This window comes from uncultured Flavobacterium sp. (genome assembly GCF_963922255.1).
Classification (GTDB): domain Bacteria; phylum Bacteroidota; class Bacteroidia; order Flavobacteriales; family Flavobacteriaceae; genus Flavobacterium.
In genome coordinates, this window is record NZ_CAWUIC010000001.1 from 346,029 (window position 1) to 403,699 (window position 57,671).

Genomic DNA, 57,671 nt, shown 5'->3' on the forward strand with positions numbered 1-57,671 from the left:
CATCAATTTTTATGGTTCCAGAATCTATTTCGTAAAAACGATTTAATAAATTGATAATTGTTGTTTTTCCTGCACCTGTACTTCCTACGATGGCAATGGTTTCCCCTGGATTGATTTCAAGATTTACTCCTTTCAGAACTTCTTCCTTATCAATATAACTGAAACGTACTTCCTGTAAATCGATTTTTCCTTTAAAATGAGTAGCGACTTTAGTTCCAATATTTTGTATTTGGCTTTCTGTTTCTAAGATTTCAAAAACTCTTTCGGCTGCTATAATTCCCATTTGCATTACATTGAATTTATCAGCAATTTGACGTAAAGGATTGAACAACATGCTGATAAACATAGTGTAGGCAAAAAAATCACCAAATGTTGTAGTTTCTAAGCCATCTAAAATGTTCATTCCACCGTACCAAATAATTGCTCCTAACGTTAAATTTGAAATAATATCTGCAATAGGGAAGAAGATAGAGTTATATAAAATGTTCTTTTGCCAAGCATTATTGTGTTTCTGATTAATCGCTTTAAATTTTTCAAACTCTATGTCTTCACGGTTAAAGAGTTGCACTATTTTCATTCCAGTTAAACGTTCTTGCACAAATGTATTTAAGTTAGAAACTTGCGTACGAACTTCGTTGAAAGCCACACGCATTTTCTTTTGAAAAATATTAGTAGCATATAAAAGTACTGGCATTGAAAATAATACAATTAATGATAATTTCCAATTCATATAAAACATAATGCCAAGTATAACTAACATTTTTAATAAGTCACTTACAATCATAAAAAGACCTTGACTAAAAATACTTGCTATTGACTCAATATCTGAAACGGAACGTGTAACTAACTTCCCTACTGGTTCGTTATCAAAGTACTTCATTTTAAAAGAAGCAATATGATTAAATAACCTATTTCTAATGTCTTTGATAATATCTTGTCCTAACCAATTTGCCCAATAGGTAAAGAAAAATTGAGAAACAACTTCAACAATTAAGATTATACCCATTATTCCAATAATAATTTGAAAATCAAGCATTGTGTTATTGATAAGCAGATAATCATCAACAATTTCTTTCAAAATTAAAGGTCTCATAGCAGCAAAAAGAGCTAAAATCACAGCCCAAACAATTACCCAAATAAATCTAGATTTATAGGGTTTTGCGTAATCTAATACTTTTTTTAAAGATTTAATTTGTACTTTATTTTTCATATTATTTCATCCATTGGCTAACGCCGAACGGCAATTTATTATTTTTCTAAAAAAGAATAATCTACATTAACTAAAAATAATCCGTGTGCAGGAACTGAAAATCCAGCTTTAGAACGGTTTTTACTTTCAATTATTTCCTTGAATTCTTCTAAACTTGTTTTTCCTGAACCAATATTAATCATAGTTCCTACAATAGCTCTAACCATATTTCGCAAAAATCGATCAGCTTTTATCGTAAAGATTAATTGGTTGTTTTTTTGTTTCCAATTGGCTTCAGTAATAGTGCAATTGAATGTAAATACTTCAGTATGAACCTTAGAAAAACATTCAAAATCAGTATACTCAAATAATAACTGACAAGCTTTGTTCATTTGCTCAACATCTAATTTTTGAATACAATAATAACTTGAGTCTTCTAAAAAAGCATCTTTAAACGTATGTACATAATATTCGTAAGTTCTTGCAGAAGCTTCAAAACGCGCATGAGCCTCTTCTTTGACTTCAAAAATATCATAAATAACGATATCTTTTGGCAAATATGAGTTAAGTTTTGGAATCAATAATGAAGTGTTAATAGCGTTTTCAACATCGAAATGAGCAAACATTTGTTTGGCATGAACTCCAGCATCTGTTCTTCCAGCACCAACAATTTCAATGGATTTGTCAATCAACAACTGTAATGCTTTCGTCAAAGTTTCTTGAACGGAAGCCACATTAGGTTGTGTTTGAAAACCGTGATAATTTTTACCGTTGTATGCGAATTCTATGAAGTATCTCATTTTTGAGGTTGAAAGGTTATGTGTTTAAAAGGTTAAAATGTTTTTGCACATAATCGACAAAATTACAAAATTCAATAGCAATGACAATTTCAATTTCAATAATTAAGCTATTTTTGTGATATGATTAAGATATTACTTCTTTCTGACACACACAGTCACATTGATGATGCCATTTTGAAATATGTAAAACAAGCTGATGAAGTTTGGCATGCTGGTGATATTGGGAATTTGGTTGTCACTGATACAATTAAAAAATTAAAACCATTACGAGCTGTTTATGGTAATATTGATGATGATAAAGCTCGAATGGAATATCCTTTAAACAACAGATTTATGTGTGAAGGAGTTGATGTTTTGATTACACATATTGGTGGTTATCCTGGAAAATACAATCAAGCAATTCGTGAAGAATTGCATTTAAATCCACCAAAACTATTTATTTGCGGGCATTCTCATATCTTAAAAGTTATGTTTGATAAGAAACTTAATTTATTACACATGAATCCAGGAGCAGCTGGAATTTCAGGATTTCATCAGGTTAGAACCATGTTGCGTTTTGAAATTGAGGGTGATAAAATCCAGAAATTAGAAGTTATTGAAATTGGTAAAAAGTAATTAAAATCTTTAAAGTTTTATTAAAATCATTGATTTTTTTATTCATTATCCTTATATTAAAATCATAATCTTAAAAAAATTATATGATGAAAAAGACACTAACAATTTTAATTTTATGTTTCACATTTTTAGCAAATGCTCAAGAAAAAATTACATTACCAGCCATTGTTGAAAGTAACTTCAAAAAAGAATTCAAGGATATTGAAAATGTAAATTGGTCAATTTTTTACAGAGGAAAAAACAACAATGACCTTAGGTTTGAAGCCGAATTTCTAAAAGGTAATTCAAGGTTTTTAATAAGTTATAGTGATGATGGTGCTATAAAAGCTATTCAAAAAAGTATGGCCATTAGTTCTTTAAAAGATAAAATAAAAAAATATTTAGTAGATAAATATCCTACTTATCAAGTTAATGAAGCTTCTTTAATTGTTAAACAAGATCAAAAAACATATTATAATGTAGGAGTTTCAGATGCAACAAATTACTTTATTTTGGTTTTTGATGGAGAAGGAAATTATTTGTACTTAACCCCTTTGTCAGATCGTTTATAAAACAAAGAAAATTTAGTGCACAAAAAAACCCGAAACTTTCGAATCGGGTTTTCTTCGCACTAATAAACTAAGATGATAGGTTTATCTTAATCGATCCACAGATTTTACGAGATCTTCGTCCTTTTTTATTGCCTTGTTTGCCAAGACTAATAAAACGATAGAAACCAAAGGAACAAACATCGCAATACCTTTCTCAGAAACCGAAGCTTCTCCAGATAAATTTAGCGTTCGATACACAAATAATCCTATTAAAATAAAGTTCAATATGATATTCAATCTGTTTAAAACAAATTGATTTTGTCTCTTTTTAAAAAGTAATATGCTTATTAAAGCCATTACTGCTGATAATCCAAACAATATAATATAAGTAATATCACTTGTAAAATATACAGGCATTTGCTTAGCATCTTTCCATAAAGGGAAGAACATTGGCACTAAAGCCGATAACAATGCGCAAATAAATAAATATAAAGATTGTATTCTCTGAATCATTTCTAAATCATTATTTCGACAAAACTAAGTTTTCTTTTTTTAAAAAACTATTGTTTTATTGTAAAAATATCGTATTATTGCATAACAAATTCGTAATCACTTCATTTACGAATCGTTACAAATCTTTACTTAAAAAGAAATCATAATATACATTCTGTATCAACCTAACTTTACGAAACATTCATGTTTGACATTGAAAAATTGAATGAGATGAAACTCTCAGATTTGCATGAAATTGCAAAAGCGGCTAAACTAAAAAAAGTAAGTGCCTTAAAAAAAGATGAATTAATTTACCAAATATTAGATCATCAAGCTTTAAACCCAATTCCTGTAGATGTTGTAAAAACCGAAGCTCCAAAAGAAAAAAGAGCCAGAACTACAACTCCAAAAGCAAAAAAGACAGTAGTCGCAAAAACTACAAAACCTGTTGGAGAAAAATCGACGACAGAAGCAAAAGCAGTTGCTAAAGCTCCAGTAGCAAAACCTACTCCAAAACCTAAGTTTACTAAAGAAAATAAAACAACAGCTCCAAAACAAGAAGCTGCTACTAGTGAGGAAACCCCAAAACAAGAAAAAAAAGCTCCTCAGTTAACAGAAGAGCAAAGAAAGGCAATCATTGAGAAAGCCAATCAAAATAATCCAAATCACCCAAGTTATATTGGACCAAAAGTCAACAATGGTGATGCACAACCTAAAAAAGAAATTAAAAATACACCCCATAAAAAAAATAATTACAGAGAACCAGACTATGAGTTTGATGGAATTATAGAAAGTGAAGGAGTTTTAGAAATGATGCCAGATGGTTATGGTTTCTTACGTTCTTCAGATTACAACTATTTAGCTTCACCTGATGATATTTATTTATCAACTTCTCAAATTCGTTTATTCGGATTAAAAACAGGAGATACAGTTAAAGGTGTTGTGCGTCCTCCGAAAGAAGGAGAAAAATTCTTTCCATTAGTGAAAGTTTCAAAAATAAATGGTCACGATCCACAAGTAGTTAGAGATAGAATTTCATTTGAACATTTAACGCCAATTTTTCCAAAAGAGAAATTTAATTTAGCAGAAAGAGGAAGTACAATTTCAACTAGAATTTTAGATTTATTTGCTCCAATTGGAAAAGGACAACGTGGAATGATCGTTGCACAACCTAAAACTGGTAAAACAATGTTATTAAAAGACATTGCAAATGCCATTGCAACCAATCATCCAGAAGTTTATTTAATAGTTTTACTTATTGACGAAAGACCTGAAGAGGTTACTGATATGCAACGAAGTGTTAAAGGAGAAGTTATTGCTTCCACTTTTGACCGTGAACCACAAGAACACGTAAAAATTGCAAACATCGTTTTAGAAAAAGCAAAACGTTTAACAGAATGCGGACATGATGTTGTAATTCTATTGGATTCAATTACTCGTTTGGCTAGAGCTTATAACACTGTTCAACCAGCTTCAGGAAAAGTATTGAGTGGTGGAGTTGATGCTAATGCACTTCAAAAACCAAAACGTTTCTTTGGAGCAGCTCGTAATGTTGAAAATGGTGGTTCATTAAGTATTATCGCAACAGCTTTAACGGATACAGGTTCTAAAATGGACGAAGTTATTTTTGAGGAATTCAAAGGAACAGGTAACATGGAACTTCAATTAGACAGAAGAATTGCTAACAAACGTATTTTCCCAGCTATTGATTTAGTTTCTTCAAGTACTCGTAGAGATGATTTATTGTTAGACGAACAAACCATCCAACGTATGTGGATTATGCGTAAGTATTTAGCAGACATGAATCCTGTAGAGGCAATGGACTTTATCAATGATAGATTCAAGAAAACAAAAAATAATGAAGAATTCTTAATTTCAATGAATAATTAATTTAGGAATTTGATTTACAGATATAAAAACTCTCATTAATTTGGGAGTTTTTTGTTTTTAATCATAACTCCTTAAAACTATATTAATTCCTTAACAATTTTAAACTTACTAAATTCATATCTTTGCCACTTAATATTACAATATGCTACAATTAGGACAATACAATACCTTAAAAATACTTAGAGATACACAAGTAGGATTATTTCTTGGAGATGGAGAAAACGAAGAAAATGACGTTTTACTTCCTAATAAATACGTTCCAAAAGAATTTTCTATTGGTGATGAAATTACGGTTTTTGTATATTTAGACCATGAAGAGCGACCAGTTGCAACTACAATAAAACCTTACATTAAATTGAATGAATTTGCTCATTTAAAGGTGAATTACATCAATAAATTTGGAGCTTTCATGAATTGGGGTTTAGAAAAAGATTTATTTGTGCCTTTTAAAGAACAAGCTCGTCCGATGGAAGTTGATAAACGCTATTTGGTGTATTGTTACATGGATGAAAAAACGAATAGGTTAGTCGCAACCAGTAAAACCAATCAGTTTTTGTCCAATGAAAATATTGAATTACAAAATAATGAAGAAGTAGATTTAATTGTTTCTCACATTACAGAAGCAGGAATCAATGTTATCATTAATGAAAAACACAAGGGTTTGGCTTACGCGAATGAAACTTACGAAGACATTAAACCTGGAAAACGCATGAAAGGGTACATCAAGCAAGTTCGTGAAGACGGAAAAATTGATGTGTATTTGAGAAAGGTTGGAGTAGAAGCCATTGAACCAACATCGCAACTAATCTTAGATGAATTAAAGGCCAACAGAGGTTTCTTAGGTTTAAACGATAATTCACATCCAGAAGATATTAAGACAGTTTTGAAAATGAGTAAAAAATCATTTAAAAAAGCTGTGGGAAATTTATACCGTCAAAAATTAATTGAAATTAAAGAAAACGGAATTTATTTGGTTTAATCTACTTATTGAATTTAAATGCCATACATACAAGATTCAAAATATGATATATCGATCCCTTTTTGGCATAAAAATGCTCATTTTTCAACTATTTATGCTGCAAAAGTAAAGCGATTTTCATCACCAAACTACATTCGTGAAAAACTTGAATTACAAGATGGTGATTTTTTGAATATTGATTATAAAATTCAAAATAATGACAAAGCTGTGATTTTGTGTCATGGTTTAGAAGGAAATTCCCAAAGAACTTATATCAATAGTTGTTCGGATTATTTTTTGAAACAAGATTTTTCTGTATTTGCTTGGAATAACAGAAGTTGTGGTGGAGAAATGAATCGTTTACCCAGATTATATCACCATGGAACTATTGAAGATTTAGATGAAGTGATCCAATTTGCTTTAACGAAAGATATTCAAGAAATTTATTTGATAGGATTCTCTATGGGTGGAGCACAAGTCATGAATTATTTGGGACGAATTCCTGAAATCGATTCTCGAATTAAAGCTGGTGTTGCTGTTTCTGTTCCGGTTGAAGTTAAAGCTAGTGCAGATTCTTTAAAAAAAGGTTTTAATCAAGTTTATATGAAGAATTTCGTGAACGATTTGACTCGAAAACTCAAAGAAAAATCACAGCAGTTTCCAGAATTGATGGATTGGAATAAAATTAAAAACATTAATAATTTCGATTATTTAGACGATAATTTCACAGCTCCTATTCACGGATTTGAAGATAGAAACGATTATTATTTTAAGGTTTCTCCAGCTAGAAGTATGGAGAAAATTAAGAAACCCGTTTTGGTTCTAAACGCTTTGGATGATCCATTTTTAGGAGAAGGTTGTTTTCCGATTCAATTGGCTACAAATCATTCATTTATTCATCTAGAAACTCCAAAATATGGAGGACATTGTGCGTATCCTGTGAAGAATTCAATATATTCGTATGCTGAAATTAGAGCTTTAGAATTTTTTAAATCTTTATAAAATGATTGCTAAAAAAACTATTTATTTAGGTTTAAGTGTTCTGGTTTTTATAACTACGATGTTTAGTATTTTATTAAGTGATATTCCTAATGGTAATTTAAATGAGTCAATAGCAATACATTGGATTATTCTTTTTGTATTTGCTTTACTATTGCCAATCTTCAATTTAGCCGAAATCATTATCAATAGAGATGATTGGAATAAATTTTATTGGATAGGATTAGTTTTAAATATAATAACCTTTATTTTTATTTCAAGATATTTCAACATAGACATTAATGTTTTTGCAGAATTATTTAATTAAATAAATGGCTCATAAAAAAAACGTCTTATTATCAAAATAAGACGTTTTTAAGATTATTTCTTTTCTTCATTATTTAATTTATCATCCCAATCCGGTTTTTCACCTTTAAATTTTTGGGTATCCACATCATAATTTTCATCGTTTGTTAAAACTTCATCGTGATCTTTATATTGATGCTTTCTCATGTCACTTCTGTTATCCGAACCTTTATGGTTTTGTTTTTGCGAATTTTGGTTGTTTGTGTTCATAGCTATAAATTTTTAAGTTTTGATAAAGTTAATTATTTATAGCCTAGTTACTCTTATAAGATTTGCACTAAAAATTTCAGAATTTGAATACACTATTCACTTCCTTCATTATTCAGATCAAATGGATAATCTCCAAATAAAGCAGACATTCGCATGGTTTGATACACTTTTCTAGTGTATTTGTTGGATAAAGCAATCATTGTAACGGTATCTTTTTTCAAAGTAATATAGGATGTAGTGTTTCCATGCCACCAACCGTTATGATAAAAAATTTCTTGGCCTGTTTCCCATTCACGTAGACGAATGCCTAAACCATAATTTTTGATGCCTTTTTTTTCATAACTATATCCTTTGTAGATTTCTTTTTTTAAATCTTCGGAAATAAAGTCATTGGAATAAGTAGCTAAATCAAATTTTAGTAAATCTTGTGGAGTTGAGTAGATGTTTTTATCACCATAAATTGCATCTAATTGATCATAAGGAATTTTTTCTTTAGTACTTTTATAAGTTTGACTAACCGAATCTTTTTGCTTTTCAAGTTCAAAAACAAAAGTATTGTTCATGTTTAAGGGTTTAAAGACAAGGTTTTGCATCGCTTGTGGAAAAGATAAATTGGTCAATTTCTCTATGACTAAAGCTAAAATAGCATAATTGGTGTTGCAATATGCGAATTTTGTATTGGGCTTGAAGTCCAAAGGAATATTATGTTTTCCCATTATATTTAAAATGTCACTATTATGTAATGTTTTTGATTTGCCCCAAACTTTAACAGGTTCTGTGAAATTGCTATATTTTGCTAAACCACTTCTGTGATTTAATAACATTCTAATAGAAATTGCTTTATAAGGAAATGATGGTAAAATAGTTTGCACTTTTTCATCTAAACTTAGCTTTTGGGCATCAATTAACCTAAAAATTGAAGAAGCTGTTAAAACTTTACTAATGGAAGCTAAATGCAAAGGAGTTTCTTCAGATAAAGATTCATTGGTTTTAAAATTCGCTTTTCCTTGGTATTTTTCAAAAATGATTTGTCCATTTTTTGCGACTAAAAAACTTCCATTAAACTCATCATTTTGATTAATATGTTCATTGAAAAATGTTTCAATTAAGAATTTCTTTTGCTCAATATATTTTTTGGGTAATTTGTTAAAACCTATGGGTACTAAAGAATCAGTAGGAATAAGAATTTCATTGTCAATACGTTGAGCTATTTTTTTTTCTTCTCGTTTTTTACAAGAAAATAAAATTAGTAGGATTAGTAGGCTTAATAAGTGTTTCAAGGGATTGTTTGTTTCCACAAATATAAAAAAATCAGATAAAAATTTAATTGAATTTAACTTTTTGTGAATATTTTAACCCAATTTTATAAAATTTCAATATTTGGATTTATTTTGAATAATTCTTCAATAAAATCAGCTTCTTTTTCTGGTGAAATATAAATATCGTCATATTTGTTATAAGTGATAATTAATCCAATTTGACTTAAAGCTGGTTTCCAAATAGTTGGTACAAAAATACCGTCATGATGTTCGATTTTTCGAATGGTTTTGATATCAATTTTCCCGTTGAATGGACCAGATTGCCAATAAAGATGTTTATCTTTAATTTTATATTGAGTTTTTATTGCAATTGAAGCTAGTAGTAAAAGTGACAATAAATTAATTCCAATAACAATGTAAAACTCACTTCCAATATCATTTATGAATGCAGGAATTGTTGCAGCAATTATTACACTAAATGTTATAATGAAAATAGCATTTAAACGTTTACTTCTTTTGGATTTATAGACTTTCATAGCCTATTGATTAAAAATTTAATTTCTTTTTAGAATCTTTCGTCAAAGCATCTTTATGTACCAAAACAGAAATTGCTTTTAAACGCATATAAGGAACACTTATATAAACAAATCCACCATTAGTAACTCTTTTTTCATCGGTTCCCCAAGAATTTTTTACTTTGTAATAAACATTTCCTTTTTGATCTTTTACGGTTCCAACTATATGCATTAAGTGATCATCTGTAGTTGTAAAATTTTCAAATTCAGCTTGACGATATTCTTGAGAAACTGGCATTTCTTCCACAATTTCAGCTAAACCAGTTTTAGTGTCGTCTTCGTTTTTTGGAATAAAAGCAACCCCATATTTGGCTGAAAAAGTAACTTCTGAAACATCACAATCTAAGGACAAAGAATATCCTTTGGCTAAAGCATTATCAATATTTTGGATAAATTCATCCAAAGGTAAATTATACATACTTCCATTAGAAAAATTATCAGGAATGTTTAAAATGAAAGATTTGTAAAATGGTTGGTGTGAAAATGAAGTTAACGTAATATAGTTTTCTGGTTTGATTTTAGTGAATTCAGCAAAACTTTTTGGAGTGTATTTCTTGCCTTCGAAAGTAAATTCTGTTGGATTTTTACCTAAATAAACATCTAAAACAGTTGAAACGGCTTCTTTCCATTTTGGAGATAATTTCTTTCCTGGATTATCAATATATACTTTTAGCATAGCATTCAAAATATCTTCTAATTCACTGTGATTGTGTTTCTTTTCGTCTTCTGTTAAACCAGTATAAACATTCGCGGGAACTAATCCAAAATCAGCGACACTATTAATCACATCATGAGCTAAACCACCTTGACTAAACTGAGCTTTTCCTTGTCGCATCACAAAATTTTCAGCTTTTTTGGGATATGTATTTCTAACTTGATACATTTCAGATAAATCAATTTGTTTTCCGGTTAGACGAATAATTTCTGATTCTAAAAACGAAGAAGTAGAGAAACTCCAACAAGTTCCTGTAATATCTTGTGAAATAACTGGTGTTGTTTCAATGTCTATAACCGATTGAAATTCATAGTTTTGAGCGTTTGATGTTAAAAATCCAAAAACCAATAAGAGTGCAATGCGTATTCTTTTCATTGTAGTAATTCATTTGAAGATGCAATATAATGCAAAAAATGCTTTATTTTTACGTGAAATTTCATTTTAACTTTAACTTGATTTTTTTGGAATACAGATTTAAGAAATTAGAGTAATTGCTATAATCTTTTAATTTGTGCTAAAAGTCAAAACTAAAATTTTTAATACAACATGAGTAAAATCAATTGGAAAACCGCAAAAGAATTTGATGATATAACCTATAAAAAATGCGATGGTGTTGCCCGAATTGCCTTCAATCGTCCTGATGTTAGAAACGCATTCCGACCAAAAACAACCCGTGAATTAATTGATGCCTTTTACGATGCACAAGAAGATACATCAATTGGAGTAGTGCTACTTTCTGCCGAAGGTCCAAGCTCTAAAGATGGAGTATATTCGTTTTGTTCTGGTGGAGATCAAAAAGCAAGAGGTCATCAAGGCTATGTAGGTGATGATGGTTACCATAGACTAAACATTTTAGAAGTACAAAGAATGATTCGTTTTATGCCAAAAGCAGTAATTTGTGTAGTTCCAGGTTGGGCTGTTGGTGGCGGACATTCGCTACATGTAGTTTGTGATTTGACTTTAGCTAGTAAAGAACATGCTATTTTTAAACAAACAGATGCAGATGTAACTAGTTTTGATGGTGGTTATGGTTCGGCATATTTAGCCAAAATGGTTGGTCAAAAGAAAGCACGTGAAATTTTCTTTTTAGGTAGAAATTATTCAGCTCAAGAAGCTTTTGAAATGGGAATGGTTAATGCAGTTATTCCTCATGCTGAATTAGAAGATACAGCTTATGAATGGGCTCAAGAAATATTAGCTAAATCTCCAACATCTATAAAAATGCTAAAATTCGCTATGAATTTAACCGATGATGGCATGGTTGGCCAACAAGTTTTTGCTGGTGAAGCTACTCGATTAGCCTACATGACAGACGAAGCAAAAGAAGGAAGAGATGCGTTCTTAGAAAAACGTAAGCCTAATTTTGAGAAGAAGTATTTACCTTAGAAATTTAGAATTTAGAAAAATAAAAACTATAAATGAGCGAATTTAAAAATCAAACAATAGACATTTCAACCTTACCCAAGTTTGAAGAAACAGCACTAAATTCTTTACAAAAAAGTTATTTTAAAGTTATGTTGATTCAGTTTGGAATAGTATATGGCATTCTTTTGATTGGAATAATAGCCCTTTATTTCATTTCTATTAAAGAGTTAATACAAGATAAAATCATCTATTTTGCTATAGGTTGGTTGGTTTTGGTGGTATTGAATTTTCTGTTTTTAAGAATAAGTTTTGCCAAAAAAGGATTTGCTTTACGCGAACATGATGTTATTTTCAAGTCTGGAGTGATTAGTGAAACTACTACCATTGTCACAAACAATAGAGTGCAACATGTGGCTTTGCATCAAGGAATGCTTTCAAGAATTTTTGGATTAGCTTCCATTGAATTATTCACTGCTGGTGGAAGTTCAAGTGATTTGAAAATCAATGGTTTATTGCTTAATGATGCTAAAAAAATCAAAGAAAGTGTTTCATTAAAAATTAATGAAATTGCGTCAGAAATCATTGAAGAAAATCCAATTGAAGAAAATCCAATTGAAGAAAATCAAATTCAAAGTATACACGAGAACAATTCAAAAGAAGAATCAGATGAAATCTAATTTTGATTTTTCTATTCCTCAACGGCAATCCTTAATTGGAGTGATTGTTTTGTTTGCTAATACCTTGCAAAAATCGGTTAGAGCTTTTTGGCCATTTATTTTAATTATTTTCTTTAAAAAAGAGTCTTATAGTGCTATTCAGGTTTATGTTGGAATTGTTGGAGTTATTTTATTTGTTGCTATTATCGCTTTTTTAAGATATTGGTTTTTCAAATTTTACATCGATTATAAGTTGGAAGAATTTGTCATTGAAAACGGAATTTTCAACAAAACCAAAACGACAATTCCTTTTCATAAAATCCAAAAAGTTAACATTGATCAAAGTTTAATTCAGCGTATTTTTAATGTACATAAATTAGAATTAGACACAGCAGGCAGTGATAAAAAAGAAGCTTCGATTAACGCAATTTCTCATGAAATGGCAACCGAACTTAAAAAACAATTACTTGAAAATACGCAAAAAAACAGCCATTTAATTGATGAAATTATAGAAAGCGAAGAAAAACCTAAATCGTTTATAACAATAGGAATACTAAGTCTTTTAAAAATCGGAATTACAGCTAATTACATCAAAAGTTTTGCCTATATCTTTTTGATTTTTACTACAGTTTCTGATAATTTAAGACAAATTGGACGAGAAGATTTAATTGACGATAACATCAATCAATTGGAACAAATTCCGATTATGAGTTTGATTTTGTGGTTTTTAGTTTTCATTTTCACTGCGATTATTATTGTGAATTTAGTTTTAACGGTTGTTAAATATTTCAATTTTACACTTAAAAAAGATAAGAAATCACTTGTATTGACTTATGGCTTACTAAACATCAAAAGCACGATTATTAATCCAGAAAAAGTTCAAATCATCAAGCTGACACAGAATTTTTTTCAGAAAAAGCTCGATGTAAACACGATAGAAATTTTTCAAGCTTCTAGCGATATGAAACGAGCTAGTGCAAAAGATAAAACTAAAATTCCAGGTTGTAATAAATCTGAAAAAGAACAAATTTTAAAACTGCTTATTGGAAAGTTACCAAATCATCAAACGACATTAGTACCAAATATCAGGAAACTGCTTTTGAATAGTTTCTTTTTTATTCTAATTCCGATAGCTATTGGGTTGACCATAAATTATAATTTTGAGAAATTCTCATGGAATGAAGTAGTAGTTGTAATTGCTATTTATGTGTTATTTATGGGAACGATTTTATATTTTTCTTACAGAAATTATCGACTATTTATATCCGATGAATTTATCGTGAAGCAGAGTGGAGCTTGGGATATTGACCATGAAATAATGATGCCTTATAAAATTCAAGCCATTGAAACCCAACAATTTTTTTGGCAAAAATATACAGATATAGGCTCAGTAGTTTTATACACAGCTGGTGGACGAGTTTCGTTTTCAACAGGTAATTTTACTGAAATTAAAAAGCAAGTGAATAAATGGTTATATCAGGTTGAGGTTTCAAAAGAAAATTGGATGTAAAAACAACCTGAAACAAAACAAACTAAAAATTAAAATGAAAAACTGGATACAAGCCGCAAGATTACGAACATTACCTTTATCACTTTCTGGAATAATTGTGGGAAGTGCTTATGCCTATCATCAAGGATTTTATGATTATAGAATTTTAGGTTTAGCACTTTTAACTACGTTAGGACTTCAAATTTTATCCAACTATGCCAATGATTATGGTGATGGAGTAAAAGGCACTGATGTCAATAGAATAGGAGAGAAACGAATGGTTGCTGCTGGAGTTATTACTGCTTCTCAAATGAAAAAAGCGGTTGTCATCACAGCAATTATTACTTTGGCTTTAGCTTTAACCTTAATTTATGTGGCTTTTGGAAAAGAAAACTTTGCCTTGAGTCTGATTTTTATTCTTTTGGGAATTGGTTCAATCGGTGCTGCTATAAAATACACTGTAGGAAGTAATGCTTATGGTTACAATGGCTTAGGAGATTTATTTGTATTTGTTTTTTTCGGATTAGTATCTGTTATTGGTTCCAATTTTTTATACACTCATTTTTTAGATTGGAAATTAGTTTTACCAGCTTCTGCTATTGGAATGTTGAGTGTAGCCGTTTTAAATCTGAATAATATGAGAGATATTGAAAACGATAGAGCAGCAGGAAAAAGAACTTTGGTGGTTAAAATGGGATTGGAAAATGCTAAAAAATATCATATATTTTTACTAACTACAGCTTTATTATTGTTTTTAGTTTTTTCAATTCTAATTAATTCTTCATTAATTGCAATTACAACAATTATTGTCCTAATATTTCCTCACATGAAAACGGTTTTAAGAGCTGATTCATATGAAGATTTTGATCCAGAATTAAAAAAAGTTGCATTAATAACCTTTGCATTAAGTATTCTTTTTACTGTAGGTTTAATTTTTAATTTCTACTAATCACTAATTACTAAATCATGAAAATCACATTTTACGGTCACGCTTGTTTAGGAATCCAAATTGAAGACATTAACATAATCGTGGATCCATTTATTACAGGAAACCCAAAAGCTTCGCATATAGATATTAATACACTAAAAGCGGATTATATTTTATTGACTCATGCTCATCAAGATCATGTTTTGGATGTGGAAGCAATTGCCAAACGAACTGATGCTGTCATCGTTTCTAATTTTGAAATAGCTAATTACTACGGAAATAAAGGTTTTCAATTTCATCCAATGAATCATGGTGGAACTTGGGATTTTGAATTTGGAGTAGTTAAATATGTTAACGCAATCCATACTTCATTATTTCCTGATGGAACTTATGGTGGACAACCTGGTGGATTCGTAATCGAAGGAGAACGAAAAAATATCTACATTGCTGGAGATACAGCTTTGACAATGGACATGAAGTTAATTCCAATGCGAACTAAACTAGATTTAGCCATTTTACCAATAGGAAGCAACTTCACCATGGATGTAGAAGATGCCATTTTTGCCTCCGATTTTGTAGAATGCGATAAAGTTTTGGGTTATCATTACGATACTTTCGGCTATATCGAAATCGACCATGAAGAAGCCAAACGTAAATTCTTTGAAAAAGGAAAAGATTTGATGCTGTTGGAAATTGGAGAGTTTATTGAATTGTAGAGAAGAAAATAGAGAATAGATATTTAAACACAAAGTTCGCAAGGTTTTTCGCAAAGTACGCAAAGAATCTATGAAAACTATGTAAAGCAAAGCGACTTCAACTCAAACAAAGTCTGAGAAATCTATGTGGTTTAAAAACACCTTGTGAAACCTTGAGATAACTTTGAGAAACTTTGTGCCACAAAAAAAACATGAAAGCTAATTACAAAAAATACATCCTAGACTTCAAACGACCAAGCGGAACTTCTCGAGGCATTTTAACCGAGAAAGAAACTTGGTTTATCATCTTAGAAGAAAACGGAAAAATTGGAATAGGTGAGTGCGGAATTTTGAGAACCTTATCTGTTGATGATCGACCCGATTATGAAGCAAAATTGCAATGGGTTTGTAAGAACATTAATTTAGGGAAAGACAAACTTTGGGAATCGCTTTTAGAATTTCCTTCTATTCAATTTGGAGTGGAAATGGCATTCCATTCTTTGGCTTCAAAAACACCTTTTGAGTTGTTTGCATCTGACTTTACAAAAGGAGAAAAAAGCATCTTGATTAACGGCTTAGTTTGGATGGGTGAAGAGTCTTTTATGAAGCAACAAATTGAAGAAAAATTAGCACAAGGATTTACTTGTATAAAACTAAAAATTGGAGCCATAGATTTCGAAAAAGAATTGGGATTATTGCGATTTATTAGACAACATTATGATGAAAAAACCATCGAAATTAGAGTAGATGCTAATGGTGCTTTTAATTCTACTGATGCTTTATATAAATTAAAACAATTGGCTGGTTATAAATTACATAGTATAGAACAACCTATTCCGAAAAACAATACTGACAGGATGTCAGAGCTATGTAAAACCACACCTTTACCTATTGCTTTAGATGAAGAGTTAATTGGTGTGTTTTTGCCTTACGAAAAAGAAGCATTGCTACAAAAAATTAAGCCTCAATATATCATTTTGAAGCCTAGTTTGGTCGGTGGTTTTAGAGGAACTTTAGAGTGGATTTCCATAGCTGAAAAACTCAATATTCAATGGTGGATTACTTCTGCTTTGGAGAGTAATATTGGACTAAATGCCATTGCACAATTTACCTTTTCACTACAAAATAAATTACCTCAAGGATTAGGAACAGGAGGTTTATATACCAATAATTTTGACTGTCCTTTAGAAGTTTCAAATGGGCAACTTTGGTATAAAAAAGGAAAGAATTGGGAAGTAGATTTTGAGAATTTTAAGTAAAAAAAACCGACAAAATTTGTCGGTTTAATCTTTTTCTTTTTCAATTTTATGCGTATTCTATTTTTCAACTTTGACAGTTCCACCGTCATCTTTTATTTCTACTTCGGTTTTTTTGTCACCATCTTTTGAAGAGTATTCTACACCATCTTTACCAATACTAATTGATGTTCCGTTGCTTTCTTCTTCTACTGGTTCTGCTTCTTTTTCAACGACTACAGTTTCTTTTTCAACGACTGTTGCTTCTTCTTTGTCTTTACAGCTAACTGTTGCAAAAATTGCTAAACTAGCTATCATTAGGGTTACTTTTTTCATCTTTTTTAGTTTTATGATTATGGTTGCAAGATATAACCATAAACAGTTAGTTAAATTATAATACTTTTATTTTATGTTATAGAATTTCCATTTTGCATTAAAAATGCACTATTTGTAAGCATTTTAAACCAAGAACATTTGCAATTAATGCACTTATTGGATTGTTTCTTAGTTATAAGCAGGAAGTACTTTTTAAAATGCAGGAGGTAGTTTTCTAAATGCAGTTAGAATAGTTAAAAAAAAAGAATTTTTGAAAATGAAAATTAAGGGTTTTATCAATCTATTACTATCATTTTCAATGAAGTATTTGATGATTTTGCCATCGTTATAACTTTTTAGTTAATGTATAGGATTTTATTTATAACAAATTAGTAGAATCAATTAAATCATCAATTTTATATGTTTCTTTATCTAATGTCTTTGATTTTAAGAATAATTCTCTTGCTTTATCAATTTCACCAAGATCAAAATAATAAATTCCTAAATTTCTATAGATATATGAATTGTTTTCATCTAATTCAGTAGATTTTTCTATATCAGCAAGACCTTCATCTATTAAACCAATTTTAATTTTTGACAAGCCTCTATTGTTGTAAGAATAAGCAATTTCAGGATTAATAGAAATAGCTTTATCAAAGTTAGGAATAGCTTCTGAATATTTTTCGAGTAAGTTTAAAGTAAACCCTTTATTATTTAAAGCATAAGAATTTTGCGGATTAACTTTAAGTGATTTATCATAGATGACTAAAGATTCGTCGTTTAATTCTAACTTACTATAAATAAAACCTCCATTGTTATAGTCATCAGAAGTTAATTCAAATTCTTTTTCAAATTCATCAAATAACTTTTTTGCTAAATCATAATTTTTTTCAAACGTATTCGCAGAAACATTATAACGATATACATTTTCGTCTTTAATATCTAAACTTAATAAATAGTCAAAAAGTGCAATAGATTTATTGTATTCTTTCTGGTTATAGAAATCGATAGCCTCAGCGTATTGATTTGGGTATTTTTTGTATTTAAAAAGTTTAGTTAAAGTATATCCATCGTTGTATACAGTTTTACCATTATTTAAAATAATTGGTGTTTTTTTTGGAATAAGGTTTCTGAATAAATCAAAAATAGAGCTTATAAAAAATACAACTGAAAAAAGTAAGTAAGAATCATTTAATTCTTTTGAATAAGCATAATAAATAAAAAGAGTAGCAATAATAAAAGGAAATAACGGTCCAAATAATATGTAAACTATTTGTGTATTAATCGTAATTTTTTTAGCAGAAGGAATGCATAATCCATTTTTCCAAGAAAAGAATTTATGGTTTAACCAAACATCTAAAAGTCCAATTTGAAGTTTATACTTTTCTTTTGGTCTCCATATGAACCAATATATATTGAAACTTTTTCTTTGGTTAATAATATTGCCGGAAGAGCATGACCAAGTTCATGTAGAATTATTATTAAGCCTCTAATGAAAAACAAAAATATAATAAACTGTATAATTAAAGGAAGTTTCATTCAATGAATTTGATTAAGACTTATTAAAACAAATATAGATAAAATCTTAAGATGAATATTCTTTAAATAGAAAATGAGGAATACAAAATAATATTATTTAGGATATTCTTGTTCTTTATAGACAAAATAAAATAATAGTATTGAATTTAATAGAAATATATACATTCCATATTTGATTTGTCCAATACCTGGTAGCAAAAAAGACATATAAACGATTGATAAAGTGATTATTATTAGATTTACAAAACATAGAAGCAATTGTTCATAGTGCTTTCTAATGAAACAAATAAACATTGTAATATTTATAATCATTATTATTGTAAACCCTGAAAGTATTGGTTCAAATTGTATTGCTAAATCATAACCACTTAACGTAAAATCACTCTTAGCTTTTTTAAATGAGCTTTCTTTTTCACTATCAGTTCTTACATTTTTATAAACCTTAAAAAAACCAGAACTTCTTTTGATAGAATCATCTGAACATGCTTGAAAAAAAGGTAAAAAGAATATTAGCAAACTGAGCATTGATAATATTCGGATTATTGTTTTTCTGTTGCTAAAAAAGGACATATGACTATTCTATTTAAAACTAGTGCTTTTTTAAAATTAAAAAAATATTTATTTTGATTTCAGTCTTACAGATTTTGTAATGGTTCATTTTTTTTAATTTATTCATTCCATTCTATATTAAGATTCTTTACACCAACTTTTTTAAGAAACTTATTTATTTCAGAACTAGTTTTATTAATATTTGTTAAAAAATCACCATAATTAGTTCCTAAATTTGATACATAAATTATATATTCATCATTTTTTAATTCTTTAATTTTTTTTGAATCTAGAATTCTATATTCATCAATTTGAATTAAATCGCAGTTATTACTATTTTTCTCAGAATAGGTTATATTTTTGGGAAAAGCTTGTCTTAAGCAATTTGCAATTTTATTTGGAAGCATTGGATTTCTAATAAAATCCATAATTTCAATCCTATTAATTGTTTCTTCGGTCATAAAAACTGGATAATTAAAAGATTCTTCTTCTAATTTAGATAAAAAATATTTTCTATTAATTCTTGTTTTTGCAACATGGAATAAATTTCCTTTATTTATATGTACATAAATTATTGATTTTTCAGAAAATTTTGAACATGAAATATTGATATCACATTTTTGGAAATTTTTAATTAATTTTAATACTAAATCTAATTGTTTCTTTTGTATTTCTCTTCTGTAAAAAAGAAAAAAAACTCTTATAGAAATCCATAGTGCTAAACCTGAAAAAAGGAGAGGTATTATTTTCCAAACATAGTTTGCTTCCATAATTTTATTATTATTACGTGTAAATATAAACAAAAACCCACAAAAAAATCCAAAAGCCTAAACTTTTGGATTTTATATAATTATTATAAGATAAACAGTTTGTTGAGAAGATTTCCATTTTCATGGGAATTTGTTATCTCAAAGTTGCACCAACTTCTTTTTCAAAGTTAGCTTGCAGTTTTTGCATTACTTTTTCAATTTGTTTGTCTTCTAATGTTTTTTTGTCATCGCTCATGATAAAGCTCATAGCGTATGATTTTTTGTTTTCGGGTAGGTTTTTACCTTCATACACATCAAAAAGACTGATTTCTTTGATTAATGTTTTATCGGTTTGTTTGGCTATTTTGTATAAAGCTTCAAAAGTTACTTCTTTGTCGATTAATAAGGCCAAATCTCTTCTTACTTCTGGGAATTTAGAAATCTCAGTTAACTTTAATTTATTTGAAACATATTTTTGAATAGCAGCCCAGTTGATGTCAGCATACACTACTTCTTGCTTAATGTCAAACGATTTACCAATGGATTTTTTTACGATACCAAACTCAGCAATCGTTTCTCTTCCAATGGCTAAAGCTAATCCTTCTGAAAACACATCATTTTCTACAGGTAATGTACTAACTTTTTGGTCTAAGCCAATTCTAGTTAATAACGCCATCACATAACCTTTTATCATAAAGAAGTCCGATTTTGTTGCAGTTGTGTTCCAGTTTTCAGCAGTTTTATTTCCAGTAAGATATAAACACAAATGCTTTCTTTCGTCATAACCATTTTCAACTTTGTGATAGGTTTTTCCAAACTCAAACAAACGTAAATTTGATTTTTTTCTGTTGATGTTGAAAGATATAGCTTCCAAACCAGAAAACAATAACGATTGTCTCATGGCAGAAAGTTCAGTACTCAATGGGTTTATGATATGAACCGTTTCATTTTCAGTCAACTGTTCTGATAATTTGATATAATCTGGAGAAGTTAACGAATTCGCCATCATTTCATTGAATCCTTGAGAACACAATTGGTCTGAAATGATATTTTGTACTTTGTATTCTTCTGTTCTCGGTGAATTGGCAATAGTAGCACTCACTTTGGTATTGAAACCAATACTGTTGTAACCATAAACTCTTAGAATTTCTTCGATAACGTCAATTTCTCTTTGCACATCAACTCTGTACGAAGGAATAGTAAGTCCTAAACCAGATTCAGTAATGTTATTGATTTTAATTTCTAGAGAAGTTAAAATGGTTTTGATGGTTTCTTTTTTCAGTTCTTCACCAATTACTTTGTTGATTCTGTCAAAAGTCACGAAAACACTAAAATCTTCAATTTTCTTTGGATAAACATCAGTAATATCAGAAGTAATTTCTCCACCAGCTACTTCTTGAATCAATAAAGCGGCACGTTTTAAAGCATATTCAGTAATGCTTGGATCAATTCCTCTTTCAAAACGGAAAGAAGCATCTGTATTTAAACCATGTCTTTTAGCTGTTTTACGAACCGAAACAGGATTAAAATAAGCACTTTCTAAAAATATATTAGTAGTATGTTCTGTGACACCTGATTCTATTCCTCCAAAAACTCCAGCAATACACATTGGACTTTCAGCGTTGCAAATCATTACATCTTCTGCATCTAATTCACGTTCTACACCATCTAACGTTGTGAATTTTGTTCCAGCTTTTACAGTTTTAACAATAACTTTATTGCCTTTGATTTTATTAGCATCAAAAGCGTGTGTAGGTTGCCCCAATTCGTGCATTACATAATTTGTAACGTCAACAATATTGTTTTTTGGACTTAATCCAATGGCTTTTAATCTATTTTGTAACCAAGAAGGAGAAGTCTTAACAGTAACTCCAGAAATTGTGACTCCACAATAACGAGGAACTAATTCTTTGTTTTCGACTTCAATAGCTATTTTTAAAGTTCTTCTGTCAACATTAAAGCTACTTACGGAAGGTGTGATTAATTCACTAGTAACATTACTTTGTATTAATCCTGCTTTTAAATCACGAGCAACACCCCAATGACTCATGGCATCTGCACGATTTGGAGTTAAGCCAATTTCAAAAACCTCATCACTTTCTATATTGAAAACATCTTTTCCTAAAGTTCCAGGTTTTAAATCTTCGTTTAAGATTAAAATTCCGTCATGACCTTCCCCAAGACCTAATTCGTCTTCGGCACAAATCATTCCATGACTTTCTTGTCCACGAATTTTACCTTTTTTGATTTCAAATGCATTTCCTTCTTTGTCGTATAATTTTGTTCCAATTGTGGCAATAGGTACTTTTTGACCAGCAGCTACGTTTGGAGCACCACAAACAATTTGAACAGGAGCATTTCCGTCACCCAAATCTACGGTTGTGATTTTTAATTTATCAGCATCAGGATGTTTTTCACATGTTAAAACGTGACCTACAACAATTCCTTCTAAACCACCTTTTAGGCTTTCAAATTTATCTACACCTTCTACTTCTAAACCTAAATCGGTAAGTAAAGCAGCTGTTTCTTCTGATTCCCAGTCTATTTTAATAAATTGTTTTAACCAGTTGTATGAAATACGCATTTTATTCGAATTTTTAAAGGTGCAAAGATAGTTTTAAAATTTAGAATTTAGAATTAGAATTTAGAAAATTCAAGGTTTATGAAAATTGTTAAAAACCTACAACCCATAACCTACAACCTCATTTATATTATTTCTTCAATGTGTTTTTTGATATTACTGGCTAATTTCTTGGTTGGTAAATCGTTTGCATCATCACCAAAAGGATCTTCAATCTCTTCTGCAATAAGTTCTAAACTGGCTAAAACATAAAAAGTAAAAACTACAACAGGAATTACATAATATCCTAAACTAAAAACATATCCAAAAGGTAATGTCATTATATAAAAGAATATAAATTTCTTGATGAAAGAACTGTAAGAGTAGGGAATAGGTGTATTTTTAATTCGCTCACAAGCTCCACAAATGTCTGTAAAAGATTGAATTTCACTATTTATAATTATTAATTGATCACCCGAAATTTTTCCACTTACATGTAAATCATGCACTTTTTGAAACATCATTTTGGCTACTTGATTAGGTCTATGATTTTGATGGTTTATATCCAATTCCAAGTCTTCAAATAGCATTTTGGCTGTTTCTTCATTATTTAAATGTTTTTGTAAGATGGAAGCATAACCTGGAATTACTTTTCTAAAGAAGTTTTTATCGTTTTCCTCAGTTAATATTACAGAAAGCTTAATGGCTAAATTTCGACTATTATTAACTAATGAACCCCAATGTTTTCGTCCTTCCCACCAACGATCATAAGCAGTGTTTGTTCTGAAAACTAATAATAATGAAATTACAAAACCCAACATTCCGTGCATTATGGTAATGTTTTTTACGTGACTATCTTTAGATAATTTCCAATATTCTAATTCTAAATAAGCAATGCCATAAGAATATAATCCTATAAAAATCATCATGGGAATTAATTGACGAAATGTATCGGCTTTATGAAATCGAAATATAAAAGTAATCCAGTCTTTTGGGTTGTATTGTACCATTTTGAATTGAAAGATTTAAAATTTAAATGAATGTAAAATTAGAAAAATTAATCCCAACTCAACGTTCCACTTAATTCTTTTAAATTAATTTCTGCTAATTTAGTTTGATATTGAGCTGTTGCATAACGAACTGAAGCTTCAATAAAGTTTTGTTGTGCTGTTCTAACTTCGATTGTAGTAATTGTGCCAATTTTAAATTTAGAAAGCGTTATATCAAGATTTTGACTGGCAATTTCAACATTTTCTTTTTCAATTTTTGTGAGTTCTAAGTTGGTTTGATAGCTTTGATAAAATGATGCTAGTTGAGATTCCAATGCTAATTTTTGTTGGTTTAAGGTAATTGATGCGTTTTCGACTTCATATTCAGCTGATTTTTCTCTTTTATTTTGTAAAAAGCCGTTAAAAATAGGAACACTTGCTGAAACTCCATATACAAATCCTTGTCCAGATGATTGCGTGATGAACCCTAATGAAGCTTCTGAACGTGTAAAATTGTAACCAGAAGTTAATCGAACTGTTGGATATCGATTTCCTTTAATTTGTTTTAAATTTAAATCTGCTAACTTTTTATTGAGAATTTGGGCTTGTAATTGTGGGTTTTGCTTAGCTGCCAAATCTTTTAATTCATCATAAACTAAATTTTCTTCAAAAGTGATTTCTTGTTTGACTTTAAAATCGGTTTGTAAATCTCTTGCTAATAATTCGTTTAATCTAATTTTGGTATTTTTGTATAGTTCTTTCTGACTCAATAATAGACTTTTATCTGTATTCAAGTCTACTTGTGCATTTAAAAGTTCAAGTTTTGATGCTTTACCAATTGAAAAACGATTATCTGCTGTTTTTACTCTTTGATTTGAAATTACAATTGCACTGTCAATAGAAGCCATAACTTGCTGTTGTTGTACTAAATCATAGTAAGTTAAATATACATCACTAATTCGATTCAAAATAGTAGCTTGTAATTCAGATTCTCCTTGTGCTTCTAAAGTTGCTAATTGCTCTTTTCTGGCAAACATATTTAAGCCATCAAAAATTGTCCAATCTAAACCAACACCATAACTCAAGCTATAGTTTTTAGCATTATTTAGTTCTCTTGTAGAACCATCTGCTTGAGTTTGCTTTGTGTCAATTTGACTATTGTTATTAACTACATTAGCATTCAAAGCCGGTAAGATTCCAGCATTTGCTAAATTATTATTTGTTTCATCTATTTTTAAATTGTTTTTGGCAATTTTTATTTCATAATTGTTTTCCAAAGCAATTTTTATAGCATCTTCAATAGACAAAACTTCTTGAGCCTGTATTTGAAAACTTGCTAATAGGAGTAAAGTATATTTTATAATATTAGACATGATTTATTTTTCTAAAGCTTCAATGTTATCAAATTCTGGACGGTGTTTTCTATCTCTTGACCAAACTAAATAAATAGCTGGAATTACAAAAAGTGATAATATTAAGGAGAACATTGTTCCTCCCACAATAACAACACCCATTCCCATTCTACTTTCAGAAGCAGCTCCAATTGATAATGCAATTGGTAAAGCTCCTAATGCAATAGTTAAACTAGTCATTAAAATAGGACGTAATCTTGATTCTGATGCTTCCATTATGGCATCATATTTTGATTTACCTTGTTCTCGCAATTGATTGGCAAATTCTACAATTAATATCCCGTTTTTGGTTACCAAACCAATTAGCATTATTGTGCCAATTTGGCTAAAAATATTCCATGTTTGATCAAATAACCACAGCGAAAATAAGGCACCAGCAATTGCCATTGGAACCGTTAAAATGATAATAAATGGATCAATAAAGCTTTCAAATTGAGCTGCTAATATTAAGAAAATCAATAATAAAGCTAATCCAAAGGCAAAAGAAGTATTGGAACTACTTTCTACAAAATCTCTTGATTCTCCACCTAAATCCGTTGTGAAAGTTTCATCTAAAACTTTAGCTTTTATAGCATCCATAGCATTAATTCCATCATTTATACTTTTTCCAGGAGCTAAACCAGCACTTACTGTAGCTGACATATATCTGTTATTATGGTATAATTGTGGTGGATTACTTTGTTCTTCTATAGTAACTACGTTATCCATTTGAATTAATTCTCCTTTATCATTCTTCACAAAAATTGATGTCAAGTCTAAAGGTGTTGCTCTATCTTCTTCTAAAAACTGTCCAATTACTTGATATTGTTTTCCATTTCTTGTGAAGTAACCAAAACGCTGTCCACTTAATGACAATTGTAAGTTTTGTGCAATATCAATAACAGAAACACCTAAACTTTTTGCTTTTTCTCTATCAATAGAAACATTAAGTTCAGGTTTGTTGAATTTTAAATTGACATCAACCATTGAAAAAGTTTCATCTTTTGAAGCTTCCTCCATAAATAAAGGCACTTTCTCCTGAAGTTTTTCAAAATTCTGAGCTTGAATTATGTATTGAATAGGCAAACCACCTCTTCGACTAACTGAAATAGTTGGTTGTTGAATTACAGAAGTTTTAACATCTGGAAAACCTTTAGTCCATTTTGATAATTCATCTGCAATTTCCATTTGCGATTTTTCTCTTTCGCTTGGATCTTTTAAAGCCATTCTAATGAAACCACTATTTACAGAACCACTTCCACCAAAACCTGGAGAAGTAATTACTAAACTAACTTTTTTATCAGGAATAGAATCATCAACTAATTGTGACATTTCTTGCATGAATCTATCGGTGTACTCATAAGTTGCTCCTTCAGGTGTTGACATTCGCATTACAAATCCGCTTCTATCATCTAATGGTGCTGTTTCTTTTTGTAAGACATTAAAAAACAAGTAAATTAACCCAAAACACACAAAAATAATTCCAAAACTATACCATTTGTGTTTTATAAATCGTTCTAAATAAAAGGCATAACCTTTATTCATTTTTATAAAATAGGGTTCAGTTAAATCATAAAATTTGGTTCTTTTTTGTTCACCACCTTTCATTAAATAAGCATTTAACATTGGTGTTAAGGTTAATGATACAAAAGCTGAAACCAAAACGGCTGAACCAATTACGACACCAAATTCCCGAAAGAGTCGTCCCACAAAGCCTTCTAAGAAAATTACAGGTAAAAATACGGCTGCTAACGTAATTGAAATGGAAATTACAGCAAAAAAGATTTCGTTTGAACCTTTTATAGCAGCTTCAATGGGTGTCATTCCTTCTTCCACTTTTTTGAAAATATTTTCGGTGACGACAATTCCGTCATCTACAACTAATCCAGTAGCAAGAACAATTGCTAGTAAAGTCAAAACATTTATGGAAAACCCTAACATCCACATAATAAAAAATGTTGCAATAAGAGAAACAGGAATATCAATTAATGGTCTAAATGCAATAGCCCAATTTCTAAAAAATAGATAAATGATAAGAATTACTAATATTATTGAAATCATCAACGTTTCAACAACTTCGGTTACAGATCGTTTTACAAAAACCGTTGAATCTATAGCAATGTTTAATTTAATATCTTCGGGTAAATCTTTTTTTAGTTTTTCATATTCTTTGTAAAACTCATTAGAAATATCAATGTAATTTGCACCTGGTAATGGAACAATTGCAACAGCAACCATAGGTTTTCCTGATTGTGTTAATTTAGATTCTAAATTTTCAGGGCCTAAATTAGCTGAACCAACATCACTTAATCGAATAATTTTATCACCATCTGCTTTTATAATAATGTTGTTGAATTCTTCTGAAGTTGTTAGATTTCCAACTGTTTTCACCGTTAATTCAGTATTATTTCCTGTTATTTTTCCAGAAGGTAATTCAACATTTTGATCGTTTAAAGCTTGTCTGACATCTGAAACAGTTAATCCATAGGATGCTAATTTGTAAGGATCAATCCACAATCGCATGGCATATCTTTTTTCACCCCAAATTTGAACACCACTTACACCGGGAATTGTTTCTAAACGTTGACCAATTACGTTTTCTGCATAATCACTTAGTTCTAGAGCATTTCTGGTTTCACTTTGAACCGTCATTGAAATGATAGCTTCACTATCAGCATCAGCTTTGGAAACTATGGGTTGTGAATCTATATCTTCAGGTAAACTTCGTATGGCTTGCGAAACTTTATCACGAACATCATTGGCAGCTTCTTCTAAATCTTTTTCTAAGTTAAATTCGATAGTAATTCTACTACTTCCTTGATTGCTTGAAGAAGTAATATTTCGAATTCCATCAATAGAGTTTATAGCTTTTTCTAAAGGTTCAGTAATTTGAGATTCAATAATATCAGCATTTGCACCAGTATAATTTGTTCGTATTGAAATTTGAGCGGGATCTATTGAAGGATATTCTCTAACTCCCAAAAATTTATAACCAATAAATCCAAATAAGATAATGGCAAGATTTAATACAATAGTAAGAACAGGTCTTTTTATACTTAATGTAGATAAACTCATACTTATTTTTTAAGGGTTACTTCAACAGCTGTTTCTGGTTTTAGACTCATGATTCCAGTTGTAATTAAAGTATCACCTGCTTTTAAACCATCCATAACTAAAATAGACTCTTCTGTTCTTGTTCCAGTTTCAATTTTTACTTCTTTTGCTTTACCTTTTTCAGAAATAAATACTTTTTTTCCATTTTGAATTGGAATAATAGCTTCAGAAGGAATTAAAATAGCATCTTTAATGTTACTTAATGGTAATTTTACGTTAGCATAAGTTCCAGGAAATAATTTACCTTGTTTATTGTTTGTTTTTGCACGAACTAATAATGTTCTGGTAGCTACATCAACACTTGGATCAATGGCATAAATTGAAGCTTTAAAGATTTCATCTGAACCTGAAACAGTAAATTCTATTTCACTATTCATTTTTATTTCAGAAGCATATTTTTCTGGAATAGAAAATGTGATTTTTAATTCGTTTGAACTAACTAAATTGGTAACAACTGTAGTAGGAGTAAGGTAAGTTCCTGGAGAAATGTTTCGCAAACCAATTTTTCCTGAAAAAGGAGCTTTAATGGCTGTTTTTGCAATTTGAGCTTGTATTAATTGCGCTTGTGATTGAAGACTTCTATATTCAGCACTAGCAATTTCGTACTCTTCTTGACTTATAGCTTCTTTTTCTAGTAGAAGTTTGGCTCTTCTTTCATTTTCACCAGCTAAATTCTTTCTTGTATTAGCTTGTGCTAATTGTGCTCTTAATTCAATATCATTGACTTTAAAAAGCGTTTGCCCTTTGGTTACATTTGTTCCTTCTTTGAAATAAATGTTTTCTACGATACCAGAAACTTCACTTCTTATTTCAACCTGTTCGTTAGCTTCAATTGAACCAGAAACAGAAATGATATTAGAAAAGTTTTCTTCAGTAACGACAATTCCATTAACTTTAGTAGAAGGTTTTTTATCACCAACAGGCTTATTGGTTTGAGCAGAAGATTTATCTAAATTACTTTTTATGCGATAGCCAATAAAGCCAATAAAAAGGATAATTATAAGGGTTAAAATTAATGTTTTGAGCTTCATTGTATGACTTTAAAGTATAATAACAACAAATCTACTTTTTCATAGTTTAGAAAGCCAATTCCTTATAATTTATTTAACAATTGTGAAGATTTATTTTCGAACGATCCTTTAACTAATGTAATTCCAAATGTTTTTCTTTTTGCTCATTTCTATAAAAACTTCACGTAGTTTTTTATGTTCAGGTTTTTCCATTGGTGCATCTACTTTAAGTAATTTTACAGCTTCATGTCGAGCAAGTTGTAGAATGTCTTTATCTTTAACTAAATCAGCAATTTGAAGATTTAAAACACCGCTTTGTTGTTTTCCCATTAAATCACCTGGACCACGAAGTTTTAAATCTACTTCAGCAATTTCAAAACCATCATTGGTACGAACCATGGTTTCCATTCGAACTTTACTATCTTCACTTAATTTGTGACTGGTCATCAAAATACAATAACTTTGTTCGGCTCCACGACCAACTCTTCCACGTAATTGATGCAATTGCGATAAACCAAAACGTTCTGCACTTTCAATTATCATAACCGAAGCATTGGGAACATTTACACCAACTTCAATTACAGTGGTTGCTACCATTATATTGGTTTTTCCAGCTGCAAATCTTCTCATTTCTTCATCTTTGTCTGCTGGTTTCATTTGCCCGTGAAGAATTGAAATACTGTAATCTGGTAAAGGAAAATCGCGTGAAATACTTTCATAACCATCCATCAAATCTTTGTAATCCATTTTTTCAGATTCTTGAATTAACGGATAGACTATATAGATTTGTCTTCCTTTTGCGATTTCGTCTTTAATGAACTTCCAGACTTTTAAACGATTGCTGTCAAAACGATGTACTGTTTGAATGGGTTTTCTTCCTGGAGGCAATTCATCAATTACTGAAATATCTAAATCACCATACAAACTCATTGCTAATGTTCTTGGAATTGGGGTTGCAGTCATTACCAAAACATGTGGTGGAATATCATTTTTCTTCCACAATTTACTACGTTGTTCTACACCAAAACGATGTTGTTCGTCAATAATAGCTAATCCTAAATTTTGGAATTTTACTTTATCTTCAAGTAAAGCATGTGTTCCAATTAATATGTCTAAAGTTCCATTTTCTAAAGCTTCGTGAATCAATCTTCGTTCTTTAGTTTTACTTGAACCAGTGAGTATTTGTATATTGATGTCTAAATCTTTAGCTAATTCGGTTAAACCAATAAAATGTTGATTGGCTAAAATTTCTGTTGGAGCCATCAAGCAACTTTGAAAACCATTATCTTTTGCCATTAACATACACATTAAAGCTACAATTGTTTTCCCTGAACCAACATCACCTTGCAATAAACGGTTCATTTGAGCATTACTTCCCATGTCATTTCGAATTTCTTTCAATACTCTTTTTTGTGCATTGGTTAACTCAAAAGGTAAATGATTTTGGTAGAAATTATTAAAATTTTCACCAACCGTTTCAAAAGGATGACCTTTAATTTTGTGTTTTCGGATTAAGTTTTTTGTAATGAGTTGGAGTTGAATGAAGAATAATTCTTCAAACTTTAATCGAAATTGGGCTTTGGCTAATACATCTTGGCTTTTTGGAAAATGAATATTTAATAAAGCCTCTTTTTTAGGAATCAACTTTAAGTTTTCAAGTAAATAATCAGGCAAGGTTTCCGAGAATAATGCATGCGTTTCTAGAAACAATTGCTGCATTAATTTATTGACTACTTTATTGGTAATTCCTTTATTATTGAGTTTTTCTGTACTTGGATAAACAGGTTGCATGGCTGAACGAAGATTAGCTTTGTGTTCCGCTAACAATTCCATTTCTGGATGAGCCATATTAAATATACCTCCAAATTGAGATACTTTTCCAAAAATGACATAAATTTCATTAATTTTTAAACTTTCTCTAATCCATTTTTGACCTCTAAACCAAACCAATTCCATTTGTCCAGTATCGTCAATAAAAGTTGCTACTAAACGTGATTTTCCTTTGCCAGCCTCAACGGTTTTTATGTTGATAATCTTTCCAATTATTTGGAATTCGGAATTTGTATTTTGAAGTTGGTTGATTTTAAAATAATTCGTTCTATCGATATATCTATTGGGAAATAAATTGATCAAGTCAGCATATTTATGAACATTTAGTTCTTTTCGAAACAACTCTCCACGCTGTGGACCGACACCTTTTAGGTATTCTATGGGAGTTTCTAATAGATTATTCATATACTTTTTGCCTGTTTATAAGTTTGATTTTTTTACTAAAAAACTATAAAGCGAAGATAAGTTTAAATTAGTAAATTTGATAATCAATCCATACAATTTTGATTCAATAAGAGGATTTCTTTACTAAAATATTTAAAATTATGAAATATATAGTACTCTTTTTAATAAGTAGTATTTGTTTTGGACAGCAAACATTAAAAGTTGATTTTAAAGAGCTAACAGCTGATTTGACTCTAAATGTAAATTCAAAATCAATTTCAGGAAAAGTAACCTATGAATTTGAAGTGCTTTCAGAGATTGATAACATCAAAATTGATGCTGTAAATATGAAATTTGATAAGCTAACTATCAATAAAAAAGAAGTCGAGTTTATTGCCACAGAAAAACAATTGGTTTTAACAGAAGGCTATAAAAAAGGGAAAAATATTTTATCATTTGAATACGAAGCAAATCCAAAACAAGCATTATATTTTACAGGAAGTGGTGACGATTTACAAATATGGACACAAGGACAAGGTAAATACACGAGTAATTGGTTACCAAGTTTTGATGATGTGAATGAAAAATTGATTTTTAACCTTTCGTGTACTTTTGATAAATCCTTTTATGTGCTTACTAATGGAGAATTGATTGAAAAAGATTTTCAAACCAATGAAACTAAATGGACTTATGAGATGAAAAATCCAATGAGTTCGTATTTGGTAGCTTTAGTAGTCAGTAAATTTGAAAAGCAAATTGTGACTTCAAATTCAAAAGTTCCAATTGAGTTATATTTAGCTAAAAAAGATGAAGATAAATTTGAATCAACTTACAAGTATACCAAAGATATTTTTGATTTTTTTGAGAAAAAAATTGGAGTTGATTATCCTTGGAAAGTATATCGACAAGCTCCAATTAGAGATTTTTTATATGCTGGAATGGAAAACACAACCTTTACTATTTTTTCAGAAGATTTTGTAGTTGACAATGTTGGTTTCAATGATAAAAATTATGTAAATGTAAATGCTCATGAATTAGCTCATCAATGGTTTGGTAATTTGATAACTGCGAAAGAAAGTAAACACCATTGGTTGCAAGAAGGATTTGCAACATATTATGCCTTGTTAGCCGAAAGAGAAGTTTTTGGAGATGATTATTTCAATAATGAATTATTAATGATGGCAGAAGAATTAAGAGAAGCTTCCTTACAAGATGACAATCCTATTTTAAGTGACAAAGCCAGTTCATTGACTTTGTATAAAAAAGGAGCTTGGGCTTTATTTGTGATTCAAGCAAATATCGGAGAAGACAAATTTGATAAAGCCATTAAAAATTATCTAAAAAAATACCAGTATGGAACAGTTGAAACCGATGATTTTTTAGCCGAAATTAAAAATGTTTCAGATTATGATGTTTCAGCTTTTAAAAAGAAATGGTTAGAAAATGCTTTTTTTGATTGGAATGAAGCTGTAAATTGTATAAAAGATAGTAAATTCATGAAAGAATATCTTGCAGTTAGACAATTAGAAACTGTTTATTTCAATAATAAAAAATCTAATTTCAAAGCTATTTTGGAAGATAAACATTTTCACCCAATTTATCAAGAAATAGTATATCAATTAAAAGATGTAGCTTATTTAGATAAAAGAGAATTTGTGTTTCAAATCTTTGACTTAAAAGATATTAGAGCTAAAAGAACAATGGCTGAATCTTTCGACTTAATTCCTAAAGAACTAAAACCACAATATGAAAAAATGTTTGCAGATCATTCTTATATCAATAGAGAAATAGCTTTATACAAACTTTGGACTACTTTTAAAGATCTTAGAACAAAATATGTAGATATTAGTAGGTCTTGGATTGGACAAGATTATAATTTAAGATTTGCACATCTCATTTTAAAAGCCGTTACTTACAAAAATGACCCTGTAATTTATGAAACTGCTATTACTGAATTAGAACAAATGACCAAAGAAGGGTATAACATAAATGTAAGACAAAAAGCCATTGAAAATTTAATGCAATTAAATCAAGTAACAGATACGGTTTTAAAATCTCTGATTGATTTATCTCTTCATCAAAAATGGCAAGCCGTAAAATTTGCAAAAGATACTTTGAGAGAATTATTAAAATCTCAAACCATAAAATCAAAATTAGAAAATCTAAAAAGCGTATCTTCAGTTGAAATTAGTAATAGAATAGATTACTTTTTAAACGAATAATAATACAATTTTATACCTTTAAGAAAATAAACAGGAATGAATGCATTGGTAATTTCAGGTGGTGGAAGTAAAGGAGCTTTTGCTGGTGGTGTAGCACAATATTTAATAGAAGATTTAAATAAAGAATATGATATGTATTATGGAACTTCAACCGGAAGTTTGTTGGTTTCTCATTTAGCGTTGCGAAAAGTTGAAAAAATTAAAGAAGTTTATACTTCGGTAAATCAGAAAAGTATTTTTAGTAATTGTCCCTTTATTATTAAAAAGAAGTTTGGTGAAGATGTAATTGAAATCAGTCACTTTAACGTTTTGAAAAATTTCTGGAAAGGTTCAAAAACGTTTGGTGAAAGTAAAAACTTAAAGAAGTTATTAAAGAAAGTTTTTACAGAAGAAGAATTTATTTTTCTAAAAAACAGCAATAAAAATATTGTGGTCACTGTTTCCAATCTATCCTTAAATACGGTTGAATATAAATCCATTAACGAATGCACTTACGAAGATTTTTGCGATTGGATTTGGATTTCATGCAATTATATTCCTTTTATGTCTTTAGTGAAAAAAGACGGTTGCGAATATGCAGATGGTGGATTTGCAAGTATGATTCCAATTGAAGAAGCTATAAAAAATGGAGCAACTCACGTTGATGCTATCATTCTTCAAACTGAAACTCCATTGTATAATCGTTTACCAGCAAGAAGTGCTTTTACAGCTTTGACAAATCTATTTGCATTTATGATGGATAGAATAGAATATCAAAACATCAAAATAGGGAAATACGAAGCCAAATTCAAAGGAGCAACAATTAATTTTTATTATACACCTTCAGTTTTAACAACAAACTCTCTGATTTTTAATAAAGAAAAAATGAAAGAATGGTGGCAAATTGGATATGATTATGCCAAATCTAAAGATGTTGATACACAAGAAATTCCTGTGGAAGAATAATTAAAGAATACTTTTCAATTCTTCTTTAATAAAACTAATTGCAACACTCGTTGGAGCTTCCATTTCAGTTAATTCTCTTAAAACAGCTTCTCTTAATTGACTAGCAGTAGCAATTTCAGGATTGATTGAAGTTTTGCGAATCAATTGAACCGTTGTAGTTTTTGATTTGTTAATCACATCCCAACATTCATTAGTAATGTAAATTTGTTGCGATAAGTTATGTTCAAATTCTGTTTGAATAGCATGAATTAATAAGGTAGCATAATCATTTTTGTCTTCCGTTGGAGGAGCAATTCTTAATAACAGTTGTGCTGGATGAATTCTTTCTAAAAATAAAACCATTCGCTCATAAGCTTGTAAGCGTAATGGTAAAGATTCTTTTTGATTTTCTTTTAATAATAACCAACGTCTAGTGTTTTGTTGGTCTTTAAAATAAGAGGTAAAAAAGAAATAAGCAACGCCACCAGTTATTAAAGAAGGTAAAGTATATGAAATAATTTCTATTATTTTTGAAGTATCCATTAGTTTTAAATTTTGGAGTACAAAGAAAACATTAAAAAGATAAAATTCCAATTTTAAAATCCCAAATTCCAAATGCATCTTTTTAAAATTGCTATTGCACTTGAATTTGTAAAAACCTATTTTTGTACATTACTTAAATTCTTATGATTCAAGACCACATTAATAAATTAAACGAAGCACAAAGAGCTCCTGTAATTCAGAAAGATGGACCAATGATTGTTATTGCTGGTGCAGGTTCGGGAAAGACACGTGTTCTTACGGTTCGTATAGCTAATTTAATGAGTCAAGGTGTTGATTCGTTTGACATTTTAGCTTTAACGTTTACCAATAAAGCAGCACGTGAAATGAAAAAACGTATTGCAGATATTGTTGGAACTAATGAAGCAAAAAACCTTTGGATGGGAACATTTCACTCTGTTTTTGCTCGAATTTTACGTTCAGAAGCCGATAAATTAGGTTATCCTTCTAATTTTACGATTTACGATACACAAGATAGTGTTCGATTAATTTCAGCCATTATCAAAGAAATGCAATTGGACAGAGATGTTTATAAACCCAAACAAGTTTTAAGTAGAATTTCATCTTATAAAAACTCATTAATCACAGTAAAAGCTTATTTTAATAATCCAGAATTACAAGAAGCTGATGCGATGAGCAAAAAACCACGTTTAGGTGATATTTATCAAAATTATGTAGATAGATGTTTTAAAAGTGGTGCTATGGATTTTGATGATTTATTATTAAAGACTAATGAATTATTAAATCGTTTTCCAGAAGTTTTAGCCAAATATCAAGATAGATTTAGATATATTCTAGTAGATGAGTACCAAGATACCAATCACTCACAATATTTAATTGTTAGAGCTTTATCTGATAGATTTCAAAACATTTGTGTTGTGGGTGATGATGCGCAGAGTATTTATGCATTTCGTGGAGCCAACATCAACAATATTCTGAATTTCCAGAAAGATTACGATAACGTACAAATGTACCGTTTGGAACAAAATTATCGTTCATCAAAAAATATAGTGGAAGCGGCAAATAATATCATTGACAAGAATAAAACAAAATTAGATAAGATTGTTTGGACAGCTAACGATGATGGAGAAAAAATAAAAGTCCACAGAAGTATCACTGATGGTGAAGAAGGTCGTTTTGTGGCTGCAACCATTTTTGAACAGAAAATGAATAAGCAATTAGATAATGGTCAATTTGCTATTTTATACAGAACCAATGCACAATCACGTGCTATGGAAGATGCTTTGCGTAAGCGCGATATTCCTTATCGAATTTATGGAGGTTTATCTTTTTATCAAAGAAAAGAGATTAAAGATGTTTTATGTTATTTGCGATTAGTCATTAATCCAAAAGATGAAGAAGCTTTAATTCGTGTTATAAACTATCCAGCAAGAGGAATTGGAAATACAACCATAGAAAAACTAACAGTTGCAGCTAACCATTTTAAACGTTCCATTTTTGAAGTCATGGAAAATATTGACAAGATTGATTTAAAACTAAACGCTGGAACAAAAAATAAGTTGCAAGATTTTGTAACGATGATTAAGAGTTTTCAAGTCATTAATGAAAATCAAGATGCTTTTTATTTAGCTGATCATGTTACTAAAAAAACAGGTTTAGTTCAAGAACTTAAAAAAGATGCTACACCAGAAGGAATTGCTCGTATCGAAAACATAGAAGAACTTCTAAACGGTATTAAAGATTTTATTGAAGGTCAAAAAGAAATTGATGGAGCAAGAGGAGCATTGTCTGAATTTTTAGAAGATGTTGCCTTAGCAACCGATTTAGATAAAGATACAGGTGATGATGATAGAGTAGCCTTAATGACTATTCACTTAGCAAAAGGATTAGAATTTCCTTATGTTTTTATTGTTGGATTAGAAGAAGATTTATTTCCAAGTGCTATGAGTTTAAGTACTCGAAGTGATTTAGAAGAAGAAAGACGTTTGTTTTACGTGGCTTTGACTCGTGCTGAACATCAGGCTTATTTGACTTATGCTCAATCAAGGTATCGTTGGGGAAAATTAGTAGATAGTGAACCTTCTCGTTTTATTGAAGAAATTGATGATGTTTTTTTAGAATATTTAAATCCTTCTGACACTTCAAATTATAGGTACAAACCTATGATGGATATTGATATTTTTGGAGATATTGATAAATCTAAATTGCGTTTGTCAAAACCAACTGCTGGAACTCCACCAAAGCATTTGAGCTATGACGAAAAGCCTAGCGTAAACATTCGCAAGCTAAAACCTGTTTCAAGTAATTCTCCTTCAAACGTTAATTTATTTGATAGTAAGTTATCAGTTGGAAATATTGTAATGCACGAACGTTTTGGAAAAGGTGAAATCCTTAACATTGAAGGAGTAGGAGGCGACAAAAAAGCTGAAATCCGTTTTGATGTGGGTGGAATCAAAAAACTATTACTTCGTTTTGCTAAATTGCAGATTTTAAGCTAAAATTTATTTTGAATAAAAGCTATTAGTTTGGTGTAAGCATCCAAAGTATCTGTTTGCGACCAATCACCATGACCACCATTGTAAAGGTTAAATTCATTATAAACTCCTAATTGGCCTAACTTTGCATGCAAATCAACTCCTTGTGAAGTTGGAATTAATGGATCAGCATTTCCATAAAACAAAATAGTAGGTACAGAAGAAGTTGTTGCTCTAAACAATGGACTTAACTGTTCATAATAAGTCGGATTATCAGCATAATTTACACCAGTTAAATTATAATATAAATCCAACCAAGCTTGATTATTGGTGTAATTTGGATCTGTAAAGTTCGTAGGTCCAACAATACTACAAACCATTTTTATATCATTATTGGCATTGTAACCATAACTATACAACATCGATAAATGTCCACCAGCACTTGTTCCAACAAACCCAAAATCATCTGAAATCCCATAGTTTTCATTCTTTAATTTTTGAACAATGGCATCAATATCATCAATTTGCATTGGGAAAGCATAATTTCCTGCAGAAGCTAATCTATAATTTACATTGGCAATAGCATAATCAGGTAAAAATTGTTTGATGATATCAACAGCATAATTCATATCAGCTTTGTCACCTTCAATCCAAGCACCACCATGAACTAGAATTAGCGTTTTTGTATAGTTCGAACTTCTGTTTGCTGGAAGATGTAAATCAAAGACTTGTTGAGCATCTGTTCCATAACTGACATCCAACATGGTTTTAGCAATTGTTAATTCAACGGGATCATCATTTTCTTCATTTGAACAAGAATAAATGGGAATAAGTAAAAATAACAGTAAACCAATAAATAAATTGTTTGTTTTCATGTGCAGTTATTTATTTTAATTTTTAGGTCACATGTTATCGCTTATTTTTATTGGTGTTTTTTTAAGAAAAAAAACTTCTTATTTATAGCGATTTCATAGTGAATTTCTATCTTTGAACTAAAGTTACTAAAATAAAAACGATAATTTTTCTTTAATAGTATCAAAATCAGTACCAAAAAAACATTATAATGGCAGAATTCATACGAATTTACGAAGATAAACCTAGTGAAGCTTCTATCAAAAAAGTTGTCGCGGTTTTGAGAAATGGAGGTTTAATAATCTATCCAACAGATACTGTTTATGGATTAGGTTGTGATATCACAAATTCTCGTGCTTTAGAACGAATTGCAAAAATAAAAGATGTCAAGTTAGAAAAGGCAAATTTTTCATTCATTTGTAATGATTTGAGCCATATTTCGGATTATGTCAAACAAATTGACACAGCTACTTTTAAAATACTCAAAAGAGCTTTACCAGGACCATACACATTTATTTTGCCAGGAAATAATGATTTGCCAAAAGAATTTAGAAAGAAAAAAACAGTTGGTATTCGTGTTCCTGCCAACAATATCGCTTTGGAAATTGTTAAATTATTAGGAAATCCTATTGTTTCAACTTCCATTCATGACGATGATGAGGTAATTGAATATTCTACTGATCCTGAATTGATTTTTGAAAAATGGCAAAACAAAGTAGAATTAGTCATTGATGGTGGTTATGGTGATAATATAGCTTCAACAATTATAGATTTATCAGGTTATGAGCCAGAAGTGATTCGTGAAGGAAAAGGAAGTTTAGATATATTATAGATGAAGTATATTAAGAATTTAGTTATTATTTCTTTTATTTGTGTATTAAGTAATAATGTTTTAGCACAGAATATTTTTGGAGAAATTTATGATGAAAATAATGAACCTTTATTAGGAGCAACTGCTTACATTGAAGGAACTTCATTAGGCTCTATGACCAATCAAAGAGGTTTTTTTGAAATTATAGTATCATCTGAAATAAATGCATCGTTGATTATTTCTTATATTGGTTATGAAAAAATAATAATTCAAAAACCTAAATTAGGTTTAAAATATAAAATCTACTTAAAACCTAAAACAGAAGAATTAAATGAAGTTGTTCTTAATGAGTCCATTTTTTCGAGAAAAAGAATGATGCGAGTTTTCAAAGAACAATTTCTAGGCGAAACAATTTCTGGAAAAAAATGCATCATAGAAAATGAAAATGAAATTTATTTTTATTATGATGCGAAATCAAAAAAATTAGAAGCTTATTCTGATGTACCTTTAGTGATTGATAATCCTTATTTAGGATATAAGGTATATTATGATTTGAGTAGGTTTGAAGTAAATTATACTGAAGCACTTACATTAGATTCCAATTTAATTTATTCATCTGTTTACTCAGGAGATTCAAGGTTTGTTGAAACAGATACTACTGCAACAGTAGTAAAAAGGCGTGATAGAGCTTTTGAAGGTTCAATAACTCATTTTATGAGAGAATTAAAAAACAATAATTTTAGTGAAAAAGGTTTTCAAATATTTGAAGACGGTTATATATCAATTCCAGAAGAACATTTTACTATACAAGATACTTTAGGAATGACAAAACTTACGATGCTTTCAACTCCAAAAAATAGAACTGATCTGAATTTTAAAAAAACATTAAATATTGTCTATAAATATAATGAACAATCAAAAATAACTTTTTCAGCTTCAACTTTTTATATAGATCATTTTGGTTTATTTTCAGATTATGAAATAATGCTTTTTTCAGGAGTATTAACCGATAAAAGAATTGGAGATTTGTTGCCTTCTAATTATGGTATTAATTAGAAAGAATAATTTTAAAATTACTTTAAATTCTTATTTACAACAATTTATATGTTTCTAATATATTTAAAACAAAAAAAATCCAAAAGCATTAAACTTTTGGATTTTTTATACATTTCGTACTTATAACTTTGTAAATCGTATTTTAGAATTATTCTTTACTCAAATTTTTCATTTCTTTTTCAATCATATCATAAAACTGATCGATTTTTGGTAAAATGATAATTTTTGTTCTTCTATTTTTTTGTCTATTTGCCGGTGTATCATTATCCGTTAATGGAACATAGTAACTTCTTCCAGCTGGAATTAATTGTTTTGGATCAACACCCAAATCGTTTTGTAACACTCTAACAATAGATGTAGAACGTTTTACAGATAAATCCCAGTTGTCTAATAATACACTTGATTTAAAAGGAACGTTGTCTGTATGACCTTCAACCATACATTCAAAGTCTGGTTTGCTGTTGATTACTTTTGCTACTTTTGCTAAAACATCTTTAGCACCTGAGCTTACTTCATAACTTCCTGATTTAAACAATAGATTATCAGCAATTGAAATGAATACAACTCCTTTTTCTACATTAATTTTAATATCAGGATCGTTAATACCAACCTCTCTTTTTAAACTAGTTACTAAAGCTAATGTAACACTATCTTTTTTAGTTAAAGCATCTTGTAAACGATTAATTTTCAAGTCTTTTTCTTTTAAACTTTCCAAAGATTTTTCAAGATTTGTAGCTCCTTTTGAAGTCAAAACAGTTAATTCTTTTGAACTATTAATCAAATCCGAATTATTTTTCTTTAAATAATCAATCTGATCAGCAAAAGCTTTTTTCTCAGTCAAACAATTGTTAAGCTTAATTGTTGCTGAATTTAATAAATCTTGAGTTTCTTTGTTTTTAGCTTCTAATGCGGCTATTTTTTTCTTTGTTCCACAAGAAGTCATTGTGAAACCAATTACTAATAGGGATAAAATTACTTTCTTCATAATGTTTAATTTTTTAACAAAAGTATATAGAATTTGATAATCTTTATAAGATTATAAGATAAAATATTGTTAAAATAATTCCAAAAAAATCTTGCGTTTTCCTATAAAATAAGAAAAAACTATTGATTTTATTTTGAAATAGTTAGGTTTAAAAGTAGATTTTCTTTTGTTAAAACATACACCAAACTTTAAGTAAAAATGCAAGTGAGCTCTTCCAACTGCTAAAAAATGTTTGAATTTTCCTTGCAGTAAAAACTTACAAGCAGCAATTCCATCCAAGAGCATTCGAATAAATAGAATTTGGAATAATTTAGAAGAAGGTAAATTTTTAATTAACATAAAAAGTGAATTTCTAAAATTCAAGTAGGTTTTATGAGGGTTGGCAACATCCAAAGTAGCACCACCAACATGATAAACTACAGATTTTGAAGTAAATTTTGCTTGATATCCTAAATTAAAAGCTCTCCAACACAAATCAATCTCTTCTTGATGTGCAAAAAAATCAGAATCAAAACCATTTAATTCATGAAAAACTTCTTTTTTAATAAATAAGCAAGCACCTGTTGCCCAAAAAATTGTCGTCTCATCATTATATTGGCCTTTATCTTCTTCAACAGTTTCAAATATTCGACCTCGACAAAATGGATAAGCATATTTATCAATAAATCCACCAGCTGCACCAGCATATTCAAAATGAGTTTTCTTTTTGTAATCTAATATTTTTGGCTGAATTATAGCTGTTTTAGGTTCACTATCAAATAATTCAATGATAGGATTTAACCAATTTTCTGTGACTTCAATATCAGAATTTACCAAAGCATAAAAAGGTTCATTCACAAATTGAAGTGCCTCATTATATCCTTGAGCAAAACCAAAATTCTCCTTATTCTGAATAATTTTTACCGAAGGAAATTCATTTTTTAAGACTTCAATAGAATCGTCCGTTGAAGCATTATCAGCTACATAAATAGTTGCATTTTCAGAATATTGCATAACTGAAGGCAAAAATTGTTGTAACAAGGTTGAACCATTCCAATTTAATATGACAACTGCTATTTTATTCATGCAAAGTAAAATAAGGTAATTCTCTTAAAAAACTATATTGTTCTTTTTCAAAATCCATTTCGCAAAAGTAATGATTTCGACCATTAGTTACCATTAAATAGTTGGCCTTTAAAATCAAATTATATCTAGCAATTTGGTCAAATGTAGTTTGGCTTATTGAAATTTCAGGAGCTTTACATTCGATTAAAAGAAAAATAGAACCATCTTTATTGAAAACGACAACATCATAACGTTTATTCATGCCGTTAACTTTTACGATTTTTTCAACATTTATATAAGATTTTGGATATTTTCTTTCTTCAATCAAAAAACGAACAACATGTTGACGTACCCACTCTTCAGGAGTCAAAAGAATAAATTTTTTTCTGATTTCATCAAAAATAGACACTTTATTTTCACTATTTTTGAATCGGAAAGAATATGTTGGAAAATTTAGAGGTTGCATTTGACAAATCTATAATCAATTCAACAAATAAACAAATAAACAATTAAACAGATTTTGGACGAAGTCATTCAAATTACAAAAGATATAAAATCAGGAAACATCAAACCCATTTACTTTTTTATGGGAGAAGAACCTTATTATATTGATAAACTCACTGAATTTATTGAAGAAAATGTATTGCAAGAACACGAACGTGACTTCAATCAAACAATTATATATGGAAGAGATGCAACTATTGAAGATATAGTTTCAAATGCAAAACGTTTTCCCATGATGGCTGACAGACAAGTGCTGATTATAAAAGAAGCACAAGAATTATCTCGACATATTGATAAATTGGAGAGCTATTTAGAAAATCCACAATTAACAACAGTATTAGTTTTTGCCTACAAATACAAAACCTTAGATAAGCGTAAAAAAGTAACCAAGTTATTAGCTAAAGCTGGAATTGTTTATGAAAGTAAAAAGCTGTATGAAAATCAAGTAGGAACTTGGATTACTAAAGTTTTAAAAGGACAAGGTTATGCTATTGAACCAAAAGCAACTTTAATGTTAGTAGAGTTTTTAGGAACAGATTTATCTAAAATCAGTAATGAATTAGATAAATTAAAAATTGTATTACCAAAAGGCCATACTATTTCTGCAAAAGATATTGAAGACAATATAGGAATTAGTAAAGATTATAATAATTTTGAATTACGAAAAGCTATTGGAGAAAAAAATCAATTAAAAGCGTATAAAATTATTGATTATTTTGCACAAAATCCAAAAGACAATCCAATTGTGGTTACAACGAGTTTAGTGTTTAGCTTTTTTTCTCAACTATTACAATATCATGGGACTAAGGATAAAAATCCAAAAAATTTAGCAAGTGTTTTAAAAGTGAATCCTTATTTTTTGAAGGATTATGATGTAGCATATCGAAATTATCCAATGAAAAAAGTTAGTGCAATAGTGGCAACTTTGAGAGATATAGATGTAAAAAGCAAAGGTGTTGGTGCCAATGCTTTACCACAAGCTGATTTGTTAAAAGAAATGTTGATTCATATTTTTAAATAGTAGGTTTAAGAAATTAACGTTTACAACCAATATCAATCACGAAATTTCAATTAATTTTTCAACTTGCAATTGAACTTGAAAATGGTATCTTTGTTATTTTAGATTAAAATATAAAATATAAAATATAAAATGGGAATGAATAAAAACACGGTATTAGCTTGGGCTACCTTTATAATGATTTTAATGGGAATTATAATTATTGGCTTAGGAATTTATAGATATGATGATGTAGCAGGTTGGGGATTTGCAGCCGTAGGAATAGGTTTTTTTGCAATCGCATGGGTTTTCAATGCACTTAAAGGAAGAGTTTAATAACTCATTGTTTTTTGGCTTTAACCAACGGAAAACATACAATTCAATAAATAAATTTTTAACAATTCAACAAAATAAAAATGTCAGACGATAAGAAAGTAATATTTTCAATGTCTAAAGTAAATAAGATTTACTCTAGCACAAATAAACAAGTTTTAAAAGATATTTATTTAAGTTTCTTTTATGGGGCTAAAATCGGAATTTTAGGATTAAATGGTTCAGGTAAATCTTCATTACTAAAGATTATTGCTGGTTTAGATAAAAATTTCCAAGGAGATCTTGTTTTCGCACCAGGTTATAGAGTTGGTTATTTAGAACAAGAACCGCAACTTGACGAAACAAAAACAGTTATTGAAATCGTTAGAGAAGGAGCAGCAGAAATTTATGCTTTATTAGACGAATTCAATACTATTAATGACCAGTTTGGATTACCAGAAGTTTATGAAGATGCAGATAAAATGCAAAAACTAATGGACAGACAAGCTGACCTACAAGATAAAATTGATGCAGCTGGAGCTTGGGAAATTGATAACAAATTAGAAGTTGCCATGGATGCACTTAGAACTCCAGAAGGAGATACACCAATTAGTGTGCTTTCTGGTGGGGAAAGAAGACGTGTAGCTTTATGCCGTTTATTATTACAACAACCAGATGTTTTGTTGCTAGATGAGCCAACCAACCACCTAGATGCAGAATCTGTTCTTTGGCTAGAACAACATTTACAACAATATGCAGGTACAGTAATTGCTGTAACTCACGATAGATATTTCTTAGATAACGTAGCAGGATGGATTTTAGAATTGGATAGAGGAGAAGGCATTCCATGGAAAGGAAATTATTCTTCTTGGTTAGATCAAAAAACAAAACGTATGGAGCAAGAAGAAAAGTCTGCTTCAAAACGTAGAAAAACATTAGAACGTGAGTTGGATTGGGTTCGTCAAGGAGCCAAAGGAAGACAAACTAAACAAAAAGCACGTTTACAAAACTACGATAAACTTTTAAACGAAGACCAAAAAGCACTAGACGAAAAATTAGAAATTTATATTCCAAATGGTCCTAGACTAGGAACAAATGTTATTGAAGCTAAAAACGTTGCTAAAGCTTTTGGAGATAAACTATTATACGATAACTTAAATTTTACACTTCCTCAAGCTGGAATTGTTGGAATTATTGGTCCAAATGGAGCTGGTAAATCAACTATTTTCAGAATGATAATGAAAGAACAAGAACCTGATGCTGGTGCTTTTGAAATAGGTGATACTGTAAAAATTGCATATGTTGATCAATCACATTCAAATATTGACCCCGAAAAATCAATTTGGGAAAACTTCTGCGATGGTCAAGAATTGATTATGATGGGTGGAAGACAAGTAAATTCAAGAGCATATCTTTCTCGTTTTAACTTTGGTGGAAGTGAACAAAATAAGAAAGTATCAACACTTTCTGGTGGAGAACGTAACAGATTGCATTTGGCAATGACTCTTAAAGAAGAAGGAAACGTTTTACTTTTGGATGAGCCAACCAATGATTTGGACATCAATACACTTAGAGCATTAGAAGAAGGTTTAGAAAACTTTGCAGGTTGTGCTGTAATTATTTCGCATGATAGATGGTTTTTAGATAGAGTTTGTACCCATATTTTAGCTTTTGAAGGAGATTCAGAAGTATATTATTTTGAAGGGAGTTTTTCTGAATATGAAGAAAACAAACGCAAACGATTAGGTAAAGAAGTTACGCCAACTCGTATCAAATACAAAAAATTAATTAGATAATCTTAGCTTATTTTATTAAAAAATAAACACATAGTATCCCTTTTATTTGTAATCACTTCCTTTTCAGTCTACTCACAATCGAGTTTGACTAAAAAGGAAGTCATTACTATGTTAAATCAATCTGGTAATTATTTTAATGATTTAGAGAACGAAAAATCTTTAAATGTTGCAAAAACAGCTTTGCATCATTCTATTGAATTAAACGATGATTTACTAATTGCCAAATCCTATAATCTTATCGGATTGAATTTTGATGAATATTTGTATCCTGAAAAAGCTGTTGAATATTACGAAAAGGGTTTAAAACACGCTAATTTAACAGAAAATGATTCCGTAAAGCAGTGGCTTTATAACAATTTGGGTAATGTGTATGCTTACAGTAAAGTTGACATTACAAAAAGTATCTTGTATTACAAAGAAGCTTTAAGTTATGCTGTTAAAATTAAAGATGAAGTTGAAATAAATTATATCAAACAGAATATTGCAAGTGCATATTTTGCTGAAAAAAAATATAATATAGGAAAGATATATTTAGATGAAATTTCAAGCTATGTTTTAAGAAAAGGTCAAGTTGAAGCTCGAATGACGTACTATTCTCTACTTGGAGAATATTATAATAACTTGAAAAACGACATACTCACCGAAAAATATTACCTTAAAGCTGTTGAAATTTCTAAAGAAAACAAACAAGAATTGATTGAAAGTAATATTGCTGATCTTTATTATAAAGTTTCTACTTTTTATGCAAAAGAAAAAGATTATGAAAAAGCTTATTATTACTTAAATCAAAGTGAAGTTATAAAAGATAAAGTTTATAACGACGATAAAATTTCAGCTATAAAAGATACTCAATCTTCAATAGAACTTGATGAATATAAAAGACAAATAGATAAAATTGAAGAAGAAAATAAACTTTACGTAAAAAGTTTAAGTATTAATAAAACTATTAATATTTTGTTGTTTTCTCTTTACATAATCATCGGAATATTATTTATTTTATTATTTAAGAACCACAAAATAAGAAAAGATTTAAATACTACACTTGAAGTTCAAAATTCAAAATTAGAAATAGCAAAAATTAAAGCAGAAGAAAATGCTAATTTAAAAAGTCAATTTGTATCAACTGTTACACACGAAATTAGAACACCTTTATACGGAATTATAGGATTAATTGATTTATTGGTTGAAGAAAATAAAGAATTCAAAAACAATCAAAAAATTAAATCATTAAACTTTTCAGCTAATTATTTACTAATGCTAATTAATGATGTTTTACAAACCAATAAATTAGAAAGTAAAAATGTAATTTTAGATTCTAATAAATTTTCGGTTACGCAAGTTTTTAAAAAAGTAATTAATTCTCTACAATATTTAGCCAAACAAAATAATAATAAAATTGAATTTACTATTGACAATGATTTTCCTAAATATGTTTACGGAGATAAAACAAAATTTGTTCAAATTATAATGAATTTAATTACTAATGCTTTAAAATTTACTAATAAAGGTATAGTGAAAGCAGAAGTAAAAATTTTACATATTACTGATAAAAAGGTTGACATTCAAATAAATGTTTGTGATAACGGAATTGGAATTGATGAAAAAGAACAAAAACTAATATTTAATAAGTTTATTCAATTAAACCGAAAACAAACTGATTATCAAGGAACTGGTTTAGGATTATATATTGTAAAAAGTTTAGTAGATATTCTAAATGGTAAAATTGTACTCGAAAGCAAAGAAAACGTCGGAACTACTATTCATTTAAATTTAAGCTTTAGTCTAGTTGATGAAGGTTTGCCAAAGATTTCAAAAACAACATTGAGAAAAATAAAAAGTTCTGTTAAAGTTCTTATTGTTGAAGATAATAAGATAAATCAAATGGTTACTAAAAGAATTTTAGATAAAAATGATTTTATTACCACAGTTGTTGAAAACGGATTTGATGCTATAAGTAAAGTTGAAAAAATTAAATTCGATATAATTTTAATGGATATTAATATGCCAGAAATTGACGGTTTTGAAACAGCCATTCGAATTAGAAATATAAATCCCAAAATACCGATAATAGCTTTAACGGCAACAGACGCTAACGAAATTAAGAGCAAAATTAGTCAATCAGAAATAGATGAAGTTATTGTAAAACCATTTGATGAAAAAGAACTGATTTCGATGATTTATAAACAAATCAAAAAATTTAAAAAACAAAAAAAAGAATAATTTTGACGGACTTAATAAATCATATATGAAAAAAAACTTCTTATTTCTTGGACTCTTTATATTTTTAATTTCTTGTCAAGATGATTCTAAATTAGAAACTATAACTGTTGATAATAAATATTCTCTAGATGTGTTTACAAATATGTCTAAATCAACTGAATTAAATGACGAAGCTTCTCTTCAATATCAAAATATTTTTAAACAATTATATGTTGTAGTTATTGATGAGAGTGCAGATCAATTTGAAAATATTATAGTTGAAAATCAACTCCAAGATGATTATAGTGCAGATTTGGATGGTTATACCAAATTAATTGTAAATGGTTTTGATACTGATTCAGAAATACAAAACCATTCTGAACCAAAAGATATTACAATAAACGGTTTAGATGCTAAATTGTTTGAATTTAATGGTAGAGTTAATGATTATGATATTTACTACAAATTAGCCTTTGTAAAAACCAAAAAATCGTATTATCAAATTATGACTTGGACTTTATTAGATAACAAAGAGAAATTGAAAGAAAAAATGGATAAAATGATTTATTCTTTTAAAGAAATTAGAAGTAAAACAGTAGCAAAAAAAAATTAAATAAAAAAGAAGCTAAATTTTAGCTTCTTTTTTTAATTAATACCAACGTTTCTTATTCTTCTTTGAAGCCTCAGATTTTCTGGAATTTGTATTTTTCTTTTTATTTCTCAAATCAGGTTTTTTATCTGAATTTTCAACTACAGCATTTACATCCAAAACATAAGGATGATCTTCAACAACTTTGATTTTTAATCGAATCAACTTTTCAATATCTTTCAAATAAACCTTTTCATCTTTATCACAAAATGAAATTGCTAAGCCGCTTTTTCCGGCTCTACCAGTTCTACCAATTCGGTGTACATAGGTTTCCGAAATATTTGGAATATCAAAGTTAATTACAAAAGGTAGATCATCAATATCAATTCCTCTTGCAGCAATATCAGTTGCCACTAAAACTGTAATATTTTGATCTTTAAAATCATTCAAAGCTCTTTGTCGAGCGTTTTGCGATTTATTTCCGTGAATTGCAGCAGCTTTAACACCATTTTTGTCTAAAGCCTTCACAACATTATCTGCTCCATGTTTTGTTCTAGTGAAAACTAAAATATTTTTTAAATCATCATTTCTAATTAAATGATACAATAATTTTCGTTTATCACCTTTATCCACAAAATATACTTTTTGTGAAACTTTTTCTGCAGTACTAGAAATTGGATCTACAGAAATATATTTAGGAGAAGTCAAGAATTTATCAGCTAATTCTCTAATAGCAACAGGCATAGTTGCTGAGAATAATAAGGTTTGACGATTATCTGGAGTTAGTTTAACAATTTTCTTTACATCGTTAATAAAACCCATATCTAACATTTGATCGGCTTCATCTAAAACCAAATGATGCAAATGATTTAAATCAATAAAACCTTGTTTGTTTAAGTCTAAAAGTCTTCCTGGTGTTGCAATCAAAACATCAACCCCTTTTCGCAATTGATCTACTTGTGAAACCTGACTTACACCTCCAAAAATTACTAAAGATCTAATGTTGGTATATTTTCCATAAGCATCAAAATTTTCTTGAATTTGGATGGCTAATTCGCGAGTTGGAGTAACCACAAGTGTTCTAATATGTTTTACTTTCTTATTTGAACCAACAATTCTGTGAATTAAATTGATGATTGGAATGGCAAAAGCACCTGTTTTACCAGTTCCTGTTTGAGCACAAGCTACTAAGTCTAAACCTTCTAAAACTGCTGGAATTGCTTGCTCTTGAATAGGAGTAGGGTTTTCATAACCAATCTCTTGAACTGCTTGTTGTATATTGGGAATTAAATTTAATTCTTTAAAAGTCATTTGTATTATTTTCGACAAAGGTAATCATAATAAAACTAACAAAAATCAATTGTACGAAAAACCAAAATCATTACAACATTTTACTTTTCATAAAGTCGGTGATCAAATAAGCAATTAATTTTCCCGTTAAATGATTATTATTAGTAAGATCTAAATCGGGAGCACCTTCACAAATATGTAAATAAGAAGCGTTTTTATGTTTTCCAAAGTGATGAATAAATTGACGTGCTTTATCAACTCCAAAACCCGAATTTGTCATGGCACTTGAATAAATTCCAGGAATAGCATCCAAATCCATTTCAATTCCAAATGGTTCGTTTTTGATATAATCTAGCGCTACATCTAATTCAGTATCAAAACTCTTTTCTTTTCGTACATCAATTTCTTCATAAGTATTATAATTAATCGTCTCAGGAATTGACTTTATAGTATTGAATACACTTTTAGAGACAAAGCCCTCATGTAGTCCAAAAACAAAATATTTTTTTAGAAAATGTTCTTCAAATGCATAGGTAAATCCATTTCCAGAATGTCTTCCTTCCATAATTCTAAAATCAGTATGTGCATCAAAATTAATTGCATTAACCATTTTTCCTTTTCCTAAAGCTAATCCTTTTATATTTCCGTAAGCATTGTTGTGTCCACCACCAATAATAATAGGAGTTTTTCCAAGTTTTACTATAGCACTGACAATATGAGAAACTTCTTTGTCAATCTGTTCCACTAATTTAAACAGTTTCTTTCTGTCTTCTTTGTCGTTTGGATTTAAAATTTCTGCTTTTTCCATCTCTTTTTCAACATCCAAATGACCTAAAAGAATTAGTTTGCTTCCTTTGCAAAATTTATTGTGCTGAATGTTTACAAGGCTTTTTAATGCACTAAAATAAGCAGAAGAAGTTCCAATTCGCCCAAAATTAGCTTTCACTCCAATATCTTCAGGAATTCCAACTAAAACAAACGGAGCGTCAGATTTTGAAATAAATTCTAAAATATCACTATCTTTGGGTATAGTAATAATTCGTTCCCCAAACTTGACTTCACCGCTTCTATGATTGGTAATTGCGGCTAAATCTGAAATGCTAAACTGTACAAAGTTATCCATAAATGATAAAAAAAATGAAATCAAAAATACTATAATCTTATATATTTTCGTTATTAAATCTAAAGAATGTACATTTGTACAATAAAAAAAATATTATTAAAAAATGGAAAGTAATCAAAACAATTCAAAATTAAAGGCCATAATCCTTATTCTATCGCTACTTTTATTAGGTAGCATGGCTTATATGTTTAAAATGAGTTCAGATTCTAAAAAAGAAATTGAATTAAGCGAAGGAAAGTACGATAAGATACTATCCGAGAAAGAGTTAGTTTTAAATGATTTAGAACAAATGAAAGCAATGTACGATAGTGAAATTGCAAGTAATACTTCATTAAAAGAAGAATTAGAAGCAGAAAAAGCTAAAGTTGAAGCTTTAATGGTTCGAGTTAAAAAAGGAGAATCTGTAGCAAATTACAAAAATGATTATATTCGTTTAAAGAGAGAAATGGATAGTTTAATTGCTGAAAACAGCAAATTAAAAGAAGAAAACCTGCTTTTAAATAAAAATTTAGATAGCACAAATGTTGTTTTAGAAGAATCAAAAATGTTTAATGACACTTTGTTGAATCAAAATGAAAAATTATCTAAAACTGTTGAAAAAGGTCAAAAATTAGTTATTGTAAATTTAAAAACAATAGCAGTTAAAGAAAGAAGTTCAGGAAAACAAATTGAAACAGAAAAAGCAAGCAGAGCAGATAAATTAAAAATCAGTTTTACAATTGCGGAAAATTCGTTAGCTAAATCTGGAGAAAGAGAATATTATGTACAAGTTATAGATGCTGTAAATAATGTTTTAGGTGATAAAAAATCAGTAACATTCAATGATAAATTATTAACCTATAGTTTTATTTCAAAAGTAAAATACAACAATAATACTGTTGATGTATATGAAGAATTATCAGGTAAAGACTTTGCAAAAGGAACGTATTACATCAATATTTTTAATAAAGGAGATTTAGTTGCAAATTCAACATTTGAATTGAGATAAATTCACCAATTAAATTAAAATCTAAAAAGCATCATTTTTAAAATGATGCTTTTTTTTATAAGATAAATTCACCTTCAATCATTACTTTCTCAATCAAATTACTTGTAAACTCATAAGGCAATTGATAAAATGAAGTTAGCGGTTTTGTTATAATTATATTCGCTTTTTTGCCTTTGGTGATACTTCCATGAGTTTTGGAAATTCCCATGGCATAAGCACCATTTATTGTGGCAGCATTTACTGCTTCTTCAGGAGTCATTTTCATTTTAATACAAGCTGCTGCGACGACAAAATTCATATTTCCTGATGGAGTTGTTCCTGGATTAAAATCGGTTGCAATAGCTAAAGGCAACCCTGAATCAATCATTTTTCGTGCTGGTGTATAGGGAATCGTTATAAAATAAGAACAACTAGGTAAAGCAACAGGCATTGTTTTACTGTTTTTTAAAACGTCAATATCTTTATCTGTTACAACTTCTAAATGATCAACCGATAAAGCATCATGTTCCACACAAGCTTTGATTCCATCAATAGCTGTAAATTGATTGACATGAATTTTAGCGGGTAAACCATATTTTTTTCCAGCTTTCATGATTTTGATTGTTTCATCTACTGAAAAATAACCAGTTTCTAAAAATGCATCAATATAATCGGCTAATTTTTCTTCAGTAATTTTGGGAAGCATTTCATTGATTATTAAATCGATATAAGCCGAATGATTTTCTTTATATTCCGTTGGAAATGCATGAGCACCTAAAAAAGTTGCTTTAATTTCTATAGGATAATTTTCTTTTAACTTTTTAATCACTCGAAGCATTTTCAATTCTCCTTCAACAGTCAACCCATAACCCGATTTAATTTCAACAGCACCAGTTCCTTGTCGCATAACTTCCTCTAAACGAAGTTTTGATTGATTGTAAATTTCAACTTCAGAAGTTTCATTAAGTTTTTTAGACGAATTTAAAATTCCACCACCACGATTTGCAATTTCTTCATACGAAAGTCCATTTATTCTATCTACAAATTCTTGAACACGATTTCCTGCATAAACAATATGTGTGTGACTATCTACCCAAGTTGGTAAAACAATTTTTCCAGTAGCATCTATAATTTTTACATCATTAAGTGTTGGACATTCATCCATATTTCCAAAATCAACAATGATATTATTTTCAATCAATAAAAAAGCATCATAAATTATCGGTAAAACTTTCATTTCTTTACCAGATACCATTTCTACTGGGTTTTCTCTAACTTGAAGCAATTCTTTAATGTTAATAAGTAGTGTTTTCATTGTTTGTAATAATTTTTGTAAAAGTAAACTTGATTTTTAAAAAGTCCTATCTTTGAGAGAGTAAATTTTACTATTTTGAGAAAAATTAAATACAAGAAAGGTAGAAAAGTTCAACCAAATCAAGTTGAATATACTGGAATTTATACAGATAAAGAAACTGAATTGCAATTATTTGTTTATGACGAAGAGAATGTAGTTGAGTTTCAACAAATTTCTGTTGAAGAATTTTTCAAATCTAAAAATAACATTCAAAATAATTGGTTAAACATTCATGGGTTAACCAATGTGAATTTAATTAAGAATTTAACGGAAATACTTAACATAGATCCTTTAATAGTTTCAGATATTGTCAATATTTCTAGAGGAACAAGTCTAGATGAATTAGACGATACTTTGTTTTTTAGCATTAAATCTATTTTGCCTAGTGAAAACAATGAAACTATAACCATTGAGCAAATTAGTTTTCTATTACAAGATGGTTTGATTGTTTCTTTTCAAGAAAAAAGAGGTGATTTTTTTAAGCATATTAGAGAACGGATAAGAACAAATACGGGAATTGTAAGAAAGAAAAAAGTAGATTATTTATTATATCTATTATTAGATGCCATTATTGAAAATTTTTATATCACTATTGATTCTAAAGAAGATAAAATTGAAGAATTATTAGCTTCGTCAAAAACTTCCGCTGATCCATCGATTATGCAAGATATTGAAAAAGCTAGAGAAGTGTTTCAAATGCTTAAACGAGCTTTAATTCCATTGAAAGATGCTTTGTTTAACATAAAAACAATCAAAGATGATGATGAATTAGATTTTATTGAACCATCAAATTTTGCGTTTTTCGGTAGATTACATCAAAAAACATTAGAGCTTTTAGAGCAAATTGAATATGACATGAATTCGTTAGATAGTGCCAGTAATTTTTTTTACACAGCACAAGGTCACAGAATGAACGAAGTAATGAAAATATTAACCGTGATTTCGTCTATTTTTATGCCATTGACATTTATTGTCGGAATTTATGGGATGAATTTTGACTATTTACCAGAATTACATTGGAAATACAGTTATTTTTTTGTTTTAGGCTTGATGTTGTTGATCGTTTTATCGATGATTTATTATTTTAAAAAGAAAAAATGGTTTTAGCTGAACATTTATTGTAAAGTAATTTTTAAAACCCAAATAAAGAATTAATTTTGCCAAATGCAACACAACGTACTAATTTTAGATTTCGGTTCACAATATACACAGCTTATAGCTAGGCGTGTTCGTGAACTTAATATATTTTGCGAAATATATCCATACAACAATCCTCCAAAGGATTTGTCAATTTTTAAAGCCGTAATTCTTTCGGGAAGTCCTTATTCTGTAAGAGCAGAAGATGCACCGCATCCAGATTTATCCGAAATTAGAGGCAAAAAACCTCTTTTAGCAGTTTGCTATGGTGCTCAATATTTAGCTCATTTTTCCGGTGGAGAAGTAGCTCCATCTAACATTAGGGAATATGGAAGAGCTAATTTATCTTACATCAAAGAAGATGAACCATTTTTTAAGAATGTAAGTAAAGATAGTCAAGTTTGGATGAGTCATTCCGATACTATCAAATCTTTACCAACAAATGCTGTGAGAATTGCGAGTACAAAAGATGTAGAAAACGCAGCTTACAAAATTGAAGGTGAAACAACTTATGCTATTCAATACCATCCAGAGGTATATCACTCAACGGAAGGAAAACAAATGTTGGAGAACTTTTTAGTAACCATTGCAGAAGTTCCTCAAAATTTTACACCAAACGCTTTCGTTGAAGAAATAGTCAGTGAACTACAAGAAAAAATTAAAGATGATAAAGTAGTTTTAGGACTTTCAGGTGGTGTGGATTCTACAGTAGCAGCAGTTTTATTACACAAAGCAATAGGTAAAAATTTATATTGTATATTTGTAAACAACGGCTTATTGCGTAAAAATGAGTATGTTAGCGTTTTGGACCAATATAAAGATATGGGATTAAACGTAAAAGGAGTTGATGCTTCGGCACGCTTTTTGAAAGCATTGGCTAATATCGATGAACCAGAAGCTAAAAGAAAAGCTATTGGTAAAGCATTTATTGAGGTTTTTGATGATGAAGCAAATCAATTGACAGATGTGAAGTGGTTAGCACAAGGAACAATTTATCCAGATGTTATTGAATCAATTTCTGTAAATGGTCCTTCTGCAACAATTAAATCGCATCATAATGTTGGAGGTTTACCTGATTTTATGAAATTGAAGATTGTAGAACCTTTGAGAATGTTGTTTAAAGATGAAGTAAGACGTGTTGGAAAAACACTTGGAATTGACCCAGAGTTATTAGGAAGACATCCTTTTCCTGGACCTGGTTTAGCAATTAGAATTCTAGGTGATATAACACAAGAAAAAGTTGATATTTTACAAGAGGTGGATGCTATTTTTATTAATGGTTTAAAAGAACATGGCTTGTATGATAAAGTCTGGCAAGCTGGTGCAATTTTACTACCAGTAAATAGCGTAGGAGTAATGGGTGATGAACGTACCTATGAAAAAGTTGTAGCATTAAGAGCAGTAGAATCTACTGATGGAATGACAGCTGATTGGGTTCACTTACCATATGAATTTTTAATGAAAACCTCTAATGAGATTATTAATAAAGTAAAAGGTGTTAATAGAGTTGTTTATGATATAAGCTCTAAGCCACCTGCAACAATTGAGTGGGAATAGTTTAGTTTTTTCTCTCTCATCTTTAAATAATTAAGTTTAACCCAAATCTTAAATTATGAATTTAAATGTTTACAAAAACAAGAAAAGGAACTTAAAACTGATCAATAAAAAATTAGTTTTAATTTTAGTTCTATTACTATCGTTTCAAAATGCATTTTGTCAAGATGAAGAAGTTGAAATTATTTCGCATAGAGTTGCCTTAGGCGAAACTATGTTGATGATTTCAAAGAAGTATTTGGTTTCTCCTACAGAAATTTATAGGTTAAATAAAAAGGCAATTGACGGTATTAGTGAGGGAATGGTATTATACATACCTCAACCTGTAAAAAGTCAAAAGATACTTACAGAAAGAAAAGAGAAAAGAGAGAAAGAAAAACTAGCGGTTCTTGAACGAAAAAAAGAAAGAGAAGAAAGAGAATTAGCACAAGCAAAAATTGCAGAAGCTAAGGAATCTGAAGTTTTAGTTGCTGAAAACAAAGATCCAGAATATGGTAGAAGAGAAGCTATTTCCAAATTAAATATTTCCGATAAAAAGCATTTTATTGACCATGAAGTTGCTTCCGGAGAAACACTTAATAGCTTGTCGAAACGATATGGTGTTTCTGTAGAAGAAATTGAAAAGGAAAATGTAAAAGCTTTAAAAAGAGGTCTTCAAGCTGGAACAACTTTAAAAATGCCTGTTGCTAAAAATTTGTTCATTAACAACGAACCAAATCAAGTTATTTCTACAATTTCATCTGAAAACGATAATTCTGTTAAAACTGAAGTTACACATAAGGTAATTGCTGGTGAAACTCTTTACAGTATTTCAAAGAAATATAATGTAAGTGTAGAAGATCTTAATAAAGAAAATTCAAGTTTATTAAAGAATGGGTTGCAATCAGGACAAATATTAAAAATTCAGACAAATAATGCAGTAACAATAAATGACTATGAAACGTCACATAAAACTGATGAAGTTGTTGCCAATAATGCAAATCCAAGTGAATATTCTGTAATAAAACATCATGTAGAACCAAAGGAAACTCTTTATAGTATTTCAAAAAAATACAATGTTAGTGTCGATGATATTAAACAACAAAATGAATCTGTTTTAGCTAAAGGACTTCAATCGGGTCAAGATATTGTAATTAAAATAAAAAAATAATTCTTTAGAGTAATTTAAATTGTATGAATCCAATCAAAAAGATAGTATTGTTATTGCTATTAGTTTCTTTAAATTCTTTTGCTCAGCCAAATAAGGATTATGTCAAACATACTGTCTTAGCTGGTGAAACAGTTACGCAGATTGCTAAAAAATATAAAATAACTCCTTATGATATTTATAAATTAAATCCTGAAGCAAAAAATGGAATTAATGAAAATCAAATATTATTGATAAGTCAACGCAAATATGATGTTGAAAAAAAAGATTTAAAAAATGAAAATACTGAGCAAACTAACTTAGAAACTTATATTGTTCAAGCAAAAGATACCAAATATAGTTTAGCTAAAAAATTTAAAATAACAATTGACGATTTAGATAATTGGAATAAAGTTATTGTTAGAGATGGTTTACAAGAAGGTCAAGTTATCATTGTA

At 29.3% G+C, this 57,671-nt stretch carries 52 protein-coding genes (2 of these 52 cut by a window edge); 27 read left to right on the forward strand and 25 right to left on the reverse strand.

The genetic code is table 11. The features are described from left to right. Both AABJ49_RS01690 and truA read right to left on the reverse strand, forming a co-directional pair. Positions 1-1,210, reverse strand: the 5' portion of a protein-coding gene (locus tag AABJ49_RS01690; RefSeq protein ID WP_338375542.1) for an ABC transporter ATP-binding protein. 548 nt of this gene lie to the left of the window's left edge; the window shows 1,210 of its 1,758 coding nt (coding positions 1-1,210); its start codon is at positions 1,208-1,210; its stop codon lies beyond the left edge, outside the window. Positions 1,211-1,248: 38 nt separating this feature from the next. Further along, on the reverse strand, positions 1,249-1,989 hold the full coding sequence (truA, locus tag AABJ49_RS01695; RefSeq protein ID WP_338375544.1) for a tRNA pseudouridine(38-40) synthase TruA: 741 nt from the start codon (positions 1,987-1,989) through the stop codon (positions 1,249-1,251). Positions 1,990-2,109: 120 nt separating this feature from the next. Between truA and AABJ49_RS01700 the strand changes: the two genes are divergently transcribed. Both AABJ49_RS01700 and AABJ49_RS01705 read left to right on the forward strand, forming a co-directional pair. Further along, positions 2,110-2,604: a metallophosphoesterase family protein gene (locus tag AABJ49_RS01700; protein WP_338375545.1), complete on the forward strand. Its 495-nt coding sequence runs from the start codon at positions 2,110-2,112 to the stop codon at positions 2,602-2,604. Between the two features lie 86 nt (positions 2,605-2,690). Continuing rightward, on the forward strand, positions 2,691-3,155 hold the full coding sequence (locus tag AABJ49_RS01705) for a hypothetical protein (RefSeq protein WP_338375547.1): 465 nt from the start codon (positions 2,691-2,693) through the stop codon (positions 3,153-3,155). An 81-nt stretch (positions 3,156-3,236) separates the two neighbouring features. Here AABJ49_RS01705 and AABJ49_RS01710 read toward each other — a convergent pair whose 3' ends face one another. Then, positions 3,237-3,647, reverse strand: a complete 411-nt coding sequence (locus AABJ49_RS01710; protein ID WP_338375549.1) for a DUF4293 domain-containing protein — start codon at positions 3,645-3,647, stop codon at positions 3,237-3,239. A 183-nt stretch (positions 3,648-3,830) separates the two neighbouring features. Here AABJ49_RS01710 and rho point away from each other — a divergent pair, with 183 nt between their 5' ends. The 4 genes from rho to AABJ49_RS01730 all read left to right on the forward strand — a co-directional run bounded on the left by rho (position 3,831) and on the right by AABJ49_RS01730 (position 7,780). Further along, positions 3,831-5,516 carry a transcription termination factor Rho gene (rho, locus tag AABJ49_RS01715; RefSeq protein WP_338375551.1) on the forward strand — a complete coding sequence of 562 codons (1,686 nt, stop codon included), beginning with the start codon at positions 3,831-3,833 and terminating at the stop codon, positions 5,514-5,516. Positions 5,517-5,658: 142 nt separating this feature from the next. After that, the gene (locus AABJ49_RS01720) at positions 5,659-6,495 is read left to right on the forward strand and encodes a S1-like domain-containing RNA-binding protein (RefSeq protein WP_338375552.1); all 837 of its coding nucleotides are present in this window, start codon (positions 5,659-5,661) and stop codon (positions 6,493-6,495) included. Positions 6,496-6,513: 18 nt separating this feature from the next. Further along, complete coding sequence (locus tag AABJ49_RS01725; RefSeq protein ID WP_338375553.1) at positions 6,514-7,476, forward strand: alpha/beta fold hydrolase; 963 nt, start codon at positions 6,514-6,516, stop codon at positions 7,474-7,476. Position 7,477: 1 nt separating this feature from the next. Further along, positions 7,478-7,780 carry a hypothetical protein gene (locus tag AABJ49_RS01730; RefSeq protein WP_338375555.1) on the forward strand — a complete coding sequence of 101 codons (303 nt, stop codon included), beginning with the start codon at positions 7,478-7,480 and terminating at the stop codon, positions 7,778-7,780. A 53-nt stretch (positions 7,781-7,833) separates the two neighbouring features. Here the strand turns inward: AABJ49_RS01730 and AABJ49_RS01735 are convergent, their stop codons facing one another. The 4 genes from AABJ49_RS01735 to AABJ49_RS01750 all read right to left on the reverse strand — a co-directional run bounded on the left by AABJ49_RS01735 (position 7,834) and on the right by AABJ49_RS01750 (position 10,952). Continuing rightward, positions 7,834-8,028 (reverse strand): hypothetical protein, encoded by a 195-nt coding sequence (locus AABJ49_RS01735; RefSeq protein ID WP_338375556.1) that lies wholly within the window; start codon positions 8,026-8,028, stop codon positions 7,834-7,836. A gap of 92 nt (positions 8,029-8,120) precedes the next feature. Continuing rightward, entirely contained in the window at positions 8,121-9,308 is a 1,188-nt protein-coding gene (locus tag AABJ49_RS01740; protein WP_338375558.1) for a serine hydrolase domain-containing protein, read from the reverse strand. A gap of 83 nt (positions 9,309-9,391) precedes the next feature. Then, entirely contained in the window at positions 9,392-9,823 is a 432-nt protein-coding gene (locus AABJ49_RS01745; RefSeq protein ID WP_338375560.1) for a PH domain-containing protein, read from the reverse strand. 10 nt (positions 9,824-9,833) lie between these two features. Continuing rightward, the gene (locus AABJ49_RS01750) at positions 9,834-10,952 is read right to left on the reverse strand and encodes a C1 family peptidase (protein ID WP_338375561.1); all 1,119 of its coding nucleotides are present in this window, start codon (positions 10,950-10,952) and stop codon (positions 9,834-9,836) included. Between the two features lie 171 nt (positions 10,953-11,123). Between AABJ49_RS01750 and AABJ49_RS01755 the strand changes: the two genes are divergently transcribed. The 6 genes from AABJ49_RS01755 (at position 11,124) to AABJ49_RS01780 (ending at position 16,969) form a co-directional block, all read left to right on the forward strand. Further along, positions 11,124-11,963 (forward strand): 1,4-dihydroxy-2-naphthoyl-CoA synthase, encoded by an 840-nt coding sequence (locus AABJ49_RS01755; protein WP_338375563.1) that lies wholly within the window; start codon positions 11,124-11,126, stop codon positions 11,961-11,963. Between the two features lie 32 nt (positions 11,964-11,995). After that, a complete protein-coding gene (locus AABJ49_RS01760) occupies positions 11,996-12,619 on the forward strand; it encodes a PH domain-containing protein (RefSeq protein WP_338375565.1) in 624 nt (207 codons plus the stop codon). Next, positions 12,609-14,108, forward strand: a complete 1,500-nt coding sequence (locus AABJ49_RS01765) for a PH domain-containing protein (RefSeq protein WP_338375567.1) — start codon at positions 12,609-12,611, stop codon at positions 14,106-14,108. Before AABJ49_RS01760 ends, AABJ49_RS01765 begins: the two co-directional genes overlap by 11 nt. Positions 14,109-14,142: 34 nt before the next feature. Beyond that, on the forward strand, positions 14,143-15,036 hold the full coding sequence (gene menA, locus AABJ49_RS01770; RefSeq protein WP_338375569.1) for a 1,4-dihydroxy-2-naphthoate octaprenyltransferase: 894 nt from the start codon (positions 14,143-14,145) through the stop codon (positions 15,034-15,036). Between the two features lie 17 nt (positions 15,037-15,053). Then, positions 15,054-15,731, forward strand: coding sequence for a metal-dependent hydrolase (locus AABJ49_RS01775; protein WP_338375570.1), 678 nt, complete (start codon positions 15,054-15,056; stop codon positions 15,729-15,731). A 191-nt stretch (positions 15,732-15,922) separates the two neighbouring features. Next, positions 15,923-16,969, forward strand: a complete 1,047-nt coding sequence (locus AABJ49_RS01780) for an o-succinylbenzoate synthase (protein WP_338375572.1) — start codon at positions 15,923-15,925, stop codon at positions 16,967-16,969. A gap of 57 nt (positions 16,970-17,026) precedes the next feature. On the opposite strand, the gene AABJ49_RS01785 is transcribed toward AABJ49_RS01780, so the two are convergent. The 10 genes from AABJ49_RS01785 to recG form a co-directional block, all read right to left on the reverse strand. Then, positions 17,027-17,281 carry a hypothetical protein gene (locus AABJ49_RS01785; RefSeq protein ID WP_338375574.1) on the reverse strand — a complete coding sequence of 85 codons (255 nt, stop codon included), beginning with the start codon at positions 17,279-17,281 and terminating at the stop codon, positions 17,027-17,029. 358 nt (positions 17,282-17,639) lie between these two features. Continuing rightward, positions 17,640-17,861 carry a tetratricopeptide repeat protein gene (locus tag AABJ49_RS01790; protein WP_338375576.1) on the reverse strand — a complete coding sequence of 74 codons (222 nt, stop codon included), beginning with the start codon at positions 17,859-17,861 and terminating at the stop codon, positions 17,640-17,642. 1,031 nt (positions 17,862-18,892) lie between these two features. Continuing rightward, the gene (locus AABJ49_RS01795) at positions 18,893-19,324 is read right to left on the reverse strand and encodes a hypothetical protein (RefSeq protein WP_338375578.1); all 432 of its coding nucleotides are present in this window, start codon (positions 19,322-19,324) and stop codon (positions 18,893-18,895) included. A 143-nt stretch (positions 19,325-19,467) separates the two neighbouring features. Then, positions 19,468-20,118: a hypothetical protein gene (locus AABJ49_RS01800; RefSeq protein WP_338375580.1), complete on the reverse strand. Its 651-nt coding sequence runs from the start codon at positions 20,116-20,118 to the stop codon at positions 19,468-19,470. A gap of 133 nt (positions 20,119-20,251) precedes the next feature. Further along, positions 20,252-22,681: a phenylalanine--tRNA ligase subunit beta gene (pheT, locus tag AABJ49_RS01805; RefSeq protein WP_338375582.1), complete on the reverse strand. Its 2,430-nt coding sequence runs from the start codon at positions 22,679-22,681 to the stop codon at positions 20,252-20,254. A 122-nt stretch (positions 22,682-22,803) separates the two neighbouring features. Next, positions 22,804-23,667, reverse strand: coding sequence for a bestrophin family ion channel (locus AABJ49_RS01810; RefSeq protein WP_338375584.1), 864 nt, complete (start codon positions 23,665-23,667; stop codon positions 22,804-22,806). Between the two features lie 47 nt (positions 23,668-23,714). Beyond that, positions 23,715-25,019 (reverse strand): TolC family protein, encoded by a 1,305-nt coding sequence (locus AABJ49_RS01815; RefSeq protein WP_338375585.1) that lies wholly within the window; start codon positions 25,017-25,019, stop codon positions 23,715-23,717. 3 nt (positions 25,020-25,022) lie between these two features. Beyond that, positions 25,023-28,112, reverse strand: a complete 3,090-nt coding sequence (locus tag AABJ49_RS01820; RefSeq protein WP_338375587.1) for an efflux RND transporter permease subunit — start codon at positions 28,110-28,112, stop codon at positions 25,023-25,025. A 2-nt stretch (positions 28,113-28,114) separates the two neighbouring features. After that, positions 28,115-29,182, reverse strand: a complete 1,068-nt coding sequence (locus AABJ49_RS01825; protein WP_338375588.1) for an efflux RND transporter periplasmic adaptor subunit — start codon at positions 29,180-29,182, stop codon at positions 28,115-28,117. Positions 29,183-29,290: 108 nt separating this feature from the next. Further along, the gene (recG, locus tag AABJ49_RS01830) at positions 29,291-31,396 is read right to left on the reverse strand and encodes an ATP-dependent DNA helicase RecG (RefSeq protein ID WP_338375590.1); all 2,106 of its coding nucleotides are present in this window, start codon (positions 31,394-31,396) and stop codon (positions 29,291-29,293) included. Between the two features lie 140 nt (positions 31,397-31,536). Between recG and AABJ49_RS01835 the strand changes: the two genes are divergently transcribed. Both AABJ49_RS01835 and AABJ49_RS01840 read left to right on the forward strand, forming a co-directional pair. Continuing rightward, positions 31,537-33,597, forward strand: a complete 2,061-nt coding sequence (locus AABJ49_RS01835; RefSeq protein ID WP_338375591.1) for a M1 family metallopeptidase — start codon at positions 31,537-31,539, stop codon at positions 33,595-33,597. A 36-nt stretch (positions 33,598-33,633) separates the two neighbouring features. After that, positions 33,634-34,542 carry a patatin-like phospholipase family protein gene (locus tag AABJ49_RS01840; RefSeq protein WP_338375593.1) on the forward strand — a complete coding sequence of 303 codons (909 nt, stop codon included), beginning with the start codon at positions 33,634-33,636 and terminating at the stop codon, positions 34,540-34,542. Here the strand turns inward: AABJ49_RS01840 and AABJ49_RS01845 are convergent, their stop codons facing one another. After that, positions 34,543-35,064, reverse strand: a complete 522-nt coding sequence (locus AABJ49_RS01845) for a hypothetical protein (RefSeq protein ID WP_338375595.1) — start codon at positions 35,062-35,064, stop codon at positions 34,543-34,545. A 146-nt stretch (positions 35,065-35,210) separates the two neighbouring features. Between AABJ49_RS01845 and AABJ49_RS01850 the strand changes: the two genes are divergently transcribed. Further along, on the forward strand, positions 35,211-37,541 hold the full coding sequence (locus AABJ49_RS01850; protein ID WP_338375677.1) for a UvrD-helicase domain-containing protein: 2,331 nt from the start codon (positions 35,211-35,213) through the stop codon (positions 37,539-37,541). Here AABJ49_RS01850 and AABJ49_RS01855 read toward each other — a convergent pair. Then, positions 37,538-38,392 (reverse strand): alpha/beta hydrolase, encoded by an 855-nt coding sequence (locus AABJ49_RS01855; protein WP_338375597.1) that lies wholly within the window; start codon positions 38,390-38,392, stop codon positions 37,538-37,540. The two genes, AABJ49_RS01850 and AABJ49_RS01855, sit on opposite strands and share 4 nt — an antisense overlap. A gap of 188 nt (positions 38,393-38,580) precedes the next feature. Here AABJ49_RS01855 and AABJ49_RS01860 point away from each other — a divergent pair, with 188 nt between their 5' ends. Both AABJ49_RS01860 and AABJ49_RS01865 read left to right on the forward strand, forming a co-directional pair. After that, positions 38,581-39,201, forward strand: coding sequence for an L-threonylcarbamoyladenylate synthase (locus AABJ49_RS01860; RefSeq protein ID WP_338375598.1), 621 nt, complete (start codon positions 38,581-38,583; stop codon positions 39,199-39,201). Beyond that, positions 39,202-40,236 carry a carboxypeptidase-like regulatory domain-containing protein gene (locus AABJ49_RS01865; protein WP_338375601.1) on the forward strand — a complete coding sequence of 345 codons (1,035 nt, stop codon included), beginning with the start codon at positions 39,202-39,204 and terminating at the stop codon, positions 40,234-40,236. A 148-nt stretch (positions 40,237-40,384) separates the two neighbouring features. Here the strand turns inward: AABJ49_RS01865 and AABJ49_RS01870 are convergent, their stop codons facing one another. From AABJ49_RS01870 to AABJ49_RS01880, 3 genes are all read right to left on the reverse strand, one after another. Beyond that, the gene (locus tag AABJ49_RS01870; protein WP_338375602.1) at positions 40,385-41,221 is read right to left on the reverse strand and encodes an OmpA family protein; all 837 of its coding nucleotides are present in this window, start codon (positions 41,219-41,221) and stop codon (positions 40,385-40,387) included. Between the two features lie 69 nt (positions 41,222-41,290). After that, the gene (locus AABJ49_RS01875) at positions 41,291-42,286 is read right to left on the reverse strand and encodes a glycosyltransferase family 2 protein (protein WP_338375605.1); all 996 of its coding nucleotides are present in this window, start codon (positions 42,284-42,286) and stop codon (positions 41,291-41,293) included. Then, entirely contained in the window at positions 42,279-42,731 is a 453-nt protein-coding gene (locus AABJ49_RS01880; RefSeq protein WP_338375607.1) for a type I restriction enzyme HsdR N-terminal domain-containing protein, read from the reverse strand. The genes AABJ49_RS01875 and AABJ49_RS01880 overlap by 8 nt, the downstream gene beginning before the upstream one ends. 54 nt (positions 42,732-42,785) lie before the next feature. Between AABJ49_RS01880 and holA the strand changes: the two genes are divergently transcribed. From holA to AABJ49_RS01905, 5 genes are all read left to right on the forward strand, one after another. Further along, positions 42,786-43,790 carry a DNA polymerase III subunit delta gene (holA, locus tag AABJ49_RS01885; RefSeq protein ID WP_338375608.1) on the forward strand — a complete coding sequence of 335 codons (1,005 nt, stop codon included), beginning with the start codon at positions 42,786-42,788 and terminating at the stop codon, positions 43,788-43,790. Between the two features lie 129 nt (positions 43,791-43,919). Continuing rightward, positions 43,920-44,102, forward strand: a complete 183-nt coding sequence (locus AABJ49_RS01890; RefSeq protein WP_338375610.1) for a CAL67264 family membrane protein — start codon at positions 43,920-43,922, stop codon at positions 44,100-44,102. A gap of 80 nt (positions 44,103-44,182) precedes the next feature. After that, positions 44,183-45,874 (forward strand): energy-dependent translational throttle protein EttA, encoded by a 1,692-nt coding sequence (gene ettA / locus AABJ49_RS01895; RefSeq protein WP_338375612.1) that lies wholly within the window; start codon positions 44,183-44,185, stop codon positions 45,872-45,874. Positions 45,875-45,982: 108 nt separating this feature from the next. Further along, the gene (locus AABJ49_RS01900; protein WP_338375613.1) at positions 45,983-48,094 is read left to right on the forward strand and encodes a response regulator; all 2,112 of its coding nucleotides are present in this window, start codon (positions 45,983-45,985) and stop codon (positions 48,092-48,094) included. Positions 48,095-48,119: 25 nt separating this feature from the next. Next, entirely contained in the window at positions 48,120-48,686 is a 567-nt protein-coding gene (locus AABJ49_RS01905; RefSeq protein ID WP_338375615.1) for a hypothetical protein, read from the forward strand. Positions 48,687-48,722: 36 nt separating this feature from the next. On the opposite strand, the gene AABJ49_RS01910 is transcribed toward AABJ49_RS01905, so the two are convergent. Together AABJ49_RS01910 and AABJ49_RS01915 are read right to left on the reverse strand one after the other, a co-directional pair. Beyond that, positions 48,723-49,973 (reverse strand): DEAD/DEAH box helicase, encoded by a 1,251-nt coding sequence (locus AABJ49_RS01910; RefSeq protein WP_338375617.1) that lies wholly within the window; start codon positions 49,971-49,973, stop codon positions 48,723-48,725. A 70-nt stretch (positions 49,974-50,043) separates the two neighbouring features. Continuing rightward, positions 50,044-51,075: a formimidoylglutamase gene (locus AABJ49_RS01915; RefSeq protein WP_338375619.1), complete on the reverse strand. Its 1,032-nt coding sequence runs from the start codon at positions 51,073-51,075 to the stop codon at positions 50,044-50,046. A 103-nt stretch (positions 51,076-51,178) separates the two neighbouring features. On the opposite strand from AABJ49_RS01915, the gene AABJ49_RS01920 reads away from it, so the two are divergent. Further along, on the forward strand, positions 51,179-52,063 hold the full coding sequence (locus tag AABJ49_RS01920; RefSeq protein ID WP_338375621.1) for a hypothetical protein: 885 nt from the start codon (positions 51,179-51,181) through the stop codon (positions 52,061-52,063). A gap of 55 nt (positions 52,064-52,118) precedes the next feature. Here the strand turns inward: AABJ49_RS01920 and hutI are convergent, their stop codons facing one another. Continuing rightward, positions 52,119-53,357, reverse strand: a complete 1,239-nt coding sequence (hutI, locus tag AABJ49_RS01925; protein ID WP_338375623.1) for an imidazolonepropionase — start codon at positions 53,355-53,357, stop codon at positions 52,119-52,121. A 75-nt stretch (positions 53,358-53,432) separates the two neighbouring features. Between hutI and corA the strand changes: the two genes are divergently transcribed. The 4 genes in view from corA to AABJ49_RS01945 are tightly spaced (at most 57 nt apart) and all read left to right on the forward strand, a layout consistent with a single transcriptional unit that may run on beyond the window. Then, positions 53,433-54,503: a magnesium/cobalt transporter CorA gene (gene corA / locus AABJ49_RS01930; protein ID WP_338375625.1), complete on the forward strand. Its 1,071-nt coding sequence runs from the start codon at positions 53,433-53,435 to the stop codon at positions 54,501-54,503. Positions 54,504-54,560: 57 nt separating this feature from the next. Beyond that, a complete protein-coding gene (guaA, locus tag AABJ49_RS01935) occupies positions 54,561-56,090 on the forward strand; it encodes a glutamine-hydrolyzing GMP synthase (RefSeq protein ID WP_338375627.1) in 1,530 nt (509 codons plus the stop codon). Between the two features lie 55 nt (positions 56,091-56,145). Further along, on the forward strand, positions 56,146-57,237 hold the full coding sequence (locus AABJ49_RS01940) for a LysM peptidoglycan-binding domain-containing protein (protein WP_338375629.1): 1,092 nt from the start codon (positions 56,146-56,148) through the stop codon (positions 57,235-57,237). A 23-nt stretch (positions 57,238-57,260) separates the two neighbouring features. Further along, positions 57,261-57,671: the beginning of a LysM peptidoglycan-binding domain-containing protein gene (locus tag AABJ49_RS01945; protein ID WP_338375631.1), read on the forward strand. 1,509 nt of this gene lie beyond the right edge of the window; only the first 411 of its 1,920 coding nucleotides appear in the window; its start codon is at positions 57,261-57,263; its stop codon lies beyond the right edge, outside the window.

Excerpts from the sequence above, each read along its gene's own strand:
- truA (WP_338375544.1), bottom strand. The coding sequence starts at position 1,989 with ATGAGATACTTCATAGAATTCGCATACAACGGTAAAAATTATCACGGT.
- AABJ49_RS01700 (WP_338375545.1), top strand. The coding sequence starts at position 2,110 with ATGATTAAGATATTACTTCTTTCTGACACACACAGTCACATTGATGAT.
- AABJ49_RS01705 (WP_338375547.1), top strand. The coding sequence starts at position 2,691 with ATGAAAAAGACACTAACAATTTTAATTTTATGTTTCACATTTTTAGCA.
- AABJ49_RS01710 (WP_338375549.1), bottom strand. The coding sequence starts at position 3,647 with ATGATTCAGAGAATACAATCTTTATATTTATTTATTTGCGCATTGTTA.
- rho (WP_338375551.1), top strand. The coding sequence starts at position 3,831 with ATGTTTGACATTGAAAAATTGAATGAGATGAAACTCTCAGATTTGCAT.
- AABJ49_RS01720 (WP_338375552.1), top strand. The coding sequence starts at position 5,659 with ATGCTACAATTAGGACAATACAATACCTTAAAAATACTTAGAGATACA.
- AABJ49_RS01725 (WP_338375553.1), top strand. The coding sequence starts at position 6,514 with ATGCCATACATACAAGATTCAAAATATGATATATCGATCCCTTTTTGG.
- AABJ49_RS01730 (WP_338375555.1), top strand. The coding sequence starts at position 7,478 with ATGATTGCTAAAAAAACTATTTATTTAGGTTTAAGTGTTCTGGTTTTT.
- AABJ49_RS01735 (WP_338375556.1), bottom strand. The coding sequence starts at position 8,028 with ATGAACACAAACAACCAAAATTCGCAAAAACAAAACCATAAAGGTTCG.
- AABJ49_RS01745 (WP_338375560.1), bottom strand. The coding sequence starts at position 9,823 with ATGAAAGTCTATAAATCCAAAAGAAGTAAACGTTTAAATGCTATTTTC.
- AABJ49_RS01750 (WP_338375561.1), bottom strand. The coding sequence starts at position 10,952 with ATGAAAAGAATACGCATTGCACTCTTATTGGTTTTTGGATTTTTAACA.
- AABJ49_RS01755 (WP_338375563.1), top strand. The coding sequence starts at position 11,124 with ATGAGTAAAATCAATTGGAAAACCGCAAAAGAATTTGATGATATAACC.
- AABJ49_RS01760 (WP_338375565.1), top strand. The coding sequence starts at position 11,996 with ATGAGCGAATTTAAAAATCAAACAATAGACATTTCAACCTTACCCAAG.
- AABJ49_RS01765 (WP_338375567.1), top strand. The coding sequence starts at position 12,609 with ATGAAATCTAATTTTGATTTTTCTATTCCTCAACGGCAATCCTTAATT.
- menA (WP_338375569.1), top strand. The coding sequence starts at position 14,143 with ATGAAAAACTGGATACAAGCCGCAAGATTACGAACATTACCTTTATCA.
- AABJ49_RS01775 (WP_338375570.1), top strand. The coding sequence starts at position 15,054 with ATGAAAATCACATTTTACGGTCACGCTTGTTTAGGAATCCAAATTGAA.
- AABJ49_RS01780 (WP_338375572.1), top strand. The coding sequence starts at position 15,923 with ATGAAAGCTAATTACAAAAAATACATCCTAGACTTCAAACGACCAAGC.
- AABJ49_RS01785 (WP_338375574.1), bottom strand. The coding sequence starts at position 17,281 with ATGAAAAAAGTAACCCTAATGATAGCTAGTTTAGCAATTTTTGCAACA.
- AABJ49_RS01795 (WP_338375578.1), bottom strand. The coding sequence starts at position 19,324 with ATGCTCAGTTTGCTAATATTCTTTTTACCTTTTTTTCAAGCATGTTCA.
- AABJ49_RS01800 (WP_338375580.1), bottom strand. The coding sequence starts at position 20,118 with ATGGAAGCAAACTATGTTTGGAAAATAATACCTCTCCTTTTTTCAGGT.
- pheT (WP_338375582.1), bottom strand. The coding sequence starts at position 22,681 with ATGCGTATTTCATACAACTGGTTAAAACAATTTATTAAAATAGACTGG.
- AABJ49_RS01810 (WP_338375584.1), bottom strand. The coding sequence starts at position 23,667 with ATGGTACAATACAACCCAAAAGACTGGATTACTTTTATATTTCGATTT.
- AABJ49_RS01815 (WP_338375585.1), bottom strand. The coding sequence starts at position 25,019 with ATGTCTAATATTATAAAATATACTTTACTCCTATTAGCAAGTTTTCAA.
- AABJ49_RS01820 (WP_338375587.1), bottom strand. The coding sequence starts at position 28,112 with ATGAGTTTATCTACATTAAGTATAAAAAGACCTGTTCTTACTATTGTA.
- AABJ49_RS01825 (WP_338375588.1), bottom strand. The coding sequence starts at position 29,182 with ATGAAGCTCAAAACATTAATTTTAACCCTTATAATTATCCTTTTTATT.
- recG (WP_338375590.1), bottom strand. The coding sequence starts at position 31,396 with ATGAATAATCTATTAGAAACTCCCATAGAATACCTAAAAGGTGTCGGT.
- AABJ49_RS01835 (WP_338375591.1), top strand. The coding sequence starts at position 31,537 with ATGAAATATATAGTACTCTTTTTAATAAGTAGTATTTGTTTTGGACAG.
- AABJ49_RS01840 (WP_338375593.1), top strand. The coding sequence starts at position 33,634 with ATGAATGCATTGGTAATTTCAGGTGGTGGAAGTAAAGGAGCTTTTGCT.
- AABJ49_RS01845 (WP_338375595.1), bottom strand. The coding sequence starts at position 35,064 with ATGGATACTTCAAAAATAATAGAAATTATTTCATATACTTTACCTTCT.
- AABJ49_RS01855 (WP_338375597.1), bottom strand. The coding sequence starts at position 38,392 with ATGAAAACAAACAATTTATTTATTGGTTTACTGTTATTTTTACTTATT.
- AABJ49_RS01860 (WP_338375598.1), top strand. The coding sequence starts at position 38,581 with ATGGCAGAATTCATACGAATTTACGAAGATAAACCTAGTGAAGCTTCT.
- AABJ49_RS01865 (WP_338375601.1), top strand. The coding sequence starts at position 39,202 with ATGAAGTATATTAAGAATTTAGTTATTATTTCTTTTATTTGTGTATTA.
- AABJ49_RS01870 (WP_338375602.1), bottom strand. The coding sequence starts at position 41,221 with ATGAAGAAAGTAATTTTATCCCTATTAGTAATTGGTTTCACAATGACT.
- AABJ49_RS01875 (WP_338375605.1), bottom strand. The coding sequence starts at position 42,286 with ATGAATAAAATAGCAGTTGTCATATTAAATTGGAATGGTTCAACCTTG.
- AABJ49_RS01880 (WP_338375607.1), bottom strand. The coding sequence starts at position 42,731 with ATGCAACCTCTAAATTTTCCAACATATTCTTTCCGATTCAAAAATAGT.
- AABJ49_RS01890 (WP_338375610.1), top strand. The coding sequence starts at position 43,920 with ATGGGAATGAATAAAAACACGGTATTAGCTTGGGCTACCTTTATAATG.
- ettA (WP_338375612.1), top strand. The coding sequence starts at position 44,183 with ATGTCAGACGATAAGAAAGTAATATTTTCAATGTCTAAAGTAAATAAG.
- AABJ49_RS01900 (WP_338375613.1), top strand. The coding sequence starts at position 45,983 with ATGTTAAATCAATCTGGTAATTATTTTAATGATTTAGAGAACGAAAAA.
- AABJ49_RS01905 (WP_338375615.1), top strand. The coding sequence starts at position 48,120 with ATGAAAAAAAACTTCTTATTTCTTGGACTCTTTATATTTTTAATTTCT.
- AABJ49_RS01910 (WP_338375617.1), bottom strand. The coding sequence starts at position 49,973 with ATGACTTTTAAAGAATTAAATTTAATTCCCAATATACAACAAGCAGTT.
- AABJ49_RS01915 (WP_338375619.1), bottom strand. The coding sequence starts at position 51,075 with ATGGATAACTTTGTACAGTTTAGCATTTCAGATTTAGCCGCAATTACC.
- AABJ49_RS01920 (WP_338375621.1), top strand. The coding sequence starts at position 51,179 with ATGGAAAGTAATCAAAACAATTCAAAATTAAAGGCCATAATCCTTATT.
- hutI (WP_338375623.1), bottom strand. The coding sequence starts at position 53,357 with ATGAAAACACTACTTATTAACATTAAAGAATTGCTTCAAGTTAGAGAA.
- guaA (WP_338375627.1), top strand. The coding sequence starts at position 54,561 with ATGCAACACAACGTACTAATTTTAGATTTCGGTTCACAATATACACAG.
- AABJ49_RS01940 (WP_338375629.1), top strand. The coding sequence starts at position 56,146 with ATGAATTTAAATGTTTACAAAAACAAGAAAAGGAACTTAAAACTGATC.